The sequence below is a fragment of the Brevibacillus fortis genome, assembly GCF_003013395.1.
Classification (GTDB): Bacteria; Bacillota; Bacilli; order Brevibacillales; family Brevibacillaceae; genus Brevibacillus; species Brevibacillus fortis.
Genome location: NZ_PXZM01000020.1, coordinates 1 through 56626, shown reverse-complemented (window position 1 = coordinate 56626; position 56626 = coordinate 1). Strand labels below are relative to the sequence as shown.

At 48.8% G+C, this 56626-nt stretch carries 56 protein-coding genes and 2 riboswitches (1 of these 58 cut by a window edge); of the genes, 34 read left to right on the top strand and 22 right to left on the bottom strand.

The features are described from left to right. The 5 genes from C7R93_RS12895 to C7R93_RS12875 all read left to right on the top strand — a co-directional run. Positions 1-278, top strand: the 3' portion of a protein-coding gene (locus C7R93_RS12895; RefSeq protein WP_244191529.1) for a DUF3574 domain-containing protein. It extends 220 nt beyond the left edge of the window; 278 of the gene's 498 nt are visible here — the last part of the coding sequence; the start codon falls outside the window, past its left edge; the stop codon is at positions 276-278. 115 nt (positions 279-393) lie between these two features. After that, positions 394-741 (top strand): PadR family transcriptional regulator, encoded by a 348-nt coding sequence (locus C7R93_RS12890; protein WP_106839189.1) that lies wholly within the window; start codon positions 394-396, stop codon positions 739-741. Further along, the gene (locus C7R93_RS12885) at positions 741-1430 is read left to right on the top strand and encodes a permease prefix domain 1-containing protein (RefSeq protein WP_106839188.1); all 690 of its coding nucleotides are present in this window, start codon (positions 741-743) and stop codon (positions 1428-1430) included. Before C7R93_RS12890 ends, C7R93_RS12885 begins: the two co-directional genes overlap by 1 nt. Then, on the top strand, positions 1411-1968 hold the full coding sequence (locus tag C7R93_RS12880) for a DUF4825 domain-containing protein (RefSeq protein WP_106839187.1): 558 nt from the start codon (positions 1411-1413) through the stop codon (positions 1966-1968). The genes C7R93_RS12885 and C7R93_RS12880 overlap by 20 nt, the downstream gene beginning before the upstream one ends. 35 nt (positions 1969-2003) lie before the next feature. Then, on the top strand, positions 2004-2948 hold the full coding sequence (locus C7R93_RS12875) for a phosphotransferase enzyme family protein (protein WP_106839186.1): 945 nt from the start codon (positions 2004-2006) through the stop codon (positions 2946-2948). Positions 2949-2985: 37 nt separating this feature from the next. Here C7R93_RS12875 and C7R93_RS12870 read toward each other — a convergent pair whose 3' ends face one another. The 3 genes from C7R93_RS12870 to C7R93_RS12860 all read right to left on the bottom strand — a co-directional run bounded on the left by C7R93_RS12870 (position 2986) and on the right by C7R93_RS12860 (position 5326). Beyond that, positions 2986-3993, bottom strand: a complete 1008-nt coding sequence (locus tag C7R93_RS12870; protein ID WP_106839185.1) for an inorganic phosphate transporter — start codon at positions 3991-3993, stop codon at positions 2986-2988. A gap of 19 nt (positions 3994-4012) precedes the next feature. Then, entirely contained in the window at positions 4013-4630 is a 618-nt protein-coding gene (locus C7R93_RS12865; protein ID WP_106839184.1) for a DUF47 domain-containing protein, read from the bottom strand. Positions 4631-4711: 81 nt separating this feature from the next. Next, positions 4712-5326 carry a LysE/ArgO family amino acid transporter gene (locus C7R93_RS12860; RefSeq protein ID WP_106839183.1) on the bottom strand — a complete coding sequence of 205 codons (615 nt, stop codon included), beginning with the start codon at positions 5324-5326 and terminating at the stop codon, positions 4712-4714. A 148-nt stretch (positions 5327-5474) separates the two neighbouring features. On the opposite strand from C7R93_RS12860, the gene C7R93_RS12855 reads away from it, so the two are divergent. Then, a complete protein-coding gene (locus tag C7R93_RS12855) occupies positions 5475-6923 on the top strand; it encodes an aminotransferase-like domain-containing protein (RefSeq protein ID WP_106839182.1) in 1449 nt (482 codons plus the stop codon). Positions 6924-6965: 42 nt separating this feature from the next. Here C7R93_RS12855 and C7R93_RS12850 read toward each other — a convergent pair whose 3' ends face one another. The 7 genes from C7R93_RS12850 to C7R93_RS12820 all read right to left on the bottom strand — a co-directional run bounded on the left by C7R93_RS12850 (position 6966) and on the right by C7R93_RS12820 (position 12865). After that, positions 6966-7298, bottom strand: a complete 333-nt coding sequence (locus C7R93_RS12850) for a spore coat protein (RefSeq protein WP_106839181.1) — start codon at positions 7296-7298, stop codon at positions 6966-6968. A 13-nt stretch (positions 7299-7311) separates the two neighbouring features. Continuing rightward, positions 7312-7638 carry a ferritin-like domain-containing protein gene (locus tag C7R93_RS12845; RefSeq protein ID WP_106839180.1) on the bottom strand — a complete coding sequence of 109 codons (327 nt, stop codon included), beginning with the start codon at positions 7636-7638 and terminating at the stop codon, positions 7312-7314. 102 nt (positions 7639-7740) lie between these two features. Further along, positions 7741-8547: a hypothetical protein gene (locus tag C7R93_RS12840; RefSeq protein ID WP_106839179.1), complete on the bottom strand. Its 807-nt coding sequence runs from the start codon at positions 8545-8547 to the stop codon at positions 7741-7743. Between the two features lie 78 nt (positions 8548-8625). Next, complete coding sequence (proC, locus tag C7R93_RS12835) at positions 8626-9468, bottom strand: pyrroline-5-carboxylate reductase (RefSeq protein WP_106839178.1); 843 nt, start codon at positions 9466-9468, stop codon at positions 8626-8628. 20 nt (positions 9469-9488) lie between these two features. After that, on the bottom strand, positions 9489-10757 hold the full coding sequence (locus C7R93_RS12830) for a glutamate-5-semialdehyde dehydrogenase (protein WP_106839177.1): 1269 nt from the start codon (positions 10755-10757) through the stop codon (positions 9489-9491). 38 nt (positions 10758-10795) lie between these two features. After that, a complete protein-coding gene (gene proB / locus C7R93_RS12825) occupies positions 10796-11896 on the bottom strand; it encodes a glutamate 5-kinase (RefSeq protein WP_106839176.1) in 1101 nt (366 codons plus the stop codon). Between the two features lie 351 nt (positions 11897-12247). After that, positions 12248-12865 (bottom strand): hypothetical protein, encoded by a 618-nt coding sequence (locus C7R93_RS12820; RefSeq protein ID WP_106839175.1) that lies wholly within the window; start codon positions 12863-12865, stop codon positions 12248-12250. Between the two features lie 152 nt (positions 12866-13017). Between C7R93_RS12820 and C7R93_RS12815 the strand changes: the two genes are divergently transcribed. From C7R93_RS12815 to C7R93_RS12780, 7 genes are all read left to right on the top strand, one after another. Further along, positions 13018-13434: a hypothetical protein gene (locus C7R93_RS12815; protein ID WP_106839174.1), complete on the top strand. Its 417-nt coding sequence runs from the start codon at positions 13018-13020 to the stop codon at positions 13432-13434. A gap of 132 nt (positions 13435-13566) precedes the next feature. After that, entirely contained in the window at positions 13567-14292 is a 726-nt protein-coding gene (locus tag C7R93_RS12810) for an ABC transporter ATP-binding protein (protein ID WP_106839173.1), read from the top strand. Next, positions 14285-15952 (top strand): putative ABC transporter permease subunit, encoded by a 1668-nt coding sequence (locus C7R93_RS12805; RefSeq protein WP_106839172.1) that lies wholly within the window; start codon positions 14285-14287, stop codon positions 15950-15952. The genes C7R93_RS12810 and C7R93_RS12805 overlap by 8 nt, the downstream gene beginning before the upstream one ends. Positions 15953-16181: 229 nt before the next feature. Further along, the gene (locus C7R93_RS12795; protein WP_106839170.1) at positions 16182-17297 is read left to right on the top strand and encodes an S-layer homology domain-containing protein; all 1116 of its coding nucleotides are present in this window, start codon (positions 16182-16184) and stop codon (positions 17295-17297) included. Between the two features lie 368 nt (positions 17298-17665). After that, on the top strand, positions 17666-20074 hold the full coding sequence (locus tag C7R93_RS12790; protein ID WP_106839169.1) for a 3-hydroxyacyl-CoA dehydrogenase/enoyl-CoA hydratase family protein: 2409 nt from the start codon (positions 17666-17668) through the stop codon (positions 20072-20074). Between the two features lie 18 nt (positions 20075-20092). Further along, positions 20093-21271: an acetyl-CoA C-acetyltransferase gene (locus tag C7R93_RS12785; RefSeq protein WP_106839168.1), complete on the top strand. Its 1179-nt coding sequence runs from the start codon at positions 20093-20095 to the stop codon at positions 21269-21271. A 25-nt stretch (positions 21272-21296) separates the two neighbouring features. Continuing rightward, entirely contained in the window at positions 21297-23075 is a 1779-nt protein-coding gene (locus C7R93_RS12780) for an acyl-CoA dehydrogenase family protein (RefSeq protein WP_106839167.1), read from the top strand. 55 nt (positions 23076-23130) lie between these two features. On the opposite strand, the gene C7R93_RS12775 is transcribed toward C7R93_RS12780, so the two are convergent. From C7R93_RS12775 to C7R93_RS12765, 3 genes are read right to left on the bottom strand one after another with little or no spacing between them, the layout of a single operon-like run. After that, positions 23131-24282 carry a Ger(x)C family spore germination protein gene (locus C7R93_RS12775; RefSeq protein WP_106839166.1) on the bottom strand — a complete coding sequence of 384 codons (1152 nt, stop codon included), beginning with the start codon at positions 24280-24282 and terminating at the stop codon, positions 23131-23133. Position 24283: 1 nt separating this feature from the next. Continuing rightward, positions 24284-25792 carry a spore germination protein gene (locus C7R93_RS12770; protein ID WP_106839165.1) on the bottom strand — a complete coding sequence of 503 codons (1509 nt, stop codon included), beginning with the start codon at positions 25790-25792 and terminating at the stop codon, positions 24284-24286. Continuing rightward, complete coding sequence (locus C7R93_RS12765) at positions 25779-26867, bottom strand: endospore germination permease (protein WP_158264025.1); 1089 nt, start codon at positions 26865-26867, stop codon at positions 25779-25781. The genes C7R93_RS12770 and C7R93_RS12765 overlap by 14 nt, the downstream gene beginning before the upstream one ends. A 166-nt stretch (positions 26868-27033) precedes the next feature. Between C7R93_RS12765 and C7R93_RS12760 the strand changes: the two genes are divergently transcribed. From C7R93_RS12760 to C7R93_RS12750, 3 genes are read left to right on the top strand one after another with little or no spacing between them, the layout of a single operon-like run. After that, entirely contained in the window at positions 27034-28575 is a 1542-nt protein-coding gene (locus C7R93_RS12760; protein WP_412679431.1) for a spore germination protein, read from the top strand. Next, the gene (locus C7R93_RS12755; protein WP_106839162.1) at positions 28572-29672 is read left to right on the top strand and encodes a GerAB/ArcD/ProY family transporter; all 1101 of its coding nucleotides are present in this window, start codon (positions 28572-28574) and stop codon (positions 29670-29672) included. The genes C7R93_RS12760 and C7R93_RS12755 overlap by 4 nt, the downstream gene beginning before the upstream one ends. Further along, entirely contained in the window at positions 29669-30787 is a 1119-nt protein-coding gene (locus C7R93_RS12750) for a Ger(x)C family spore germination protein (protein ID WP_106839161.1), read from the top strand. The genes C7R93_RS12755 and C7R93_RS12750 overlap by 4 nt, the downstream gene beginning before the upstream one ends. A gap of 65 nt (positions 30788-30852) precedes the next feature. Here the strand turns inward: C7R93_RS12750 and C7R93_RS12745 are convergent, their stop codons facing one another. From C7R93_RS12745 to C7R93_RS12730, 4 genes are read right to left on the bottom strand one after another with little or no spacing between them, the layout of a single operon-like run. Then, a complete protein-coding gene (locus C7R93_RS12745) occupies positions 30853-31365 on the bottom strand; it encodes a 1,2-dihydroxy-3-keto-5-methylthiopentene dioxygenase (RefSeq protein WP_106839160.1) in 513 nt (170 codons plus the stop codon). Between the two features lie 13 nt (positions 31366-31378). Next, positions 31379-32035, bottom strand: coding sequence for a methylthioribulose 1-phosphate dehydratase (locus C7R93_RS12740; RefSeq protein ID WP_106839159.1), 657 nt, complete (start codon positions 32033-32035; stop codon positions 31379-31381). A gap of 3 nt (positions 32036-32038) precedes the next feature. Then, positions 32039-32707, bottom strand: a complete 669-nt coding sequence (locus C7R93_RS12735) for a 2-hydroxy-3-keto-5-methylthiopentenyl-1-phosphate phosphatase (RefSeq protein ID WP_106839158.1) — start codon at positions 32705-32707, stop codon at positions 32039-32041. Continuing rightward, entirely contained in the window at positions 32704-33918 is a 1215-nt protein-coding gene (locus tag C7R93_RS12730; RefSeq protein WP_106839157.1) for a 2,3-diketo-5-methylthiopentyl-1-phosphate enolase, read from the bottom strand. The genes C7R93_RS12735 and C7R93_RS12730 overlap by 4 nt, the downstream gene beginning before the upstream one ends. An 86-nt stretch (positions 33919-34004) precedes the next feature. Further along, positions 34005-34181, bottom strand: a riboswitch (SAM riboswitch). Positions 34182-34311: 130 nt separating this feature from the next. Here C7R93_RS12730 and C7R93_RS12725 point away from each other — a divergent pair. From C7R93_RS12725 to C7R93_RS30275, 9 genes are all read left to right on the top strand, one after another. Further along, the gene (locus C7R93_RS12725; protein ID WP_244191528.1) at positions 34312-34830 is read left to right on the top strand and encodes a sigma-70 family RNA polymerase sigma factor; all 519 of its coding nucleotides are present in this window, start codon (positions 34312-34314) and stop codon (positions 34828-34830) included. Next, positions 34830-36017 (top strand): anti-sigma factor, encoded by a 1188-nt coding sequence (locus tag C7R93_RS12720; protein WP_208637816.1) that lies wholly within the window; start codon positions 34830-34832, stop codon positions 36015-36017. The genes C7R93_RS12725 and C7R93_RS12720 overlap by 1 nt, the downstream gene beginning before the upstream one ends. Positions 36018-36113: 96 nt before the next feature. Continuing rightward, positions 36114-36258: riboswitch (SAM riboswitch) on the top strand. 135 nt (positions 36259-36393) lie between these two features. Further along, positions 36394-37623, top strand: coding sequence for an S-methyl-5-thioribose kinase (gene mtnK, locus C7R93_RS12715; RefSeq protein ID WP_106839155.1), 1230 nt, complete (start codon positions 36394-36396; stop codon positions 37621-37623). Then, positions 37620-38660, top strand: coding sequence for an S-methyl-5-thioribose-1-phosphate isomerase (gene mtnA / locus C7R93_RS12710; protein ID WP_106839154.1), 1041 nt, complete (start codon positions 37620-37622; stop codon positions 38658-38660). Before mtnK ends, mtnA begins: the two co-directional genes overlap by 4 nt. A 97-nt stretch (positions 38661-38757) precedes the next feature. Continuing rightward, positions 38758-39330 (top strand): GNAT family N-acetyltransferase, encoded by a 573-nt coding sequence (locus C7R93_RS12705; RefSeq protein WP_106839153.1) that lies wholly within the window; start codon positions 38758-38760, stop codon positions 39328-39330. Between the two features lie 134 nt (positions 39331-39464). Further along, complete coding sequence (locus tag C7R93_RS12700; protein WP_106839152.1) at positions 39465-41207, top strand: ABC transporter ATP-binding protein; 1743 nt, start codon at positions 39465-39467, stop codon at positions 41205-41207. Positions 41208-41226: 19 nt separating this feature from the next. Then, complete coding sequence (locus C7R93_RS12695; RefSeq protein ID WP_106839151.1) at positions 41227-43311, top strand: ABC transporter ATP-binding protein; 2085 nt, start codon at positions 41227-41229, stop codon at positions 43309-43311. A gap of 28 nt (positions 43312-43339) precedes the next feature. Beyond that, complete coding sequence (locus tag C7R93_RS12690) at positions 43340-44524, top strand: MFS transporter (RefSeq protein ID WP_106839150.1); 1185 nt, start codon at positions 43340-43342, stop codon at positions 44522-44524. Positions 44525-44659: 135 nt separating this feature from the next. Continuing rightward, positions 44660-44812, top strand: a complete 153-nt coding sequence (locus tag C7R93_RS30275; protein ID WP_017251452.1) for a hypothetical protein — start codon at positions 44660-44662, stop codon at positions 44810-44812. 64 nt (positions 44813-44876) lie between these two features. Here the strand turns inward: C7R93_RS30275 and C7R93_RS12685 are convergent, their stop codons facing one another. The 3 genes from C7R93_RS12685 to sppA form a co-directional block, all read right to left on the bottom strand. Continuing rightward, complete coding sequence (locus C7R93_RS12685) at positions 44877-45887, bottom strand: CAP domain-containing protein (RefSeq protein ID WP_106839149.1); 1011 nt, start codon at positions 45885-45887, stop codon at positions 44877-44879. A gap of 116 nt (positions 45888-46003) precedes the next feature. Beyond that, positions 46004-46495: an RDD family protein gene (locus C7R93_RS12680; protein ID WP_106839148.1), complete on the bottom strand. Its 492-nt coding sequence runs from the start codon at positions 46493-46495 to the stop codon at positions 46004-46006. Positions 46496-46525: 30 nt separating this feature from the next. Further along, on the bottom strand, positions 46526-47491 hold the full coding sequence (sppA, locus tag C7R93_RS12675) for a signal peptide peptidase SppA (protein WP_106839147.1): 966 nt from the start codon (positions 47489-47491) through the stop codon (positions 46526-46528). 207 nt (positions 47492-47698) lie between these two features. On the opposite strand from sppA, the gene C7R93_RS12670 reads away from it, so the two are divergent. Then, on the top strand, positions 47699-48427 hold the full coding sequence (locus C7R93_RS12670; protein WP_106839146.1) for an amino acid ABC transporter ATP-binding protein: 729 nt from the start codon (positions 47699-47701) through the stop codon (positions 48425-48427). 57 nt (positions 48428-48484) lie between these two features. Here the strand turns inward: C7R93_RS12670 and C7R93_RS12665 are convergent, their stop codons facing one another. Beyond that, positions 48485-49186: a polysaccharide deacetylase family protein gene (locus tag C7R93_RS12665; RefSeq protein WP_106839145.1), complete on the bottom strand. Its 702-nt coding sequence runs from the start codon at positions 49184-49186 to the stop codon at positions 48485-48487. 141 nt (positions 49187-49327) lie between these two features. Here C7R93_RS12665 and C7R93_RS12660 point away from each other — a divergent pair, with 141 nt between their 5' ends. The 6 genes from C7R93_RS12660 to gcvH all read left to right on the top strand — a co-directional run bounded on the left by C7R93_RS12660 (position 49328) and on the right by gcvH (position 52978). Further along, positions 49328-50140, top strand: a complete 813-nt coding sequence (locus C7R93_RS12660; RefSeq protein ID WP_106839144.1) for a DUF2797 domain-containing protein — start codon at positions 49328-49330, stop codon at positions 50138-50140. Between the two features lie 48 nt (positions 50141-50188). Then, complete coding sequence (locus C7R93_RS30270; RefSeq protein WP_167402463.1) at positions 50189-50365, top strand: hypothetical protein; 177 nt, start codon at positions 50189-50191, stop codon at positions 50363-50365. Positions 50366-50498: 133 nt separating this feature from the next. Further along, the gene (locus C7R93_RS12655; RefSeq protein WP_167402462.1) at positions 50499-50864 is read left to right on the top strand and encodes a Spx/MgsR family RNA polymerase-binding regulatory protein; all 366 of its coding nucleotides are present in this window, start codon (positions 50499-50501) and stop codon (positions 50862-50864) included. Continuing rightward, positions 50861-52051, top strand: a complete 1191-nt coding sequence (locus C7R93_RS12650) for an aminotransferase class I/II-fold pyridoxal phosphate-dependent enzyme (RefSeq protein WP_106839237.1) — start codon at positions 50861-50863, stop codon at positions 52049-52051. The genes C7R93_RS12655 and C7R93_RS12650 overlap by 4 nt, the downstream gene beginning before the upstream one ends. A 34-nt stretch (positions 52052-52085) precedes the next feature. After that, the gene (locus tag C7R93_RS12645; protein ID WP_106839142.1) at positions 52086-52538 is read left to right on the top strand and encodes a redoxin domain-containing protein; all 453 of its coding nucleotides are present in this window, start codon (positions 52086-52088) and stop codon (positions 52536-52538) included. Between the two features lie 59 nt (positions 52539-52597). Then, entirely contained in the window at positions 52598-52978 is a 381-nt protein-coding gene (gene gcvH / locus C7R93_RS12640; protein WP_106839141.1) for a glycine cleavage system protein GcvH, read from the top strand. Positions 52979-53033: 55 nt separating this feature from the next. On the opposite strand, the gene C7R93_RS12635 is transcribed toward gcvH, so the two are convergent. Beyond that, positions 53034-55088: a methyl-accepting chemotaxis protein gene (locus tag C7R93_RS12635; RefSeq protein WP_106839140.1), complete on the bottom strand. Its 2055-nt coding sequence runs from the start codon at positions 55086-55088 to the stop codon at positions 53034-53036. A gap of 305 nt (positions 55089-55393) precedes the next feature. On the opposite strand from C7R93_RS12635, the gene C7R93_RS12630 reads away from it, so the two are divergent. Together C7R93_RS12630 and C7R93_RS12625 are read left to right on the top strand one after the other, a co-directional pair. Then, positions 55394-55834 (top strand): hypothetical protein, encoded by a 441-nt coding sequence (locus C7R93_RS12630; protein WP_007726368.1) that lies wholly within the window; start codon positions 55394-55396, stop codon positions 55832-55834. Between the two features lie 22 nt (positions 55835-55856). Beyond that, positions 55857-56249, top strand: a complete 393-nt coding sequence (locus C7R93_RS12625; RefSeq protein ID WP_106839139.1) for a VOC family protein — start codon at positions 55857-55859, stop codon at positions 56247-56249. Positions 56250-56626 lie beyond the last annotated feature (377 nt).

The window sequence follows — 56626 nt, the reverse complement described above, 5'->3', positions numbered from 1 at the left end:
CGGTTACTGATGAAGTTCATGCAAAATACGTCGATCAGTCATTGACGAAATTTTCAAACCTTTTTGGAGGAGCGACTGCCATTAGCGGAACGGGTGGATGGGTCGACGATAACAAAAAACTGATCAAGGAGAAAGTCACGATCGTTTACAGCTTTGCCGAAAAACTCGACAATCAGGCGCTGGATGAAGTTGTAGCCTACGCCAAACAATTGAAAAAGGATATGACGCAATCCGCTATTTCTCTCGAATTGGATGGAAAAATGTACTTCATCGAATAAAGGATGGAAGCGAAAAGGCTGTTGATGAGTCAACAGTCTTTTTTGTGCTTTCTGTAACATATTACTTCATCACGCATAGTAATATGTGTTATGCTATAGCTGCGAGGTGAACGAGATGAGTGACAGCAGCATCAGCAGTGATATTATCCGCGGCCATATCGATACGATTATTCTTCGTGTCCTGTGTGACGGCGATAACTATGGATACGAAATCATCAAAGCCATTTTCAAAAACAGCGACGGTCGTTACGAACTGAAAGAGCCTTCCTTGTATACCAGCTTGAAAAGATTAGAGTCACACAAGCTGATCGCTTCGTATTGGGGAGATGAGAGCCAAGGGGGCAGACGCAAATATTATCAGGTGACAGAAGCGGGAAGAGAGGCGTACGAAAAAGCGCTGGCATCCTGGAAAGTCGCCAAAGAATTGATTGACCACCTCATCGAAAGGCGGGAGGAAGTGTGATGGAGAGTTTACAGCACTATGTCGATCAATTATTCCAAAAATATCGGGGAAGTAAGCAAATTGAAGAACTCAAGTGGGAAGTATTGAGCAATCTGGAGGCAAAGGTAGCTGATTTGGTTGCAGATGGCCTACCGTTGGATGAAGCCATGAAAAAAGCAAAGGCCAATCTTCCCTCGATTGATTCGATTGTTGGAGAATGCCGCAAGGTATACATAGTTCCATTCGTGCAAGAACTGTTGCAGCTCGGATTGCTGTACGGACTCATTGCCTGGATTGTGACTATGCCCTTGCGAATTTGGGGCATGGGTATCTATTTGAGCTATAGTCTGTTTGCGATTTGCATCCTCATCGGTATCGTGTATTTGATTCTGCTAGGGATCAACCGACCGGACTCTTCCCATCATTTGACCAGCATGAATGTGCGGTTTGCCTTTTTGCTGCGGAAAACGGGCTGGATGCTTTGGGCACTTTATTTCGTCGGGACATTCATTTTTACGACTGCGCTTTATTTCGGCAGCAATCTATGGTTTTCAACTCCAGTGAAACTTACTGGACCGTATCAATTCGCTACCATTGCCGTAACGTATGCGCTGCCTCTACTCTCTATCCTTATACCACTGTGGCTGCACGCTATTCCGCGGCTTATTCTGAAATACGATGCAGGGGAAGGTGACGTCATTGCGAAATAAAATCATTCTTGCTATGGTTCTCATCGGGGTCGTCCTGTTCATGGTCATCCAGATTATCATTATCCCGGAAAATGAAGCGCAATCCGAGCAATATCGATTGGCACAGCAAAGCCCGCTGACTCACGATTTGGAATCCATTTTGCCGTACAAAAACAAGTACATGGGAGCTACTTCAAATCTGGTCATGTTCAATCATCTACCTCTGGATCATCTCAAGGGAACCTTTCAGCTCCGTCCGGATAAGTTTACGATTGAGATCCATTACGAGGACAAGTCGACCGATATCGAGGCGAAATTGTTCAAGCAAGCGATGCTGTATAACTCCGTGTCAGCCTTTGCTCTGGTAGACAATTTGCAAACAATCCAATATCGTTTTTCAGATACTACGATTGTTGCCACGCGAGCAGCTATTCAGAGCTTATTCGGTGACGATTTGGCATCGCTGTTGACAAAAGAAAAGTGGCGGACAAGCGTGCAGGACAAGTTGCGGGATGACCAATTTGTTGAAGAGGGTATGAAGAAACTAGGGCGTATATAGTGAGAGAAAGTAATACGGAAGAGGGGAAATGAGCAATGGTAACGGATACGGTAAAAAACCAAGTATTTGCCCGACTCGGTTGTCAATCATCTGAAGCCAAACTCCTTGGAGGTTATAACCAGCACGTATTTGAGATAAACCGTGGTGAAAAGCTTGTGGTCAAAATAGAAGAGGGCACAGCCGCATCCGAGCAAGGTGTCTTATCTGAATGCGAATGGTTGTCTTATATGCATGAACACGGGCTGCATGTGGTGAGGCCATTACGCATCGCAGCGGATACCTATCTGAACCGAATTTCAGAGGAATGCTTTTTTGTTGTCTATGAAAAGGTTGAGGGGGTTCACGTCAGTTCGCAAGACAAGGACGTGTGGAGTCCTGCATTGTTCGAGCAATGGGGAGAGATGATGGGTAAGATGCATACTCTCGCCAAAACGTTTCAACCTGTTCATCAGCGACAAATGTGGTTTGAGAATCGGTTGTTTCAAGAAGATAGCCATAGTGTTGACCCTATCCTGATAGAAAAGTTGCATCAATACCGTCACGCATTCAAAAGTCTTCCCATTTCCAAAGATCATTTTGGTTTAATCCATGGAGACCTGCATCATCACAATTTTTTACGGAATGATGTGGAGTTGACCATTCTCGATTTTGGAGACAGCGAATACCATTGGTTTGCTTATGATATTGCGATTGCTGTTTATCATACAGCCCAGACAGTACCAAAGGGACTAGCGAGGAAAGAGTTTGTCCACTCCTTTTTCCAATCGTTTATGGAAGGCTATTCACGTGGTAATCCCTCTACAGAGTTCCTCTCCCTGATCAATTTTTTTATGGACTACCGCCATCTCTTTTCCTATATCTATCACAGTGTTTACGCAGACAAGAGCCAATTAACAGAACAACAGCGAAAGTATCTGGAAGCTATGCGTTTATCTTTACAGTATGGAGAGTCTTACTTGGGCTTTCCATTAGGATCATAGAAAAAAGGGGCGAGCCTGATACTCGTCCCTTTTGCTTTTAGATAAATACATGTAGCAACAAATAGATAGCTGCAGCGAGCAAGGCAGAGATCGGCAGCGTAATAAACCACGTGATCACGATACGTTTGGCGACGCCCCAATTGACGCTCTTCAGTCGCTTGGCTGCGCCGACCCCCATAATCCCGGATGAAATGACATGGGTAGAGCTGACAGGCAATCCTAGCTGCGTAAAGGTAAAAATAATCGTGGACGAGGTGAGGTCGGCAGTGGCTCCATTGATTGGTTCAATCTTTGTAATTTTGCCCCCGACCGTCTTGATGATTTTCCAACCCCCGACAGAGGTTCCCAAGCCCATCGCGAGCGCACAAATGAACTGTACCCAGAAAGGAATCGTGCTCGTATCTGCATGCAGGTCAGCGGCTACGAGGGCGAACACGATAATGCCCATCGCTTTTTGGGCGTCATTGGTTCCATGTGTAAAGGATTGCAGGGCCGCCGTGAAAATTTGAAAGAGGCGAAAACCCCGATTGACCTTGGTGGGGGGCACCATGATCCGACTGAAAATGAAATAGACCAAATTCATCATGAGGTAAGCGGCAACCAGCGCGATAATCGGTGACACAATGAGCGCCTGAAAGATTTTCAAAAAACCAGCCCAGTTGATTTGCGCGATCCCGGCGGAAGCGAGGACGGCACCTACGAGTGAGCCGATGAGAGCGTGAGAAGAACTACTGGGGATACCGTACCACCACGTAATCAAATTCCAAAAGATCGCAGCCAAGAGAGCAGCCATGACCACAAGCACACCGAATTCTAGCTTGGCTGGATCGGCGATATCTCCACCGATTGTTTTGGCGACCCCGGTAAATGTAAGGGCACCGATAAAATTCATGATAGCCGCCAGGCCAATGGCAATCTTAGGCGGGAGAGCTTTGGTGGATACGGTGGTTGCGATGGCATTGGCTGTATCGTGAAATCCGTTGATAAAATCAAAGGAAACAGCCAGGATGATGACAGCAATAACAAGAGGAAGGCTCGTATGCATGAAAGTAGGTCTCCTTGGTTTAAGAGTTGCCCATGATCACGGATTCCATCGCATCGGCGACATCCTCGCAATGATCCATGACATCTTCCAGCACTTCGTAAATCTCTTTGAGCTGAATGATGTGAATCGGATCGCTCGAGGTCTTGAACAATTGCCGGATGCTCCCCCTCACCAGTTCATCCCCTTCGCTTTCCAAATCGTTAATGCGGATGATGTACTCCTTCATATCGGACAGCTTTTGCTTTTGGAGCAGTTCGATGGCGAGAAGAATTTGCTTGGTAGCGTTTTCGATGAGTTGACCGAATCTCACCATCGTCTGATCTGCTTCCATGATGTCGTACATATAGAGCCTCGAAGCGCAAAACTCCAATCCGTCCAGCACATCATCCAGCTTGACGGCAAGATCCAGAACGTCCTCGCGCTCAATTGCAGTAATAAATGTTTTGTTGATTTGCACGATGATTTCATGGATGAGCTTGTCGCCTTTTGTTTCGTACTCCTTCATCTCTGTAGCAAAGGTTTTGACAGTCTCTAAAGAGGTAATCTTGTATTCATTAAAATAGATCGCCGTTTCATGCACATTTTTCGCAATCTCATACAAGTCATCCAAGAGTGCGTCTGATTTGGTAAAAAGCATAAACAAACCTCCACTTCGAAAACCCGAATAGAAGTATTTTGAGTGGAGGAGGTGGGGATTATTCACTTTTTCACTAACTCTTTACGTCATGAGTAATTGGGCTGCCATATAGAAGGCCACTCCCCACATAATCACTGCTGATACCATATTCAGGCCACGCTGCAATTTTCCAGACTGGTCTAATCGTCCTGCTGTACGGCCAGCTACAGAAAGGCTAAAAAACCAGAGGCAGGATACAAGGATGCAGGCAACAGTAAAGCCCCATTTCTCTGTTCCGGTATAACTGAGTGAGCTGGTACCGATTACGCCGATCGTGTCGAGAATCGCATGCGGATTCAACAAAGAGACAGAGGCAGCAAACATGATTTGCTTTTTGGCCGAAAAGCGCTCTTTCTCTCCATCCTCAGTATTTGGACGGCTACGCCACGTTAAATATCCCATGTACACCAAAAAGAAAAAGCCGACGACATACAGAACCGTTTTCAACCATGTGACAGTCAATACGACCAAGGAGACTCCCAATACCGCCAATAAAATGAGCAGCGTATCACAGAGTGCCGCAGTCAGTACGACAGGCATGGCCCGAAGTAATGTTGGTTGGAGGGCGCCCTGATTAAAGACGAAAACATTTTGTGCGCCCAGCGGTAAAATAAGTCCAAATGCAAGCACAAAACCGTGCAAAATTGCTTCCAGCATGTTAGATTCCTCCCCGTGTCTCTCTCGATGCAAAGTACATTTTGCATTACTGTCATTATTCACGGTTGTGAATCCGTTGTCTCCAGCCAATTGGTTTACATCCAAACCAACCAATTTGTACAATGAGGAGACAAGGAGGAATGTGCCTGTGCTTACGATAGACTGGAAGCCTGACAAATCATCTGACATACCGATCTACGCCCAGATCGTGGCTTATATCAAGGGGAAAATCGCAGGCGGAGAGTGGCCAATCAACAGTAAATTGCCAACACAAAGAGCGTTAGCGCAAGCCTTTGATGTAAACCGCAGCACGGTGGTGACAGCGTTGGAAGAGCTGAAAGCGGATGGCTTCATTGAAGCAACAGTAGGTAGTGGCTCCGTCGTTAGCAACAACACGTGGTCCTTATTGACGACCGCGCCTCCGCCCAATTGGCTGGGCTACGTTCAGGCAGGGGCGCATCTCCCCAACTCGCAGACGATTCAGGATATCAATCGTTACGAGCCAGACCCGAGATACATTCGTTTGGGGACTGGTGAGCTGTCGCCTTGCTTGATTCCTGTTGCGGAGATGGAAGAGGTCATGGCTAGCTTGCAGGGCAAAATGACACATCTCGGATATTCGGAGCCAAAAGGGCTGTTGCCTTTGCGTCAGGCGATCAGCAACCATTTGCGCAGCAGGGGGATCGAAGCTTCTCCGGCGTCTATTTTGGTCGTTTCAGGGGCTCTTCAAGCTTTGCAGTTGATATCGATTGGCATCCTTCACCGTGGATCTGCCATCTTGCTCGAACAGCCTTCGTATTTATTCTCATTGCCTTTGTTTCAATCATCGGGAATGCGTCTGGTTGGTGTACCGATGGATGCGGAAGGAATCTCTCCTCAGGTGCTAACAAGACAAAAACAGGCGCATCAAGCAGCCCTGCTTTATACGATTTCGGCTTACCACAATCCGACCGGGATTAGCATGTCCGAGAATCGAAGGGAGCAAGTGATGGCGGCATGCGAGCGGGAGAGACTGCCTGTGTTGGAAGACGATGTTTACGGAGAATTGTGGTTAGACGAGCCGGGACCATTGCCGTTGAAGGCGAGGGATCAAAGCGGGTTGGTTTTGTATTTGGGCAGCTTGTCCAAAACACTCAGTCCAGGGCTGCGGATCGGCTGGATTGTAGGGCCTGAGCCTGTCATTGAACGCCTCGCGGATGTGAAAATGCAGACGGACTACGGGGCAAGTGCTATTTCCCAATGGGTGGCGACAGAATGGCTCACAAGCGAGAGATATTCACGGCATCTGGATCAGTTAAGAGCAGCGCTGCGACACAGAAGAGACAGGATGTGCGAATGCCTTACTCACTGGTTTGACGATCTGGCAGATTGGCGTATTCCACAAGGCGGTTTTTATATTTGGCTGCGTCTGCGTCAGGCAGTTTCGATGCGCAAGCTTTTTACGGAAGCATTGGCAAAAGGGATTCTGTTAAATCCCGGCTTTGTTTATGATCAGACGGATAGTCATCATCTTCGTTTGTCATACGTGTACGCTGAGGAAGCCGACATGGAAAAGGCCCTATTTGTATTATCGCAGCTCCTGCGTGACAGGGGGTAATGGAAAGAAGACACCTGCTTGGGTCAGGTGTCTTCCGCTATTTCAGTGATAAGGAAACTGCGTGGAGTACCCGCTAAACTGCTGATAAGCTTGTTGCAGTTGTTGCTGCTCGGATGCCTCCAGCTTGTACCATCCCTTTTGGAACATGAGATTGAAAGCATCACGTGCTGATTGATGTGTCTCATTTAAAATTTGTAGCATGTCATCATAAAGCTGCTGATGGCTGGCTTCACGAACGGCGACGTTAAAGTTATCCGTCAAATACTTGCACGTAGCCAGACAGTCGTTGAGGTAGTCACGATCGTTCATTTGCGGACCTTTTTCTTGTGGAAGCTGACCGGATTGCGGATTGGCGATCTGGTTTTGGTTTGGCATCCCGATTCCTCCCTTATTGCATTTGATGTTGTGGTTGGGATTGTTGCTGCTGTTGCTGGGACTGTGTCTGCGGAATGGTCGCCATCACTGCGGTGTTGTTGTTTTGTAAGTGACTCAGCAGTTTTTGGTAGTGACGCTGGTGCATTTGTCCTTGCTGCTCCAGACATTGCTTGACCTCGGGATCAGTAGCCTGCTGTGCGAAAGCATGCAGCTTTTTGAAAGCGATCAGTTCCCATGACAAAGCATCCTTGAGATAGCTCAAGTCCTTTGTCGTGATGACCTTAGGCGGTTCGGGAATCGGTGCTTGTGTAAAGGGCTTGGAAGACAGGATGGATGGCATCGGGTTGCTCCTTTCAGATGGAATCATGCTTAGGATGAGCAACAAGTCAGGATGTAACCCCTGAGGATTACAGCCAAAAAAATCCGGTCGCAAAGGACCGGATCAGGATAGCTCCAGCGAAGAAACGACGATGTCGATGCTTGCGGGAGCGATATTAAGACAATATTGAGCTTCTTTGTACAACGTAGATTGAAGTGCATGGATAAGTGCTGGAATATTTGTCATGTAAGGCAGTTGAAGAGCAATCGAAACCTGAAACCGAGGCAAATCCTCAAAGCTGGAGACGATCTTGACCACATGATGGACCTCGTCAAACTGGTCGCAGGTCGCTTCCACGATTTTTCGCAACACCTGGGGATGAATCATGATACGTCCGCCTGAAAACGGAGGATGAACTACGGTTGTTTCCCCAATCACTTCTTTTTTCGAGCTAAAAATCTGTTGGGCAGAGGAGATGAGGCGCTGGAGGAAATCTTTTTCTACCTCCACACGCGGAATCGGTATCGTGTGCTTGCCCATTGTTTCCCGCACGTAGCGGGCAGCTTCGATTTCCTGCGGAGGCTTGATGGATTCAATCGGGATAAAATCCACTTGAAAAGGCAAATGCAGAGCTTCGACGATACGACCAATCATCCGCTGCGAAGTCCCTAACACGAGTAGTCGACTTGGTTGAATCTCTCCAAGACTTCTCCGTACTTCTTCGGCGTGCTCCTTATAATGAAAAATTGCTCGTTTTACAGCCTGAATTTTTGTCTTCTCATATTTGGCAGAGGTTCCGGCCACCTTGCGTCCTTGGTAAATCAGGATGCCATCGTCAATAATGGCGTCGATGTTCATTCGGTGAGCGAGTTCTAATGCACTGGTGCTTTTTCCTGTTCCACTGGTGCCGTACAAGGCGTAAATTTCCATGGGACCTCCTTCGTCATTGTTCGCGACTACGCTTGATCTTTTTCATTATACATGACAAGGAGGGGAGACAACACGCCTTTACTGGTATTGTGCCCCCATCTCCCGCGATCTTTCCGCAGCACGCAGGATGGCTGCAGTTACGGCTTCCTGGAATTGATAGGCTTCCAATACTTCCAGTCCTGCCTGGGTCGTTCCACCAGGACTCGTTACCTTTTGGCGGAGCAAGGAAGGCTCTTCGCGCGTATCGAGCAGCATATGTGCTGCGCCGATAACGGTTTGTAGCGTTAATTGGCGTGCCATTTCCCGATCCAGTCCCGCAGTGGCACCCGCGCCCATCATCGCTTCTACCAGATAGTAAATATAAGCAGGGCCGCTTCCAGACAAGCCAGTAATGATGTCCAGCTCTTCCTCGGCGACTTCATAAACGGTGCCAATTGCTTCGAAAAGCTTGGTAGCCAGCTCGCGGTGTTCTTCCTGAACAAAAGGATTCGCGGAGAGGCCTGTAGCAGACAGACCGACAGCGGAGGATGTATTGGGCATCGTGCGTATGATCGGGCATTCTGCACCGAGCCACTCGCCGATCAGGCTGGTGGAGACGCCAGCGACCACCGAAATGACTAATTGGTCGGAACGAACGATTCCACGCAAATCCTGCAAAGCCTCTGCTGCATCCTTCGGCTTGATAGCCAAAATCAAAATATCGGAAGAGCGGGCTACCTCAAATTTGTCCTGGGTAGCCGTTACCCCGTAATCATTTGCCAACTGCTTCAAACGCTCCATATTGTTGCGGTTGCTGACGGAAATACGCTCAGAAGGGAGTAAGCCTTTCTTTACGATACCGGAAAGCATAGCCTCCACGATCGAGCCTGCACCGAGAAAACCGATCCGCCCTTCTGTAATCGCTGTTGCTTGGTTACTCATGATGATTCCCTCCTTTTGGACTATCGGATTTGACCGTTTCCGCGTACGACATACTTGTAAGAAGTGAGCGCAGGCAAGCCCATTGGCCCACGAGCGTGAAGTTTTTGTGTGCTGATGCCGATCTCGGCACCGAAGCCGAATTCTCCACCATCTGTAAAACGGGTAGAGGCATTGTGATAAACAGCTGTGGCATCGATCGCGGTCAAAAACTGACGGGCTGCGATTTCATCTTCTGTTACGATGGCCTCAGAATGGCCGGAAGTATGCGCTGTAATATGTTCAATGGCATCGCCTAAGCTATCGACAGTGCGAACAGCCAGAATCAGCTCCGAGTATTCCGTATCCCAGTCTTCTGTCGTTGCATGGTGCAGTTGTGCTTCGAGGTCGGAATGCAGCTCTATTGTACGCTCACAAGCGCGAAGCTCAACGCCCTTAGCCAATAGCTTTTGAAGCAATGCCCGTTGATTTTCTCGTGACCAATTGCGGTGCACGAGTAGTGTTTCGGCAGCATTGCATACGGCAGGGCGACTCGTTTTGGCATTGATCACGATGCTCTGGGCCATGTCATACTGAGCGGCTTCATCCACATAAATGTGGCAATTGCCGACGCCTGTTTCGAGTACAGGTACGCTTGCGATTTGCAGAACCCGCTGGATCAGTCCTGCGCCCCCCCGAGGGATGATGACATCTACGAGACCATTGGCGGTGCACAAGTGATCGACAGAGGCATGCTCAGCAAAAGGCAAGTACTGCACCGCTTCCGCATCAAGCCCCGTCGCAGTGAGCGCTTGACGAATGCTATTCACCAAAGCGAGGTTGCTGTGAACAGCGCTGTGGCTGCCGCGAAGGACGATTGCATTGCCTGTTTTGAGGGCGATAGCTGCTGCGTCAACCGTGACGTTTGGTCTTGCTTCGTACACCATTCCAATGACGCCGAGAGGGACGCGGATTTGTTCGATGAAAAGTCCGTTTGGCCGTGTCCACGAGTCGATCCGTTCCCCGACCGGATCTTCGAGGGATACCAGCTGCGCCAGGCTATCCACGAGCTGCGCAATTCGCTCTGGTGTCAACAGGAGACGATCCAGATAGGAGGCAGGCTGACCGTCTGCTTCCGCGAGAGCGAGGTCCTTGGCGTTTTCTGAGAGAATGATGGCTTCATCAGCCAACAGCTGGTTGCCGATTGCGACGAGTACATTGTCTTTTTCTTTGCGAGAGAGTATGGCCATTTTTCGTGAAGCCTGTTTGGCCAGGCTAATTTGTGCATGCACTTTTTCCTTCAAGCTTTCCATGGTTTCTCCAACTCCTTTTTCTATCTACATGGATTCGTTTAGATGACAGGTGTCCATTCATCACGATGTATAACAGTACCGCTGTGTCGCGTTACGTTATCAGGGGAAAGAAAATCACTTAACTGTGCTGCATTGAATCTGCTGATACCGCGACCGATCAACGTACCCTCACAGTAAACCTCGATAACCTCACCTTGCTCGAACATCCCGGATACATCGCGGACACCTGCTAAGAGCAAGCTTTTGCTGTTTTCCAAAATCGCTTCCGCTGCACCGCTATCAACCGTGATTTTTCCGCGGGTAGGGGAGTGAAGCGCAATCCATTGCTTTCTTGTAGGAACGCCGTTTGTTGCAGGCGCTTCTGGATGATAGTTGACGTAGGTGCCATTCCCGTTGCCAGTAAGGACATCCAACAAATCAGTGGTATTCGTCAATTTTCCGATAAAGCTGGGAATTCCTAATGATTGGGCGGTTTTGGCTGCGATCAGCTTGGAGCGCATACCGCCTGTTCCCAGTTGGGAAGCTCCGCCTGCAAGTGCCTCGATTTCGTCCGTCACACATTCGAGCCAGCTCATGTGTTTGGCATCTGCATGATAACGTGGGTCTTTGTCGTACAAGCCATTCGTATCAGTCAGGATCGTGTACAAGTCGGCATGGATGAGACCAGCGACGAGAGCGCCGAGCATATCATTGTCTCCGAAGGTCAGTTCCGCTACGGATACCGTGTCGTTTTCGTTGATGATTGGCAAAATATTTTTATCCAATAGCAGTGACAAGGTAGAGAATGCGTGCTGATACCGTTCCTTGTGGGAAAAGTCACTGCGTGTCAGCAAGATTTGCGCCACGCTGAAGTTATGGGCGCCGAACATTTGTGTATAGGTTTGCATCAACAAGCTTTGCCCAATGGCTGCTGCTGCTTGCTTGGCTGCCAAGGATCGCGGGCGCTGTTGATAGCCGAGACATTGATAGCCGCTGGCGACAGCTCCTGAGGAGACTAAGACAACCTGATGACCCGCTTCGCGCAATTGGCTGATAGCGGAGACGAGCAGCGACATTTTTGCCGGATCAACACCGCCTGTAGCTGCTGCAATCGAACTGCTCCCCACCTTTACTACCAAACGCAATTTACCCTTTCTCATGCGAAAACCCCCTTATTTCCATGCAAAAAAGCCCTTTCGTCTCTTTGATAAGGACGAAAGGGCTTGTAAGACCTTACGCGGTACCACCTTATTTGACGTTTTGGACTGAAGGCATACTTCAGGCAAGAAACGCCCGGCTCTCTTTCTTTGATAACAGGTGAAAGAAACCTGTCCAGGTCTTCCCTGGATGCTCTGGGGTGGGTTCAAACCGATTCAAGGACGAAACCTCTCAGCCGATGGATTTCGCTCTCTGGACCTGAAGGGCGGTTTTACTATTCCCCGTCATTGCCGCTCACTATGTGCTTATTAATTCACTATTATTCGCTTGGTCCGCAAGAAATGTCAAGAGGCTTATTGAAATTGTTCATTCCCATAAGCGCCCATCCGTGATTTGATTTCGAACCGTTTGGTCTTTTGATCACGCACGAGTCGGTAGCGGAGCGTGCGGTCAGAAGCAAAGGAAGAATCGGTTACATCTTCTACGGTCACACTGAGTTCTCCATTGCTTTTTTGAACAGTCGTGTTTCGAACCGAGATCAAAGTCGGATAGTCGACACGGGGGATTGCTACGTATACTTTTTCCTTCACCAGCTTGGTGGTCATGTTGTCATACATGGCTTCTGCCAGCGGACGGCTCCAAAAACGACCGAAGTAACCCGTTATCTTGTCTTTGCTGTCGAAGCGCTCAGGCAATTCACGAAAGACGAGACCATCCTCATACACAGATTTGCCCTTCGCATTGTCCGCAGCAGCATAAAAAACATTTTCCAACAGATGCTCCGCCTGATTCAGAAAGAGGACAACATCCATTTTGTTATCGCCAAGCTTTTGGATGGCAGACTGCTTGGTAGGCTTGCTTTGTGTTTTGGCCTTGGTTTTTGCCTGCTCCTGCTTTACATGCGTCATGCATCCTGTGACGAGCAAAGAGAGAGTTAGAATAAACATCCAGTTTTTCCAGTTGAATTTCATGGCGCACCTCACTTGGGGGCAGTCGTTTACCGTTAGCGTGTGTGTCAAAAAAGACAAATAGCCCAGTTAATATATGGATAGGGGTTGTCTGAGTCTCGGATTATGTCTATCATGGAGAGAGTTGGACAGATCGAACGATTGAGGTGGAATATATGTTTGGGTTTGGCAAAAAAGCGAAGAAGCCGGACGGTATTGATGTTTTGATCATCAAAACGGAAGAAGCGAAAAATCGCAACTTTTATCAGGTTGCTTTTCCTAGCGTGGTAGCAAATGATATTTTGTCCATGCTGCAAAAATTGGAGAAATCAAAAATGAACAAGCAAGAGTTCCTAGGGGAAATCGGCGGTTTCCGTATCGTGACCCACTTGGAAGCCTTGACTGGCTTTGATATTTTGGATGATGCCGATATAGAGGCACATCCGGTTCAGATTCAGGATTTTGCCAACATACTTCTGCGACGTTTGGAAGCGTTGGAGGAAAGTGGCAAGTTGGACGACAACGAAGACTTAGCATTCATCATGGGCGAGTTGACTATGCTGCGTGATGGCAGCTTTGTGCCACAAAACTAATCATGAGGGTCGTTGGGATAACCGACGGCTCTTTTTCTTTTCTCGGAACTTTTCTTTGAACCACTCGTAATAAAAGGGGTGGAGTAAATTGGAAAAAATGTTGGGAACGGCGAGGAGAGGAGAGAAGCAGCAATGATTGAGCTGGTTCATGTGACGAAAAGCTACAACGGCACCATAAAAGCAGTTGATCAAATGAATCTCACAGTGCCCAACGGGGAAATTTTTGGCTTCCTCGGCCCAAATGGAGCTGGCAAGACAACGACGATCAAAATGATCACAGGCATCACACGTCCAGATCAAGGCGAGATCACGATCAATGGTAAAAATATTCGCACCGAAGCACTCGAAGCAAAACGCCAATTTGGTTATGTACCGGATAGCCCTGATCTTTTTTTGCGCTTGAAGGGTCTCGAGTATGTCAGCTTCATGGCAGATATTTACGAGGTACCCCAAGAGGTACGAGGAAAGCGTATTTTGGAGTTGGCGGATCGCTTTGATATGAAGAACGCGTTAGGTGATCCGATTCAGAGCTATTCGCATGGCATGCGGCAAAAAATCATGATCATGGGTGCGCTCATCCATCAGCCTGAGGTGTGGATTCTCGATGAGCCATTGACTGGACTCGATCCCAAGTCATCCTTTACGTTAAAAGAAATGATGCGTGAACACGCGGATAGCGGTCGAAGCGTATTCTTTTCCACACACGTACTGGAGGTTGCGGAGAAGCTGTGCGATCGAGTCGGGATTATCAACAAAGGGAAAATCTTGTTCTGTGGAACCTTTACTGAGCTGCGTGAGCATTTTCAGTCAGAAGTATCGCTGGAAAGCTTGTTCCTGGAGTTGACCAAGCATGAATAAAGTGCTGATTTTGACGAAGATGATGATGAAAAACGCCGAACCAGCTTGGAGAGTGGAGAAAGGGAGTGGCTGGAAGACCGCTCTGTTGTATATCGTCATTGCACTAGGCGTTCTTCCCATGATTGCTTCGGCTGTCGTGTTGATTTCTGAGTTGTACGACGGATTGGTGGTGATCGGACAGGAGGGGGCCCTACTCGGATTTGGCGTAGCGATGTCTTCACTTGCCATCTTTTTGTTCGGGATTTTGTATGTTTTGAGTGTTTTCTACTATTCGAAGGATGTTGAGCATTTATTGCCCATGCCGCTTGCTCCAGCGCACATTCTCGGAGCCAAATTTACGCTTGCACTCGTGTATGAATATTTTACAGCGCTGGTTTTCTTAGGGCCTCTGTTTATTACGTACGGCGTGAAAAGCGACGCAGGGATCATGTATTATTTGCTAGCGATCCTTGTTTTTCTGGTTGTTCCAGTGTTGCCCCTAGTGTTGGCTGCTCTTGTCGTGATTCTGTTCATGCGATTTACGAACGTCAAAAAATACAAGGAGCGCTTCCGTATCATCGGAGGGCTGATCGGGCTTGGAATTGTCGTTGGTTTTCAAGCGCTGTTCCAACGTCAGTCTAGCGGAAGCGGATTTGGCATGGAGCAGTTTCAGCAAATGCTTGTGGCTCAAGACAATGGGCTGTTGAGCCTTGTCACCCAGCTGTTCCCTACAAGCAATCTGGCTGCTCTTGCTTTGGTAGACAGCGGTACGTGGGGTTCCCTCGGTTATCTAATTGCTTTCATTCTCGTGGCGATTATTGGTATAGCTGCTTTTCTCTACGCTGGAACGTATCTCTACTTTTCGGGTGTCATGGGCATGAGTGAGTCTGTCGCCACACGAAAAGAAGTCGTCGATACTGCCTTTGCCAAGCTCGTTCAAAAACGTCCAGCTATGCTGGCTTACGCACTCAAGGAATGGAGAATGTTGTGGAGGACGCCGGCATTTCTGATGAATTGTACGCTGTCCAGCATTTTGATTCCGATACTCGTTTTGATTCCATTGCTTAGCCGTCAGGACAGCGGCGAAATGATTGCGTTTATTCAATTGCTCATGCAAAAGGGATCGGTAGCGGGAATTAGCATGGCGATCGCCTTCGCCGCGTTTCTCTTCATGGGTGCAATGAATAGCACTTCCGTAACAGCCATATCCAGAGAGGGACAGGGATTCTTTACGAACAAGCTATGGCCCATGCCTTATCGCCACATCCTGCTGGCAAAATTGTTCCCAGGATTGGTACTGAGTGCAGTGAGTATGCTGCTGCTTCTTGCAGAGGCCATATGGTTTTTACAGCTTTCCCCTGCCTTTATCATCCTTGCCATCGTGAGTGGAATTCCGGGGCTGATTTTTATCAATCTGGTCGGAATCCTGGTGGATTTGCAGTTGCCTAAACTGCGCTGGAGCTCCGAACAGGAGGCAATCAAGCAAAATCTTAATCCACTTTTCCCACTAGTAATAGGCCTTATGGCAGGAGGTCTTGTTGTACTCGGCAGTTTTTTGCTAGGGACATCCATGCTAGGGACCGCTCTTGGGATTTTCGTCCTGTTCACCCTCATTAACATTTTCTTATATCGGTTGCTTGTGACCAAGGGACCAGGCTGGTTCGAGCAGATTGAAGGATAGTCAGCGCATAGAGAAAAAGGATATAATTGGAGCCGCTAATACAAAGTGCGGCTCTTTTTCATTTGTTTTGAAAAAGTATAATGAACTTCCGTTTTCATCCCGATACAAGAAAGGGAGAGATCAGACCCAGGAAAATAGACCAACATGGCAGGAATGGATGCTGCTGGGGAAGAATTCCAAAAAAGGGAGTAAGGAAACGATCATGGAAAGAAAGGAGTTATCGTAAGTCATGGTAAAGCGTTTTGCTGTCGTTTTTCTCTTGGCACTGCTAGTGGTGCAAAGCGTTTTTTCAGGGAGTGCGAATGCGGCTGGCATGTATACGGACATACAGGGACATTGGGCACGTGAGCACATCGACGAAATGGCGGATCTGGGCATCGTAGTGAGGAAGGGATATCAGCCTTTTTACCCAAACAAGCCGGTGACTAGAGGCGAAGCTTTGGTTATGCTGAATCGCGTATTCGAGACGGTATATGGTCCGATTGAAAAGCCAGAACGCAAACCAAACCTGGATCATCGCTATCTACTCCGGGGGGAAGTAGATCAACTGCTGAGCAATCTGAAGACCATGATGAAAATCGAAACGGACGAGCTGGGCAAGTTTGATCCAGGAGACCAGATGCTGTACTATCTATATTTGGCTGAAACCGGGCACCTGATGAAAAAACAAGAGAAGGAAAATCCGGACTGGTGGATGTCCAGTGCCGGGATGCAGTGGCCATTGACGAAAGAAGAGGCCAGCTTGATCCTGTTTCATATGCTGGCACCGCAAAAATTCCGTACGGCCAATATTAAACCACAAGATACAGCCTCTTACTTTAACAGCTATTACGAATGGAAGCGCGACCGATTCTATCGAGATACATATTCACCGTACCCACTGGCCATCCGCGAATTCAATCTGTTTCTCGCGGACAAGACCTTTTCTCCGAACAAGGTTCTGACGCGTGCAGAATACGTCGTCGTAATGGATCGACTGATTGATTATTACCGGATTGATACAGCTTCGCAGTTCCGTGGTTCGCCTGCGAATCAGCAGCACATCGCGCAGGTGTATTTACGTGCAGCGAATTTGGCGTACGAAATGAAAAATCAGAAGCATCTGTCTGCGGTCTTTACAGACGATGCGCTCAAAAGCATGGCAAAGCTGGAGCAAGTGCCCACCTACAACGGACCGGTAAAAGTATCGGTCAAGGCCGACGAAAACAATTCGAAAGCCCTCTGGATCATTGCTCATTATCTAGACCCGAAAAACGGAGACTTCCAGATTGAATACCGATTGGAAGAAGACTCGTCCAATGCATACGGACGCAAGATCACCGCGCTAATTTACTCGCAAAAGTAGCACAGAAAAAGGGGCACTGGACAACGGAGTGCCCCTTTTTCTTTCTTTATCCCAAGAAGCAATAAGTGACGATTGCAACTGACAGAATTTTCGATTACAATAAAAACTGAACGGTGATTCAGTTGGTGGGAACGTAGCATCTCCGGGCGTGTAAGACAGCCAAAACGTGGGATGTCCTTTTTTAACCCACATACTGAATGAGCATTCATTCAACGAGAGACATGAGCTGATGTACACAGGAATATCTATGGAGAAGTAGAAGTTTTACAAATGCGCTTCTAGTCTGAATATTAGATATTCACTGTTACGAAGCCATTCTTGTGACCATGAATAAGCCATGACTAGGTTTTTAAAAGGAGGATTTGGAGATGGAACGCAAAATTCGCAAGGCGGCAGTTCTCGGTTCAGGCGTCATGGGCGCCGGAATCGCAGCACATTTAGCCAACGTCGGTATTCCCACTTATTTACTGGACATCGTGCCGCGTGAATTGACAGCAGATGAGAGTAAAAAAGGACTTACTTTGTCTGATAGCGTGGTGAAAAACCGGATAGCACAAGCGGGCCGTGACCGACTTTTGAAGGAGAAGCCGGCGCCGCTCTACGATAAAAAGAACATCGACCTGATTACAGTTGGTAACTTCGAAGATCATCTCTCTTGCTTGAGCGAGGTCGATTGGATTATTGAGGTAGTTGTCGAGAATATCGAGGTGAAGAAAAGCGTCTTCGCGATGGTAGAAGCGCATCGCAAGCCAGGGACAATCGTGTCTTCCAATACGTCCGGGGTTTCTATCAACGAAATGGCAGAGGGACGCTCTGATGACTTCCGCAAGCATTTTCTCGGCACGCACTTCTTTAACCCGCCACGCTACTTGAAGCTGTTGGAGCTGATCCCAGGTTTTGATACTGACCCGCAAGTCATCTCTTTCATGAAGCATTTTGGTGAGCATGTGCTCGGAAAAGGAATGGTTGTTTGCAAGGACACGCCTAACTTCATCGCGAATCGCATCGGTACATATGGATTGCAGGTTTCGATCCACGAAATGGTGCGACTGGGGCTTGGGGTAGATGAGGTAGATGCGTTGACAGGGCCGGTCATCGGCCGTCCGAAAAGCGCGACGTTCCGCACTCTTGATGTCGTCGGACTAGATACGTACGTGCATGTGGCGGGTAACGTCAGGAACAAAAGCACGGATGAGCAGGAGCGTTCGGTTTTTGAAGTGCCGGATTTCGTTCTGCAAATGGTGGAGAAAAGATGGATCGGGCAAAAGGCTGGTCAAGGCTTTTTCAAGCAGGTGAAGACGGAGAAAGGAAAAGAGATTTTGGCGCTGTCGGTTGACACGCTGGAATACCGTCCAAGTGTGAGGCCGAAGTTCCCTTCCCTCGAAGCAACCAAAACAGCCAAAACATTGCCTGAGAAGTTGAGAGCACTCGCATACGGCAAGGACAAGGGCAGTGAGTTCGTCTGGAGTGTCTTCAAAAAGGTATTGCTTTACTCTGCTGAAAAGGCTCATGAGATCGCAGACGATATCGTCTCTGTTGACCAGGCCATGAAGTGGGGCTTCGGCTGGGAGATGGGGCCATTCGAAACATGGGATGCCATCGGTCTCGAAAAGTCAGTGGCAAGAATGCGTGAGGAAAACGAGAAGATTCCGGCACTCGTGTCGGAGCTACTCGCGAGTGGGAAAACCTCCTTTTATCAAAAAGAGCAAGGGAAGTGCAGCGTGTTTTCCATCGGAGGCACCTACAAGGACGTCGAAGAGAGCAAGGAAAACATCAATCTGGCAGCACTTAAGGAGCAAGGCAAGCTAATCAAGAAAAATGCGGGTGCTGCCTTGATCGATTTGGGAGATGGAGTCGCATGTCTGGAATTCACCTCCCCACACAATGCACTCGGGATGGATGTCTTGCACATGGCAAGTCAGGCAGCAGAGGAAGTGCAGAAGAACTTCGTCGGTCTGGTCATCGGTAATCAAGGCAAAAACTTCTGCGTCGGGATGAATCTCGCAATGGCGTTGATGGAAGCACAGGATGAAAACTGGCTGGAGCTTGACATGCTGGTCAGCAACTTCCACAAAACAGCACGGGCACTGCGCTACATGCATCGTCCAGTCGTCGCAGCACCGTTTGGCATGACGCTGGGCGGCGGTGTCGAGGTGGCCTACCTCGCGGATCGCGTGCAGGTATCGGCAGAGACGTACCTTGGCTTGGTAGAGGTGGGGGTAGGGCTTCTGCCAGGTGGCGGAGGAACGAAGGAGATGCTGTTTAGAGCGATGGAAAATGTTCCAGAGGGAGGCAGCGTGCCAGTCGATCCGTTCCCGTTCGTGGCGAAAGCGTTTGAAGCGATTGCCATGGCAAAGGTATCTACGAGTGGTCAGGAAGCCATCGATCTGGGGTACCTGCGACCGACTGACCGTATCAGCGTGAATGCCGATCATCTGTTATACGATGCGAAGCAACTGGTGCTCACGATGGATAAAGAGGGCTACACGCCACCAGCGCCACGCAAAATTCGCGTCATCGGAGAAACTGGTTATGCGAACCTGCGCCAAAACATTTATGCAATGAAGAAGAGCGGATATATTTCCGAGCATGATGAGCTGATCGCAAGCAAAGTTGCCTATGTCATGTCAGGTGGTAACGTGCCAGCGGGTACAGAAGTGATAGAGAACTATATTCTAGAGCTGGAAAAGCAAGCGTTCCTCGAACTAATCAAGACGCCGAAAAGCCAGCAACGGATGCAGCACATGCTGACCAAAAACAAGCCTTTGCGTAACTAGGGAGAGGGAGGGATAACGATGAGAGAAGCAGTTATTGTCGCGGGCGCCCGCACCGCTATTGGTAAATCGAAAAAAGGAAGTCTCAAGGATTTTCACCCAGTCGATATGGGAGCCGCAGTTGTAAGCGACCTGTTGCGCCGTGTGCCACAGCTCGATCCGGCTGATATCGAGGATATCATCATGGGGACGGCTGTACCGGAAGCTGAGCAAGGCATGAATATGGCTCGCCTAATCGGACTACGCGCCGGATTGCCGACAAATGTATCGGGAATCACCATCAATCGCTTTTGCTCCTCTGGTTTGCAGACGATTGCTTACGCTGCTCAGCAGATCATGGTCGGCAGCTCCGATGTGGTTGTCGCTGGCGGGGTGGAGAGCATGAGTCTGGTGCCGATGCTCGGGCACAAAATCGCACTCAATCCGACTCTGGTAGAAACGAAGCCGGAAGCGTACATGAGCATGGGCCATACAGCTGAAGAAGTAGCGAAAAGGTACAACATTTCTCGTGAGGATCAGGATGCTTTTGCTCTGCAAAGCCATCAGCGTGCGACGGCTGCGATTACCTCAGGGAAATTCCAGGATGAAATCGTACCATTGACAGTCAAGCAGCATTTTGTGGATGAAGCAGGAAAGGTTCATATCCAGGAACGTGTTTTCGACAAGGATGAAGGAGCGCGGTCGGACACGACGATGGAGGCACTCGCCAAGCTCAGACCGGTCTTTCATGTGCAAGGCAGCGTAACGGCAGGAAACTCCTCGCAAACGAGCGACGGCGCGGCAGCAGTTCTTGTGATGTCTGCTGAAAAAGCAGCCGAGCTGGGTGTCGAGCCGATTGCCAAGTTCCGTTCCTTTACTGTCGGCGGTGTAGACCCTGATGTCATGGGTATCGGTCCGGTTGTCGCGATTCCAAAAGCATTGAAGCTGGCGGGAATCAGCTTGGAGGATGTCGATTTGTTTGAGTTAAACGAAGCGTTCGCCTCTCAATCGATCGCCGTCATTCGCGAGCTGGGGCTCAATCCTGAAAAGGTCAATGTAAATGGCGGGGCAATCGCATTAGGGCATCCACTCGGTTGCAGTGGTGCCAAGCTGACCGTCCAGCTCTTGCACGAAATGAAGCGCAGAGGCGGCAAATACGGAGTCGTCACGATGTGTATCGGTGGTGGAATGGGAGCTGCTGGCGTTTTCGAGATGATTTAAATTTATAATAAGGAGAGGGATAGTTATGGCAGAAACAAAAGATTTGATCCGCGGTGGAAGCTTTTTGATTGATGCAGGTTCAGCTGATGATGTATTCGTGCCAGAAGAGTACAGTGATGAGCAAAAGATGATCGCCAAGACGACGGAGGATTTCGTCAACAATGAAGTTCGTCCTCATCTGGAAGAGCTTGAGAACCATCAGTTTGATATTTCGGTTCGTCTGTTGAAGGAAGCAGGGGAGCTTGGTCTGCTGGCTGGAGACGTTCCGGAGAAATACGAGGGACTGGGGCTGGATAAAGTTAGCACCGCACTCGTAACAGAGAAGTTCTCGCTGGCTCGCGGCTTTGCACTCAGCTACGGCGCGCATGTCGGAATCGGGTCACTGCCGATCGTATACTTTGGAAACGAGGAGCAGAAACAGCGCTACCTGCCTGATCTGGCGTCTGGAAAACGAATCGCTGCCTACTGCCTGACAGAGCCAGGTTCCGGCTCAGATGCGCTGGGTGCGAAAACGACGGCGACTCTCTCCGCAGATGGCACGCACTATATTCTCAACGGAGAGAAGCAATGGATCACAAACGCTGGCTTTGCTGATGTGTTTATCGTTTACGCGAAAATTGATGGCGAGAAATTTACTGCCTTTATCGTTGAGCGCAACTTCCCGGGCGTTTCGTTTGGACCGGAAGAGAAGAAGATGGGGATCAAATGCTCCTCGACACGCACGGTCATTTTGCAAGATGTATCTGTGCCGGTAGCTAATCTGCTCGGTGAGCCTGGAAGAGGTCACGTGATCGCGTTCAACATCTTGAACGTTGGTCGTTACAAGCTCGCAGTGGGCGCGGTCGGCTCCTCGAAAAAAGCGGTGGAACTCGCGACGAACTACGCAAAAGAGCGCAAACAGTTCAAAACGCCAATTGCCAACTTTACCTTAATCAAAAACAAGCTGGCGAACATGGCAGTGAAAACGTATGCGGCTGAAAGCTCTGTCTATCGGACAGTGGGTCTTTTCGATACAGCGTTGACTCGCCTGGGTGAAAAAGCGGATGATGGCGCAGAAGTTGCGAAGGCGATTGCCGATTATGCAATCGAATGCTCGATCAATAAAGTATTTGCCACTGAGGTTCTGGATTACTGCGTGGACGAAGGCGTGCAAATCCACGGTGGATACGGCTTTATGTCCGAGTATGAGATCGAGAACATGTACCGTGACTCGCGGATTAACCGCATTTTCGAAGGAACGAACGAAATCAACCGCATGCTCATCCCAGATACGCTCGTGAAAAAGGCGATGAAAGGCGAGCTGCCGCTCATGCAAGCAGCAGGCAGTCTGCAAGCAGAGCTGATGAGCTATTATCCGGAAGAGATTGAAGATGCTCCTCTGGCTATGGAGAAGCATTTCATCAACATCACGCGCAAAATCATTTTGATGGTGGCTGGTTCTGCGTTGATGAAATACCAACAGGAGATGTCCAAAGAACAGGAGCTCTTGGCATTCGCGGCTGATATGCTGATCGAGCTGTATGCAATGGATAGCATCGTGAAGCGGACAGAGAAGGCAATCGCGGCAAATGGTATTGAAGCAGAGCAGCAAAAGCTGGAAATGACCGCTGTCTATGTGCATGAAGCATTCGACCGTATCGAAGGCTGGGCGAAAGAAGCATTAGCGACGATGGAAGAGGGCGACGAGCTTCGTCTGCGTCTATCGATCCTGAAAAAGCTGACCCGCCGCACGCCGATTAACACGGTGGCAATCAAACGTTCCATTGCGGATCGTGTGATCGAAGCGGGAGCATATGTGGTGTAGTTCTAAATAGTAAACGGGAAAAGGAGCAAAGCTCAATGCTTTGCTCCTTTTCCATTTAACGCACTTGCTTCACCTTCGAAATCCCGCCATCGTAAATCGTCACTTTGACGTTCACCGCTTCCAGAGAGGCCGGGTTAAGCGGTAGCGTGTCATTTTGCTGCATTCGTTTCCATTCTTGCGGATATTTGCGATAAAGGGTGTGCCCCAGTTGAAGCGTGTCCATCTGTTGCTTCCGTCCTTTTTCGTATAGCCCCCGAATCTCCTCTTCGATTTTTTTCGCAGCTTCTTTCTCGATTTCCCGAACGGGGCTTATGCGATGGTATAGCGGAATGAAGGCCAGCAGCTCCACATCGATCTGAAACGTGACTTGATTGTCTCGCAGCAGCGGCTGTATCTTTACTTTTGGTTTTAGCAAGACGAGATTTGCCAGAGGTTGTTTGCCCTTTTTTACGGTCAGTAACGATCGATTGGTATGCTCGTCTATCCAGCGTAATCCGAGTAGCTCAGAGCGCGGCCAGCATCCCTTGACCTCCTTGTTTTGCAGCATGCAGGCACCGGTTGTTTTCAGCTGGGGTAAAGGTTTGTTGTCCTCCGACCAGGTCTTTCTGTTAATGGAGATCATCGGCAAATAGACGACCTTGTTGGGTTCATCTCTTTTGCTGACAAATTGAAACAGCTTCATCGGGTAAATCACCGAGTTTTGCTTGTGAAGATCCTGTGGATTGGACAACTGCGAGTAAATGACAGGCTGGTTGAATGCTTGCTTGGGCGTAAGAACATCCATCAGTGGATCTTTGGTTGCATACGTCCAGATGGTGTAACGAAATTCGTAAAACCGGTCGAGCTCATCGATGACTTGATCGAGAAGCGGGCGTTTCAGTACCTGTTCACTGAGAACCAGGGAACGAATATGACTCCAAGTCATTTGCTCCTGGTTGGTGGGATATAGACTAAAGAGGGCGCTCACAAAAGAATCGCCGCTTCCTCTTGCAATGGCCACCCCACTTGCAGATCGTTCTCCTCCCGCTTCTTGTTTGGCGATGGTAGAGAAGCTCAGTATTTGGGCGTACACCTCGAATTTATTGTCAACATAATCGACCCCAAGCGCATTGACATAAAGCAGATTTTCAATTTCACGCGCGTTCCAGCAGCCACTTAGTAGGAGCGGGAGGAGGAGGATGACAGCCATTACGCGGATGCGAGCCATATCAGGAGCCCTTCCTTTTTTTAGGAGCATGCAGGAATTCAGGGCTTTTCTCTACTTTTCGCCATGGTGTGCGGAACAGTGTTTTATACAAGTCAGGCCAAGAGGTTGGGGCAAGCGGCGACAAATAGTACAAGCCAAAGGAGCGCATGTTCGAAAAGAACAAAACCATTGCGAGAAGCGACATCATGAACCCAAACATCCCGAGAAGGGAGCATAAGAGCAATATCCCGAACCGAAACAGGGTAACCGACGAGACGATATGTTGATTCGATAACGTAAAGGTAGCCATGACGGAAAGCGCCACAATGACAAGACTGCCTGTGGAGGTCAAACCAGCCGATATCGCGGCTTGTCCAACGATCAGGCCTCCAACAACGGACAGTGTTTGACCAATCGATAGAGGAAGGCGCAAACCAGCCTCTTTAAACAAATCAAACAAGAGCACCATGAGCAAAACTTCCAATGCAGCTGGCAATGGAACGCCTTGTCGCGACTTCACAATGGTGGCAATCAAGGTGTAGGGAAGTTGTTCCTGATGGTAGGTAATCAGCGATACCCAAAGGCCGGGTAAAAAAAGCGCAATGATCACACAGGCCATCCGCAGAATACGGACAAACACTACGGAAAAAACAGATGAGCTCGTATCCTCGGCAGCGTTTAGCAGCATGAAAAAGTTAACCGGACCAATTAATGAAATAGGGGAGCCATCGATTAAAATGGCGAACCGACCTTTTAAAAGAGCATTCACTACATAATCGGGCCTTCCGGTGTACTGAAATTCTGGCAAAAGAGTAAAGGGGGATCGAGATAACCGCTCTTCTACTTGCATACCGCTTACAATGCCTTTGCTATCAAGCGAATCCATTCTGTCGTGAATTTCCTTCAACAAGATCGGATCGATTTGGTCTTGCACATACAATAAACCAATGCGCGTCTGTGTATGGCTCCCGACGATATACGGAACGAATTTTAGCTGATACGTCCGAAGCCTTTTGCGGATCAGACCCAGATTCGTATTGATTTCTTCCGTAAAGCCATCGCGGGGGCCGCTAATCGATGCATCCGTATTGGTTTCCTCAGGGTCACGTCGGGGGGGATTTCCCGTCTCTACATAATAGACAGTATGAAAGTCTTCAAACACCATCAACAAATTTCCGGAGAAAACTTGTCTGCATATCCAATCAACATTCGTTGGTTGTGTCAGCTCATTCATGAAAAAGAGCCGTTTTTCAAATAAAACCTCTGCATCTAGGATATCTTCGTTTACAAAAAGCTGCATGAGCTGCGGCATCAAATACTCGCTGATGTGGTTCAAATCGCATATGCAGTCCGAGTAGATAAAATGCACGCGAGTAGGAGAGTGTCCTGGGACGAGGGTGTGCGTATCTATGCATACGTCATTGCAGTCTTCAAACAAATCTTGATAGGACTGTACCGAAATCGAAGGCAATTCTTTAACGGTTGTTGCTGGTGTGTACCCTTTGACCTTGGCAAACCTACGATTCGTCATGTTGTTTCCTCCTAGAGGCGAAGGCTGTCAAGAGAGCAAAAACGATGGAAAGAGACAGGGCCAATACGAAAAGACTGGGCAAAAGCTGTTTCGATAACAGGCTGTAAAATTGGATCGCACTTATGGGATAGCGGGAGAGGGCAGATGAGAAGAAAAAGAGCCCGATTAACCACCAAATTCGTTTCTTGCCATACGGAATCATCAGTATTTCTACAATCAGCAAAAGCGAGAGAGATATGCGCGTAAAGGCACCGCTAAACCATTGGTAGATGCTCAGGGCATCGAGATGCTCGATATATAGGCCGATATTGGCGAGACGCCATTCTTCATAGGCAGGATAGCGCAATTTTCCGGCTTTATCCGGACCAAATTCCACAATAGCACCTAAGGTTGGCCCGAATGTGAGCCCAATCATGACAAACGCCAGAATGAAAAGCTGATAGTATGGCACTCTCGATTGAAGGTGATGCTGCATAAATAAAAGGAGGATCAGTTCGACAAAGCCTGTGCCCGCATACATCATTCCTCGTAAAACAGGGGCCATCCCGTTTTCCAGCATAGGGAGGAGCAGACTGTAATCTTTGTTTGGAAAGTTAGTAGACATCACGAAAAAACCCAAGAGGACGACGAATGGTAAAAGTACAGAAGAGGTCATGGCGATGGAGCGGATTCCGAACATCGCGTTGACGAGACAAAGGACTGCAAACAAGATCGTATGGACCTCCAGCGGTGTTTCTGGAGCAAATGATAAATTGATCCACGTAATCGTATCGGTCATCGTCATGGTGGCGATTGTAAAGCAGTAGACGCATGTCAGCAGAGCCAATACGAAATAGAGCGGGAAGCCGTACGTCTTTTTGATCCAATGGAAGAGATGCTCATGCTCCGTTTTTTTATAGATCCCATAGAGTAAGACTGTCCACAACAAGTATAGTAGACCAGCTAACAAAACCGAGATCCAGGAGTCTCTTTTGGCCGAATCTAGCATCATCGGGATGACGATGACGTGGTTCATCAATCCGTTGGTTAAAAGCAGCATGACGACGATTTGTGTAAAAGATAATCTGTTTTTCATGATTCTCCCGCCAAAGTAATCTCGTTCTTCCAACAGTATTTGCAGGGCGTTGGGATTTATTCGATTCAGCGGTAGGATGTGCCAAGTCTCATGCATATTTTGGGAAGCTCTCACGAACGCTAATGGAACATACTTCGTAAAAGGGCGGGAGCTGTACGAGATGGCGATGAGAGGATGGCTGAGAAGAAAAAAGACATCTGCCAAAGACAGGATGAGCCGTAGGAGCGAGTCGCACTATGTCCGTGAGATTCATGACCAGTTGCCGGATAATATTGCGGAGCTGCAACGTATATTTACGCTGACCCCCGATTTGGTAATTCGACAGTTCAATAGCTTGCAAGTGGAGGGACAGATTGCGCTCGTCTATCTGAGGAGCTTGGCTGACAAGAACTCGATCAACAACAATGTGCTGCGTCCACTTTTGAACCAAAGGGAGGGAGCGGACAAAAGCCTTTTCGAGCTGTTATCCGTGGGCAAAGTATTTACCGTGTATAACTTTCAAAGCGTAGAAACCGAGATTCTGCAAGGAAGCAGTGTTTTGTTCATCGAAGGTCGAAAAGAAGCCCTGGTGGTTGAAACACACGGATGGCCGCAACGGGCTATCGAGGATCCGCAATTGGAAGCATCACTGAAGGGTGCTCATCAAGGATTCGTGGAGACAGACGCGCAAAACATTGCCTTGATTCGCCGCTATATTCCCAATCGCGAATTGAAAATCAAGGAAATATGGGTGGGAGAGCGAGGGGCAACAAAGCTCTCCGTTATGTTTTTGGCTGACGTTGCCAATCCAGATGTGTTGCAAGAGCTGGAGGACAGGATCAAGCTCATTGAAGTTGACACAATCCTCAATACAGGGGAATTGGAGGAGTATATCGAGGATAACCCGTATTCTCCTTTCCCGCAGCTTATCACCTCAGAAAGACCGGATACGGTTGCTTCTCATTTGTTGCAGGGAAAAATAGCGGTCATCGTCGATCGTTCCCCAAGCGTGTTGATCGGTCCTGCTTCTTTTCCTTCGTTTTTTCAAAATGTGGATGATTACAGTACGCGCTGGCTTGTCGCTACATTTATTCGTATGCTGCGTTATCTGGCTTTTATCGTCGCTACTTTTTTGCCTGCCATCTACATTGCCCTCATTTCATTCAACTATGAGGTCATCCCGCTTGATTTGATCCTGTCGATTGGAGAGTCCCGCGAGAAGGTGCCTTTTCCTCCTTTGCTGGAAGCGCTGTTGATGGAGCTTACCTTGGAGATGCTCCGGGAATCGGGTATTCGCTTGCCTGCGCCGATCGGACAAACAGTAGGTATCGTCGGCGGTATTGTCATTGGTCAAGCGGTTGTCCAGGCAGGAATTGTGAGCAATATCATGGTCATTGTCGTGGCATTTACGGCGATATCCTCTTTCATTATCCCGAATTACGATATGGCTTCTGCAGTCCGGTTCATCCGGTTTATCATGATGTTGCTGGCGGCTATGTTTGGAATCGTTGGGATTGTCGTGGGACTGATGGCGCTGATCGGGCATCTGATCTCGCTGGAATCATTGGGAGTACCCTATGGAAGTCCTCTTGCTCCTGTGCGCTTTTCAGATTGGAAGGATTTTATCGTCCGCTCGCCACTCTGGAAAATGATGGACCGACCAAAAGGAACAAGACCGATTCAGGAAAAAAGGCAAGGGAATAACAGGCTAAAGGGGAGTGAAAAATGAGGAAATACGCTTATCACGAGCTGTCCCTTCTGCAATACATCTTGCTGATCCATGGTACACAGATTGGAATAGGTGTATTGACACTCCCGAGAGAATTGGCCGAACATGCGGGGACAGATGGCTGGTTATCTATGTTCTTCGGTTGGGGGGTATCGGTGCTCGTCAGCCTTGTGATCACGAATATGATGAAGCTTCATCCGGATAAGACTATCACTGATTTATTGACACTCCTGCTGGGCAAGTGGCTAGGGAAAGTTGCCTCGATATTGATGAGCGTATACTGTGCCATTGCAGCAATCGTCGTCGTTGTCAATTCCGCATTCATTATCAACGTGTGGGTTCTGTCCCAGACACCGGGATACATCATATTTATGCTGTTTGCCATTCCGATCTATATCATCATCCAGGGAGGCTTGCGTATTATCGCGCGGTATTCGGAGCTGGTTTTTTATCTCACGCTCTGGATGCCGTTACTCCTCGCAGCAGCTTTAAAGGATGCGAACTGGCTGCATTTTCTTCCCATCATAAAAGAGGGCTGGCAACCAATTCTTTCAGCCAGCATATACACGGTTTTACCTTTTCTGGGGTTTGAGCTGGCGTATTTTGTGTATCCGTTTCTAAAGAAAAAGCAGCATGCCTCTCTTGGGATTGTTGTGGCAAATACACTTACTTTACTTGTCTATTTGCATGTCACCATTATTTGCTTTGCTTTTTTCAGTCCTGATGAGATCAAGCAATATACATGGCCCACGTTGAATTTGTGGAAGGTGATTGAATACAGCTTTCTGGAGCGAATTGATATTATTTTTCTGGCCTTCTATTTATTTATCTTGTCGACAACGGTATTGACGTATATGTATTTCGCGGTTTTTTGCACCACGCAGGTATTCGGGAATCGCGATCATCGGAAGCATTTGATCGTCCTTCTTTTACTGATCTTTGTGTGTCTGTGGTTCTATACGCCTTCCTTCATGGATCTCAAAAAAATGACTGACATCTGGAGTATAGCGGGTGTGGGATTTGCTTTTGTCTTACCTGTATTGCTCTTTGGCCCAATCTGGCTGTTGCAACGAAAAGCAGGAGGGAAAAAAGCATGAGGGCCCTTTTACGAATGATTTGGTCGACTGTTTTGGTTGTGATGCTGTCAGGGTGTATGGATCGGATCTACTTGGAGGATGCCACGCTTTCTCTCATGGTCGGGTTGGATGTGAATGAAAAAAATGAACTGCTCGTTTACATGACCAGTCCTGTTTTTAGCGAGGAGGCCAAAGAGAAGTCGGAGGAATATGGGGTCAGGGCTTCCACCATACGAGAATCGAGAATGGGTTTTGATGAGATCGTTACGGCTTTGACCGTTTCAGGGAAAATCCAGGTGCTGATTTTGGGACAACGGCTGTTGCAACACCCTGATTGGTTTCGGTTGCTGGATGTGGTTTTTCGCGATGCCAAGTTCAGTGTCAATGCCAGGATGGTCGCACTGGATGGTCCTGTTTCCGAGATGTTTGAATACAGACCAAAAGACAAGCCTCGACTTGCCTTGCATGTCACCAAGCTGATTGATACAGCCAATTATCGAAACCTGACGGTAAAGACAAGAGCGCAGGAGTTTCATCGACAAATGTTTGAGCCCGGAATCACTCCTACCATAACTGAGCTGCGCAAAGAGAAAAGGGCGGTGAAAGTAATGGGAACCGCTATGCTCACAGAGAACGGCGTGTATGCTGGACTGATTGAACCGCGTAATACACTTCTCTTACAGATGATGCTCCATGAAAAACAGGGGGAGATATCAGTCACGATACCCATCCAGGAGCAAAACGATCAGAAGAGCATTGTCGCGGGCAAAATCAGTTTTTTCGTGAAGGGTGTTAACAAAAAAGTGAAGACAACCTATCGGGATGGAAAGTTTCAGTTCGATGTACAAATGGGATTGGATGTGTCTATTTCAGAGCGGATGTTTCCCTATAACATGGAAAAGGACTACAAGAAGCTGGAAAAGATGATGGAAGCAGAACTCCGCAAGGACTACGACCTTCTTGTGAAAAAGTGTCAGGCAGCGAAAACAGACCCGTTTGGATTCGGCCTCTATGCCCGAGCTTACGAGTACAAGCGATGGAAAAAAATAGAAAATGATTGGCCAAAAGCCTTCTCCGAGGCAGAGGTTCACTTTAAACCAGAGGTATCGATTAAAGGGAATGGAGTCACCAAATGAGTGGATTGAATAAAGCACTTCCTGGATGTACACGCAGGAAGTGCTTTGTGTGGAGTGTGAGTGTATCAATAAATAGCTTCCCAGCCTGCAGGAGTGACGAACAGGCGAATCGCCTTGATTTTGCGGTCATCCATCAGGGTGAAATAGTGGCGGTAGTTCGGTGGTACGGAGATCAGATCGCCTGGTTCCAGCTCAACGTCGAAATAGCGATCATCTTTGCCTTTGATGGCGAAAATACCGTGACCATCGACGCAGAAGCGGCACTCATCATCGGTGTGGTGATGCTCGCCCTTGAATTTCACCAGCAGCTCGTCGAGGTTAGGTGTTTTGTCAGAGAGGACGATAATGTCCGCAGTCAAGTAACCACGACGTTTGCTGATCGCATCGATTTCCGGCTTGAAGGTGTCGAGAATTTCTTGTTTTTCCTCGTCTGTCGGGCTGTAGTTATCACGGTGCTTTGGATCAAGGCGATCCACGCCCCATTTTTCGTAAATGATTTCTTGAGTGTCTAGGAAGGAGACAACTTCCTCGGGTGCTGAGATGTACTCATTGTTGTCGTGAAAACGAATTTGTGCCATCGTTTATTCCTCCTTAATTGGTGGTTGTAGTGGACACGACTGCTTGGCGCAATTGAAGCCAGCGGGCGTGATACTCGAATAGGAATTCAAAAGCTTCCAGGTGGCGCTTGGCCTCGAAGTCATTGCCGCCCCACGTGTAGATACCGTGGTTACGGATAAGTACGCCAGGAACTTCTGGTGTGATCACTTTTTCTATTTCAGTAGCCAAGGTCGGAATATCGGCAAAGTTCTCAACAATCGGAACAGTAATGCGCGCGTTTTCTTCCCAGATTCCGAGTCCTTTGATCAGCTCTTGTCCTTGAATGGAGAAAGCGCGTTGTCCAAAGTACAGCTCGGAAATGAGGTTGTTCCACACAGTATGGACGTGGAAGCAAGCTCCCGCCTTCGGGAAAGATTTGTAGACGACGGCGTGGATGAGTGTTTCCGCGGAAGGTTTGAGCGCAGTTTCATCCACCGGGCGCGAGTCTTGATCCACGACCAGATAATCTTCAGGGGATAGCTTGGTTTTGTCTTTGCCGCTTGCCGTTACGGCAAATTGCAAGGGATCGTTTTGTATTTTTATTGAGAGATTGCCACTGGTGCCGGGAAACCAGTCCCGGCGGGCAAATGTCAGCTTGGCGTCATCCAGACGGCGAAAGGCATCCAGACGTTGTTCGAGTGTTGCGGTCATAAGTTAGACAACCTCCTGTGAGACTTGCTGTAAAATGCGAATCACGTCGTGGAATGTGGCAAACTTGCTATGCGGCAATTGCAGCTCTTCCGCCTTTTCAGCGAGGAAGGAACGGGCAATCACATAGTCAGCGATTTTGGCCCCAGCCAAATCAGTGATGGAGTCGCCGATGACGATACGGAAATGGGTTGCTGGATCGTAACGGCGGATGATTGTCGTTTTGCACATACCGCAGCCGTTCGTACAATGCTCATCGCAAGCGTTTGGCCACGTAATGGTGATCCGTTCTCCGCTGAAATCGCTGCCGTTGCAGTAGATCGGAACATCGGTGAGATCAAAAGGTGCCAGGATGGGCTCCAGGAAAAAGTCGATACCGCCACTCGTGATCAACAGCTCAATGCCTTCTTCGCGGCAATAGCTCACAAATTCAGCAAAACCAGGGCGAATGGTCGCTTCATGGACAATGAAATCGATAATCTCCTGGCGCAAGGAGGACGGCAAGAGTTGAAACAGCTTGCCAACCCCTTCCTGAACGCTTATTTTTTGCGAAAGGATCTGCTCCGTCAAGGCTTCCCACTCAGGGGGAGCAAACTTGCGGACAATCGCTACAATATTGTCTTTTTCGGTAATCGTTCCGTCGAAATCGCAGAACAGGACGAGCTTCTTGCTCATCGTGCGCCACCCCACTTTTCCAGGGCGATCGCCAGTTCTTGTGATGTCGTAGCGGCTTCTTCCAATGTTCGTCCTGCAGTGACCGCTTCAATCGCGGCAACGAATGCTTTCGCTCCTGCGGTTGCTCCACCGGGATGACCGTGGATTCCGCCTCCTGCATTGACGATTTGATCCAGACCGAAGTCTTTAAAAAGCTGTGGAACCAGCCCCGGATGAATGCCAGCAGACGGAACCGGGAAGGAACGGCGTACACCATTCAATGGGTCGGTCAAATGCTTGGCGAGCTGCAACGCTTCTGTTTTGTCCAAGGCGACATTGCCATATGGAGATGGGAAGAGCACCAAATCTGCCCCAGCTACACGCATCAACGTTCCGAGCAGAAGCGGGGTGGCGATACCGTAGTCAGGTGACGGATAGTAAGCGCCTGCCAATGCGGGATGAGCCATAATCGGTACGAGTACGTCAGGATCGGCTGCCAAACGGTGCAGGGCATCGAAGCCAAAGGCCAGCACGTTGAACAAGAGGCAATCAGCACCCGCATCTACCGCACGTTTCGCTTTTTCGTTCAGTTCATGCACAGGTCCGGTCAGGTTGGCTGCATAGAGGACGGGCTTGCCTGTTTCGGCTTCCGTCTCCTGGGCGATTTCTTTGAACGCTTTGATCCGATCGATAAAAGGAGCGCGGTCATCTGCAAAGAAGATTTCGTCATCTTTCACGAGATCGACTCCGCCCAAGGCTTGTGCCCGGAATTGCGTCTTCAGGTCATCGAAAGGAAGACCCAAGCACGATTTGAAAATGCTCATCAAGAGCGGACGGTCATGTGCCCCTAAACGTTCGCGCAGGCCATCAATGCCGAACTTCGGTCCAGGGAAAGCCTGAAGGAATGAGTCAGGGAAAACGATGTCGACGAGCTTGATTTTGCCATCCATCGACAGTTTGCCGAATATTCCGGTCAACAAGGATGGAATGTCTGCTGTAAAATTGCGGGTCGGATAGCTGACGGTAATCAGACCGCGTGTTTCTCCGTTTTCCAGTGTCGCAAGCGGCGTCGCGCTCACGGCTTCTCCGAGATACGGCGCTAACTCAGCTTGTTTGGCAAGCGGCAGGTCCGTCCAGGAACCGACTGTCATACCAACAGCAATAGCTTGTGCCTTCTTGTTCAAGTCTTTTGCTTGTGTGAGATAGGTGACGAGGATACGTTGTTCACTCATGGTACGTCAAATCCTCCTTGAAATAATGAAAAAAGCCTCCCCTTTGAGCGGGGAGGCGGTTGTCGACTATGAAAGCGTCTCGTCTCCTCTCATCTCTCGGGTCAGTAGCCGAGACAAGCCAAAGATGCTCTATCTCGACTCTTATCCGTTGGAATTAGCACCGTTTCGCTATCCAAGGTACGCATTATCATCGTACGATTCATGGTATAGCGCCGGTTGCCGGGCATCATAGGGCCAGTCCCTCAGCCAGCTCGCGATAAGAGTTATTCGTTTCCCCCATGATATGACGTTCGTTGTCAGGAGTCAATCCTTGTTTTTGCGGGGAATGTGCAGCAGGTTCTCAGAAAAATAAGACGAAGGTGAAACTTTTTGGCAATCATTTCGTGGTAAGGGATGAAGGGGTGTGAACGGCTTGGGAAAGTAGGTCTGGAGGATGTGTATCAGCTGCATGTAAATGATATTTACCACTATCTTTTCCGGCTGACACGCGATGAGAGACTGGCAGAGGATCTGACACAGGAAACCTTTTGTCGTGCCTTCTCTTCCTTGGATGACTACCGTGGGGAAAAAGTACGGCCCTGGCTGTTCAAGGTGGCCTATCACGCTTTCGTGGACGGTTATCGCAAGAAGACGAAGCAACCCTTTGCGTACGTGGAAACTCTACCGGAACGGCGGGATCACGCTGCGGTAGATCCGGCAGAACAACTCATAAACAAGGAGCTATGGGAAGTGGCCTATGAATATTTGGAGAGACTTCCGGAAAAGCAGAGACAGGTCATATTGCTGTCTGCCATGCAGTTTTCCTACGCGGAAATGGCAGAAGTGCTCGGGATCGAGCTGGCAGACGTCAAGCGTTCCTTGTTTCGGGGACGACAAAAGATGCGGCAGTTGTGGAAGGAGGAAACCCGGTGATGAACAAGGATGAGAATAATCGCGAGCAAAGGCTGCTTGCTTATTTGCGTGGGGAAATGACTGAAGAAGATTCGAAACAATTCGAGGAGGAAATATCCGCTGACGAGGAATATGCACAGCGGTTGGAGAGGCTTTTGTTGGGGGAAGAGAGGAGGGAGAACATCGCGGAACCAAAACAGCCTGAAAAGCTGTCGGATGAAAAACAGCGCGCTATTGTTCGTCGGGGGAAATGGAAAAATCGGTTGTCCAACGCTGGATTCACCATAGGACTTCCCTTTTTTGCCGGAGTCGTGTTGTTGTTTTTAAATGGCTGGGTCGGGTCACTGATGCATGAAGATATTTTCCGTGTCGCGAAGGCGATGTTTAATTTTACACAGCCAGGTGTTAGTGTAGGCGGAAGCGGCTCGCAGGTGGGGTTATTCTACGGCAATATCAGCATGGAGCTTCGCGAGAGAGTCGGGTTGGAGGAAAAGAACGCAGGGCGATTTGAGAGTACGAATGTGCTATGGAACGTGAATGCCAAGCCGCAATGGACGAACGGGGTCAGGGAGCAAAAGCTATTTTTCCGTTATCCGACAGAGGGGGGAACGGAGGATACCATGTCTCGCACTTCATCTGCCTGGACGACAATGGAGAAACTGCCAGAGGGAACCGTTTCGCAGCTTGCGATATCTTTTGACCACTTTCTGACGTACGAGGAGTACTATGCACTGATTTCCGGATATGTTACCTCTTCAGAACAAGATACAGTATGGTTTGCGGTAGACACAGGGGTGGAGCACAAGCAAGCAGAGAGCGATTTGGGCAATCTGTTGCTAGGTGCCGGGCACGTATGGGGATTTGCTCAGAGAGAACTCGATTATGGAGATGCGCCCATCCGGGAAAATGAGGAGGGGGTAAGAAGAATGGAGACCTACCTGAAAGAAATGAAGTACTTATCTGAGCAAGAAGGACTGACTCGTGATATAGGCAAAGCATTGGTATTTGGTCGTGACCCACAAATAACCGAACGCTACAACTACATGCAGCAAAACGGAGTGCGCATCTACGGCGCCGTCCTGACCGGACCAACGAAAGAACTGCTGAAGCTCAAGGCCGAAAAGTCGATAACCGCGGCGTTATTAGGCAAGGTAGACTGGTGGAATTGGGAGCTGCCAGCGGCATCGGGAGCACATCACACTTACTAGTCGCAAGGTGCGAATTTTTGCACAAAAGGGTGTTGACATCGTGGAAGCGTTGGTTGTATGATTCAAACTAAATCAAAAACCGAATACGTTTTGGATACCTTATCCAGAGAAGGTGGAGGGACTGGCCCGATGATACCCGGCAACCGACATGACGCCATTCAGACGCGAGCAGCGACTGATTGACAGGCGACATGCACGGTGCTAATTCCTGCAGAAACAAAAGTGGTCTGGAAGATAAGGGGGACATCAACACGGTTATTACACGTGACGACAGCGACCTCTTTTCTTCGGGAAAAGAGGTCTTTTTTTTGCTCCAGGTACTCAAACAACACAAGTAGAGATAGAGGAAAAATACGTAGAGGGGAGTTTTTGAATCATGGCATATCGCGCATTGACTGAGCAGGAAGCAGTAGAGTATGTAAAAGAAATACCGGGACTTTTTAGCGAAGGAGCAGAGCTGACCAGCCACGAAATCGGGGATGGCAACCTCAATCTGGTCTTTGACATTCAGGAGCCGGCAACCGGTAAGAGCGTCATCGTGAAGCAAGCCCTGCCTTTTGCCCGAGTCGTGGGAGAATCTTGGCCGCTGACGATTGATCGGGCTCGCATTGAGAGCGAGGCACTCCGCATTCAGCACAAATACGTTCCAGACCTGGTGCCACAGGTGTATCATTTCGATGGGGAACTCGCGTTGACCGTCATGGAAAACGTCGGGGACCACATCATCATGCGCAAAGGTCTGATCGAAGGGAAGCGGTACCCGCTATTCGCGAAGCAGATTGGGCGTTTTCTCGCACAAACCTTGTTCTTCACTTCTGACTTGGGCGCGCATCCATACGATAAAAAAGCGCTAGTCGGAACATTCATAAATCCAGAATTATGCAAAATAACGGAAGATCTCGTCTTTACCGATCCGTATGAAAATGCGCCAACCAACGACTTCAACCCGTTGATTCGCCGGGAAGTTGAGGCGATCTGGAACAACAGGCCGCTGAAGCTGGAAATCGCCAAGCTGAAATACGATTTCCTCACGCGCTCGGAAGCGCTGCTGCATGGTGACTTGCATACCGGGAGTATTTTCATCACGGAAAACAGCTTTAAAGCAATCGATCCGGAGTTCGCTTACTACGGCCCAATCGGTTTTGACATCGGGGCGGTCATTGCGAATCTGCTGCTCAACTACGCAGGACAGCACGGTTTGCAAAAAGATCAAGGAGAACGGGAAGCGTACCGCGAATATTTACTGGAAACGGTCGAGGATGTCTGGAATGAGTTCGTTTCGCAATTCGTTCAGCTCTGGCACAAGCACGCCAAAGAGCGCAGCGCCCATGTTGAAGGACTGTGGCAAAGCTACGTGAAGCGCTTGATTCAGGATACAGCAGGCTTTGCCGGATGCAAAATCTTGCGCCGTGTCATCGGCTTGGCAGGCGTAGCAGACCTGAATGCCATTGAAGACGACCAGACCCGCGCAGAAGCAGAGCGTCTAGCTCTCTCGATTGGAGAAGCGCTGATTCTCGGTCGTGGCGGTATAGACGAATCGACAGATATTACGGACATTGTACGCACTGTGACCGAACGCTACTATCAGGAGGCAACGACAGTATGACAACCAGCACCCAATTGGCACCTGTTAAGTGGGAGAATGATGCACTGGTCTTGCTTGACCAGACGCGTCTGCCAGTAGAAACGATTTATTTGAACTTGACCACCTCCGAGCAAGTATGGGGTTCCATCCGTCGCTTAGAAGTACGCGGCGCACCAGCGATTGGCATGGCGGCGGCTTACGGGCTCTATCTGGGCGTTCGTGGCAGTGAAGCGAGTAACTATGACGAGTTTTGGCAGGAACTGAACAAGCAGGCAGACTACCTGGGGTCTTCCCGTCCGACAGCCGTGAATCTGTTCTGGGCGTTGGATCGCATCAAGGCTCGTGTTGAAAAAGAAAGCGGAGCGTCGATTGCCGAGTTGAAGGCGGCAGTGCTCGATGAAGCACTGGCGATTCAAAAGGAAGACGCTGAAGTATGTCGGACCATCGGAGAGCATCTGCTCACTCTGTTGCATGACGGTATGGGAATTCTCACGCACTGTAATCCAGGGGCATTGGCTACGGCGGCGTATGGAACGGCTACCGCTCCATTTTATTTGGCAAAGGAACGTGGCTGGAATCTCAAAGTATATGCAGACGAAACCCGCCCTGTCCTGCAAGGCGCCCGTCTTACTGCTTTCGAGTTGCAGCAAGCAGGGATTGATGTGACGCTCATCTGCGACAACATGGCGGCGATGGTCATGTCCCAAGGGAAAGTAGAGGCTGTCATCGTGGGTACAGACCGCGTAGCAGCAAATGGGGATGTCGCCAACAAAATCGGAACGTATGGAGTAGCGGTATTGGCAAAAGCTCACGGCATTCCTTTTTACGTGGCAGCTCCCTTGTCCTCTGTCGATTTGGAGACACCGACAGGCGCAGATATTCCGATTGAAGAGCGTCCAGCGGAAGAGATTACGCATGGCTTGGGTAAACAGGTAGCTCCAGACGATATCAAGGTGTACAATCCTGCGTTCGATGTAACGCCTGCGAAGTACATTACAGCTATCGTCACGGAGACAGGCATTTTCAAGCCGGAGGAGATCGGCAATAGCAAAAAATAAAAGAACTTTTTATAAGCGTTCGCTCAGTTGTTGCTGGCGGGCGCTTTGCTCGTTTTGGCGTTTTCCAGTAAAATATCCAAGAAAAGGGGAGATTCGTATGCAAACGATTCAACGGATAGCAATCAATGAAGATACGTACTTGAAGCAGTTGGAATTAGCCGATGCTGAGGAGTTATTTTTGCTTACGGATTCGAACCGGGAGTATCTTATGGAATGGCTGCCGTGGCTGAATTACACGAAGAAAGTAGAAGATTCACGCCACTTTATCCAAGCGACGATCAATCAGTACAACGATAATCGCGGCATCAACTACGGGATTTGGTACCAAGGTCGCCTGGCAGGAACGATCGGTGTACATACGGTGGATTGGATCAACAAAAAAACGTCCATTGGCTATTGGCTGGGTGCGCAATTTCAAGGCAAGGGCCTGATGACAGAAGCAGTGGCAACCTATCTGGACGTATTGATCTTCGGATCATGGGATTTGGAAAAAGTAACGATACAGGCCGCTACGGAAAATGACAAGAGCAGATCAATTCCGGAACGATTAGGGTTTCAGCTGGAAGGGATACTTCGCCGGAATGAACTCCTTTACGATCATTACGTAGATCATGCCACTTACAGCCTGTTAAAAGAAGAATGGCTTGACTGGAAAGCCGATAAAAAATAGTAGACTGAACTGTATGCTAAGATTGACAATGAAAATTCTGTAAATTACGATGGTGAGGACAGATCAAAAAGGGCTGCGCGTGATTCGCAGGCCTTTTTTTAGTCCGGCTGTTAGGATAAATAGAGGTGATTTACATGCAGACACTTCGGCAATTATCTTGGTTTTTCCGTGCCTATTGGAAACGGTACGTCATTGGAATCTCTGTGCTGTTCATCATCGATGTCCTCATGCTTTGGCCGCCGAAATTAATCGGGGACATGGTGGATTCGATTCGCAACAGTTCCCTGACGGACGCTGACTTGACGCAAACCGTGGTCATCTTGCTCGTATTGGGCGTTAGCTTGTATGGATTGCGATTTCTCTGGCGGTACTTGTTAAATGGGGGAGCCTTGATACTGGAGCGGACGTTGCGCGAGCGACTGTTTACCCATTTGACGAGAATGACCCCGTCGTTTTTTCATCGCAAACGCAGTGGAGATCTGATGGCCGTCGCTACCAACGACATTCCTGCCATTGAACAAACGGCTAGTACAGGGGTGCTTACGCTTGTCGATGCCCTGTTCATGACCTTGTTAACGCTGGGCGTCATGGTGACCGCGATTGATTGGAAGCTGACGCTGGCGGCACTGATCCCGATGCCGTTTTTGGCTTGGTCAACGGCGTACTATGGAAGGTTGCTGCATGAACGCTTTTACTTGGCGCAGGAAGCCTTCGGAGAGATGAATGATCATGTTCAACAATCTGTATCGGGCGTTCGAGTATTGAGAGCATTTGTTCAGGAAAAGGCCGATATTGAGGCGTATCGCCGAGTCAGTGAAAAAACGTTGGAGCGTAATGTGAGCGTTTCGCGGATCGACGCCCTGTTCGAGCCGACGATCGCGATTATTATTGGCTTCAGCTTTTTGATCGGGCTGGGCTATGGGACGTATTTGGTGTTCACCAGCGCCATCTCCTTAGGGGATTTGGTTGCGTTCAATTTATACTTGGGACTTTTAATTTGGCCGATGTTCGCCTTTGGGTGGCTGGTCAATGTGTTGCAGCGTGGTGGAGCTTCCCACAAGCGTTTTACAGAGCTAATGGTGGAGCAGCCAGATGTGACGGAGGCAGAGAATCCGATCACGAACCAAATAGCCAATACGGTAGAAGCACGTCATTTTTCCTTTACATATCCGGGCACTGACAAGCCGGCCCTCACCGACATCTCGTTTCGCTTGGGCGAAGGGGAGACGCTTGGGATTGTCGGGAGGACGGGAAGCGGCAAATCGACTCTTTGCCGTGCCTTCTTGCATCAATATCAGATGAAGAAGCAAGCTCTGTTTATTGGGGGCATTCCGATTGAGGGGCTTGCCTTCGATACGCTGCGGGAAAAAATCGGCTATGTGCCTCAGGAGCATTTGCTGTTCTCACGGACGATTGCGGAAAATGTTACGTTCGGGAAACCACAGGCGACGACCGAGGAAGTGATACATGCGTTGGAGCTTGCGGAGATGAAGAGAGATCTGGCGCAATTCAGAGATGGATTGCAGACCATGGTTGGAGAGAAGGGGGTTACCCTCTCCGGGGGGCAAAAACAGCGCATTTCCATTGCACGTGCTCTTTTGATGGATGCGGGTATCCTGATTCTCGACGATTCTTTATCGGCTGTGGACGCGCGGACAGAGGAGAGCATCCTCCTTCATCTACGACAGGAGCGCGCGGATAAAACGACGATTATTACCGCGCATCGTCTGTCTGCCGTCCAGCACGCACAACTGATTCTCGTGCTGGATGAGGGGCAGATCGTCGAACGGGGGACACATGACGAGCTGATGCAGCACAACGGCTGGTATGCAGAGCAGTACCGTCGCCAGCAAATGGAACAGGATGTGGCTGGTTGAGAGAGGGGGAGAGCGTTTCATGAGCAAAGAAAATGTATGGGGGCGTTTGACCGAGTACGCCAGACCCTTTCAAAAGCAAATACTGGGGGCGCTGTTCCTGCTCTTGCTGGGAACGAGTGCAGAGCTGGCGGGTCCTTTTTTAGCCAAGGTCATGATTGATAATCACATCCTGGCGATCCAGAAGCCTTGGTATCAACTGGACGAAGTGCCATCACAAGCAGCGGGGCAAGTCGCCACACTGAACGGTACGAACTATATTCGTGAGGATGTCGCAACAAAGACGGGTCTTGCTTTGGACGGCATCAACCAAAAAGAAGTAACCGTGCTGACTGAAGGCACGACCTATTACTTAGTTTCTGGCAAGGTGAATCCAAACACGGAGAAGCAAATCACCCCGATTGCGCCAGAAAACGGCAGGGAGCGCTTCGAGGTAATAACGAGGAATCAATCAGGACAAAGCACGACCTCCACAGGCATTCGGCTGACCGCAGAGGAAGTCAAGGCGATGTATCAGGGGGATGTCCTACCCATTGTCTGGCTGTCCGTAGGTTATGGAGCACTGATCTTGCTTTCAGCTGGTTTTAACTATGTCCAGATTTTGTGGCTGCAAAAGATTGCCCAGCGCATTATTCAGCAAATGCGGATGAAGCTGTTTATCCATTTGCAAAAGCTCCCGGTAGCCTTTTTTGATAAAACGCCAGTAGGTGCGCTTGTCTCCCGGGTGAGCAATGACACAGAAGCCATCCGTGAGCTGTATGTAAGTGTGCTCGCCACATTTGTACAGAACGGTCTTTATTTGATTGGAATCTTGATTGCGCTCTACATCTTGCAGCCTGAGCTCGCCCTCTTCTGCTTTTTGACAGTGCCAGTGCTCGTACTGTTAGTCTACGTGTATCAAAAGTACAGCTCTCGCTACTATGCGGTGATTCGCGCGAAGCTCGGTGATATGAACACAACGATCAATGAAATGATCCAGAACATGACGATCGTGCAGGCTTTTCGTCGGGAGAAAGGTGTACAAAAGGAGTTTGCTGATGTAAACGAAGACTACTTCAAGGTGCGGATGAAAGAAATCAATCTGGAATCCTTGCTTTTGCGCCCAGCGGTCGATTTGATCTGGAAAATTTCCTTGACCCTGATCGTCTGGTATTACGGCTCGACTTCCTTCCACAGCGCGATTTCCTTCGGTGCGCTTTTTGCTTTTGTCGATTACATGGGGCGTTTTTTCGAACCGATCAATATGATCATGAATCGGTTGTCGCAAATGCAGCAGGCGACCATTTCGGCGGGACGTGTCTTCGAAATTATGGATGAGACGCCGGAGAAGCAAGGAACCGGTACACAAATCGAGCGCCCTCGTGGAGAGGTTGTCTTTGATAACGTATCTTTTGCTTATCAGGGTGACGATTACGTCTTAAAAAACGTCTCTTTTACGGCGCAGCCTGGTCAGACGATTGCACTGGTAGGGCACACGGGATCGGGAAAAAGCTCCTTGATGAATTTGCTGCTCGGGTTCTATCCAGTGACAAAAGGGAGCGTTTTGATCGACGGGCAAGATATGAGACAAATTGATACGCACTCATTGCGGAGTCATGTCGGACTCGTTTTGCAGGACCCGTTCTTGTTTACGGGAAGCATTGGATTCAATATTCGTATGTACAAGGATAAGGTTACAGATGAAGAAGTGAAGCGGGCTGCAGAAGCCGTACGTGCTGACGAATTCATTTCCAAGCTGCCGGGCGGTTATGACGAACCAGTCGTCGAGCGAGGCATGACGCTATCCGCAGGCCAACGCCAGCTGATCTCTTTTGCACGGGCACTGGCTGCTGATCCCGCGATGCTGATCTTGGATGAAGCGACGGCAAGCATTGACAGTGAAACAGAGCTAGCTATTCAAGAAGCATTGCATGTACTATCAAAAGGTAGGACGACATTTATCATTGCGCACCGGTTGTCGACGATTCAGCACGCTGACCAGATTCTCGTGTTGTCCCGTGGAGAAATCATGGAGCGAGGTACACATGATGAACTCATGGCGCAAAATGGTCTTTATCAAAAAATGTATCAGCTTCAGCAGGGGAGTGCTTCAGTAGAGAGTGCTTAGTAGGGAGCTAGGAAGGAGAAACAACACCATGTCACAGACGCGCTACACCTTTTGGGTGTTGATTTTGGTTGTCGGGATTGCGGGGTTAAGTCAAGGCTTGACGATCCCGATGCTGACGGTTTTATTGGAAAAACAAGGTGTTTCATCCGTGATGAACGGACTCAACGCCGCTGCTTTGTATATTGGGATGGTCATGGTCAATCCATTTTTGGAAATCCCACTGCGGCGCATTGGATACCGGGCCACGATATTGTGGGGGTTGCTGTTGGTGACGATCGCAACAGCGCTCATCCCGATGTTCAACCATTTAGTGATCTGGTTCTTTTTACGTTTATTAATGGGTGTGGGCGATAGCGGTTTACATTATGCCAGCCAAATGTGGGTGACCAAGATCGCAGCTCCCGAGAATCGGGGACGCGATCTTTCCGTTTACGGACTAGCCTATGGAGTCGGCTTTAGTATTGGTCCATTGGGCTTAAGTGTGTTGCATTTGGGGATTTGGGTACCGTTTGGCGCCTTGCTCGTTTTGTATCTGGTTGCCTTTTTGCTATTATCCCGTATCAAAAATGAGTTCCCCGAACAGCTCGAACAAACGGAAAAGAAGCAAAACAAATATACGTTTGTTTTGCGGCTTGCTTGGCTGGCGCTGATTCCTTCGTTTTTGTTCGGATTCATGGAGACGTCACTCAACGGCAGTTTTCCCGTTTATGCCTTGCGTACCGGCTTGTCCGTTGAATGGGTTTCCTTGATCCTTCCGTCGTTTGTCGTGGGAAGTATTATTTTGCAGATGCCGCTGGGGGCATTGAGTGACCGGATAGGACGCAAGCAGGTCATGCTCGCGTGTGCTCTCGTAGGGGGATTGGCCTTCTTCCTGTTCCCGTTTGCAGGTGAAAACATATGGCTGATGATGCTGTTGTTGGCTATAGCTGGAGCGGCTGTCGGTTCCTTTTACTCACTGGGCTTGGCTTTTTCGGCAGATATTTTACCAGCATCGATGGTTCCTACCGCAGGAATTATCGCGGGTGTCAATTTTGGTGTCGCCAGTATTTTGGCTCCGAATGTGAATGGCCTGCTGATGGAAGTGTGGGAGCCGTGGACGATCTTTTGGCTGATGGGATCGCTGCTCATTGTTTTTGCGGCAGCTTGCCTGTTTTTTAAACAAAAAGCAACCCAAGAACAGACGTATTCGATGCCGTTGCAAAAACAGGGGTAAAGACTACGATGTGCAAGCTTCGCCAAGCTTTTGGCGAGGCTTTTATTTTTTTTCGCCCAAAAAAGCATAAACGGGCATCAAGGAGGGAAGCGTATGAATAGTAAGTAGAACTGCATGATTGGAAGGGGTTACCCGATGCTGACACCATGCATTTTCAGAAGAGGCATTGCTTGGATCTTATTTTTCGTGCTCAGTCTGGTAATCATTCCGTTTTTCTCAGATGACGGCCAGGCTCCTACACCGTCTGCACCTGCACCTGCCACTACAAATGCAACTTCACAGCCATAGCTTTGCCTTTGTTTTCACAGAAAAAGACACGCCACTGAAGAAGGCGTGTCTTTTTGCTGTAGGGTTAGCGGGTGACAAAGTTTTGCGTGAAATACGGGCGGCCCTCTTTCATTACGATACCGACACCGAGCTGCTTGAATTTTGGATTGAGCAAGTTTTGACGATGACCTGCGGAGTTCATCCAGCTAATGTGGGCTTCGATCCCGTCTAGTTGTCCGTAGGCAATATTTTCACCAGCAGAGCTGTAGCGAATGCCGGCTTGCTTCAAACGATCAAACGGACTTCCCGTAGATGGGGAGGTATGGTTGAAAAAGTTATTCTGGGCCATGTCTTGGCTGTGTGCTCTGGCCACTGCTGCCACTTGTTCATCCCCAGTGATAACAGGCAGCTTGGCACGTTGTCTTGCCACGTTGAGCAAGTCCAAATTTTGTTTCTCGTATGCGAGCGCTGCTTCTTTCAACTGTGCGTCTGTCAGTTTCGGCAGTTCAGGTAATTTCGTATAGGAAATGGGATACATCAAGCCAATCGCAATAGTGGCAAAATGCTCAGGAGTAGAGATACGCACTCCTGCGACCTTATTTCCACCCAGCTGATCGATAGAGAAGGTAATCGCCTGATTGTTTTGTACATAGGTCGGATGAGTAAGCGTATTTTTTTGGATACGCAGGCTCGGGATGATCGTCAGCGTGTTTTGCGGTGCACCCCAGCTGTTTTGTAGATCTTTTGTGGTAGAGCCAATCGTGATGCCCCCCATATTCAGCTTGGCTCCATTGGTAAACAGCGTCACGACTTTGCCGTTTTGCATGCCGACTTGAATGTAGTTGTTCAAATCTTGATTGTAAATCCACCATTCCACGCCCGTATGACTAGGATCAATGCGGGCAGGCTTGCCTAATGCTTGTTCTACCTGATCTGTGCTCATTCCAAGCTGAAGGCTATAGACGTCATTTGTTTTAACGGCTGCTGTTTGAGGGACAGCAGGTGCAGCTGAAACAGGAAGGACAGGGGCAAGGTGGCCGAGCAGAGCCAGCGAAAGGCTCAGGGCGAGGATGCTGGTTACTTTCTGTTTACGCATGTATCTTCCTCCTCGGTTGGATAGGATCTGCCTTGTTGGTAATGGTATCGGCAGGAAGCTTCTACAAAAATAGGGACCAAGGAAGCAAAAATAAAACCCCCGCTATAGAGCGGAGGTTATGGTCGACGGTCCCGGATGACGTACGTTTTGGCGATCAGATCATGCCAGCCTTGCTTTCGTGGGTGCCATGCGACCCATAGATATCCCAGTCCGAACACGAGTGAAGCGACGAATTTGCCGATGACTTCACGTAAAAATACCTGTCCGCCAGATAAACTGCCTCGCGCCTGTCTGGCACTGACGACACGGATGCCTGTGATCAGTTTTCCCAAGGTTTGTCCGGTCCACCAGGTCAGCAAGATCATATAGAGAAGATCAAACAACACCTCTAACAAATCGATGAAGTGAAAAGAGGCATAAGGAACGGCAAAAAAACGTCGCAACGGATTGAAAACGAGGTAGCTAATGCCGATCAAGAACAACGAATCGAGGAGCGACGCCACCACACGAATCCAGAAGCCAGCATACAAATGCTGTGGATGAGCTTCTGCATAGGGGTCAAGGGAATCAGGCTCATGTGCTTTTTCTTCGTCGGAAAGCTGGTTCATGATAAGCCACTCCTTTTTTGTTTTAACAGGCTAAGGCATGAACTGATACAGTAAGCGAGGTGAGCTTTGGCGGTCCCATATTCGATTGAGACCAAGCGGATCAGGATTCGACCAGTACTGCTTCATGCTAAATAACAGCTTGCTGATGGAGAGCTGGTCTGCATAGCGTATGACCATGACTTCCTTTTCACCAGACAAAGAGAGAGCGTAGCGTGTCGCTTCCTCCAAATCACCGAATTCATCGATGAGCCCTAGTCGTTTTGCTTGCTCACCGGAATAGACACGGCCGTCAGCGATTTCCAGCACGCGTTGACGAGAGAGGTTACGGCCTTTGACGATGACGTCGACGAAATTGCTGTAGCTTTCGTTGACGAGTGATTGGAAAATTTGCCGCTCTGGGTCCGTCAGAGGTCGGGCTGGAGTGCCGATATCCTTGAAGCGTCCGCTTTTGATTGCGTATTGATGCACACCCAGCTTGTTCGCAGCTTCACTATAGTTAAACAGATTGAAAATCACGCCGAGACTGCCGGTCAGTGTGTTGGGATTGGCAAAAATCGTATCGCCTGTTGTGGCCAAGTAATAGCCACCAGAGGCTGCTGTGGAGCCCATGCTGACGACGATGGGGAGATTGCGGACCTGCTTGAGTCGTAGCAAGCGTTTGTGCAGTTCATCGGTAGCGACGACTTCTCCACCTGGACTATCAATGCGAAGGACCACGGCTTTCACCATCTCATCCTCTTCAATTCGGCGTAGCTGTTCAGTCAATAGCTCCGTCATGGAAGGCAGCCCAGCGGTACTTTGTTGCCCCGAAATAACGCCGTTCACAAACAGCTGCACAATTTTGCTGTTGCCATAGCCCGATACCACATTTTCTTCCCACGCGAATCCAGGATGGTCGACGAGTTCCGTGTAAGTCCCGTATATACCCTCCACTAGAAGCCCTAATAGAAAAACGACCAGTACGATTACGAGAGCGACCCATTTTTTTCGATGCATGAAAACCACCTCCCACTTAGCATGAGCCGTCGAGGGCAGAGTTACGCATGGGACGAGCATTGGAAAAAATGGGATTGACGCGATCGTCAACGAGGATGACAACCAAAGGCTGAACAGTAAAATCATGCAATTTTTAGACTATTGCAGTAAAATGGAGTGAATAGTACCACAACCAAGCTTGTTTTATCGCAATAGGGGGACAGACAAATGATTATACAGGTGTCGAATTTGACGAAGAACTACGGCGATCTGAAAGTGTTGAAGGGCATTACCACTCAGGTAGCAGAAAAGGAAGTAGTCTGTGTCATTGGTCCGTCAGGCTCGGGCAAGAGTACATTTTTGCGTTGCTTGAATCAGCTGGAGGAAATGAGTGGCGGAAAGATTGTCATCAACGGACATGATTTGTCAGACCCCAAGACCGATATTAATAAAGTCAGAGAAGAGGTCGGGATGGTCTTTCAGCGCTTTAATCTTTTTCCGCATAAAACGGTACTGGAAAACGTCATGCTGGCCCCTGTAAAAGTAAAGAAAATCTCTCAAGAGGAAGCGCGCAAGCAAGGCTTGGCTCTTTTGCAGAAGGTAGGGCTGCAGGATAAGGCCGATGTGTATCCCGAGCGGCTGTCTGGTGGGCAGATGCAACGAGTGGCAATCGCAAGGGCGCTCGCCATGAATCCAAAGGTTATGCTGTTTGATGAGCCGACATCCGCCCTAGATCCGGAGCTTGTAGGAGAGGTGCTTGCTGTCATCAAAAATTTAGCCAAAGAAGGCATGACAATGGTGGTCGTGACCCACGAAATGAATTTTGCCAAGGAAGTAGGCGACCGAATCATTTTTATGGATCAAGGGATCATTATGGCAGAAGGTCATCCCAGTGAGGTTTTTGGCAATAACAGTAACGATCGCTTGCGTACGTTCCTGGGCAAGGTATTGGCGTAAAAGAAAGGCACCAGTCGCTTCGTTTTGTTTCATGAAAAACGAGGCACTGGTGCCGTATTATTTTGCTGCATCCAGTAATTGACTGATTGTAACAAACCGATAGCCCTGCGAGCGCAAATCCGTGATGAGCTCCCGAAGTGCAGCGACTGTTTGCGCTTGGTTAAGACCCCCATCATGAAACAGGATGATATCCCCCGATGAGACATTGCTTTTGACACTTTTGGCGATGACGTTAGCTGTGCGCGCCAAAGACCAATCACGAGGATCAATCGACCAGTGAATGATGTCGTAGCCACTGGATTGAACGGCATTCATCACGTCATGTGACAGGATGCCGTACGGTGGACGGTAGTATTGCGCCAAAATGCCGGTCGTCTTCAAAATGGAGCGCTCTGCATGCTTGATTTCTTCGTACACTTCATGCTCGGTCAGCTTGTTCAGATCAAAATGATGGTAGCCATGATTGCCGATTTCATGCCCAGCCTTGTAAATCCACTGCATGACCTTGGGATGCTTGTCCACTTGTGAGCCGAGGACAAAAAACGTAGCACGAACGTTGTACTGATGCAGCACCTCAAGAATTTTGGGCGTATAGACAGCATCCGGTCCATCATCAAAAGTGAGGGCGACGACCTTTTTCTCTGTGTCGATTCTGTGGATCGGCTCATACGAAGGCAGTGTTTGCTGGGCAAAAGCAGGTAGGGTGCCGTAGCCAAGAAGGCAGGCGAAAAGCAAGGCGTACCGTATGCATTTGCGCATGGACAATCGCCTCCTTCTTCTGGTATGTGATTAGGTTCACCTCCTGCTAGGGAAAACATGCTACCAAAAGAAAACAGCGGTCAGAGTGGGTGGCGGTTATGTTAAAATGAAAGAACCGTACATAGGAGAGGAGAGAGTTTGGTGGAACTCCGCGGTATTTTGCAAGGGCTTACGCACGAGTATCATGGAGGGGACAAGCCGGTAGACTACTATTTGAATATCGGTGAAGATCGCCTTCCGCTTAATGAATGGCTGGGCAGTGAATTGACGATTTCGTTTTTAGGCGAAAAAAATTGCATTGCCTGTGGCCGTAAAACAAATAAGACGTTTAACAGCGGGTATTGCTATCCCTGTTTTACCAAGCTGCCGGAAAATGACTTGTGCATCGTCAAGCCGCATGAATGTCATTTTGACTTGGGGACTTGCCGGGACGAGAGCTTCGGCGAGAGATATTGCATGATTCCTCATTTTGTCTATCTGGCAGTGTCGAGTGATATCAAGGTAGGATTGACTCGCAAGCATAATGAATTACGCCGTTGGGTGGATCAAGGCGCGATTCGCGCGATTCCGATTGCGGAGGTTCCCACTCGTCGGATGGCTGGGGAGCTTGAATTCCACTTGAGCCAGTTTTTGCCGGACAAGACCAACTGGCGCAAAATGCTCAAGGGCGATGTGAAGGAAATAGACCTGCTCGCCATGCGTGACGAAGTATACGGTCATTTCCCAGAACAGTTTAAAGCATTCCAATATCGCGAGGACGAATGGGTCGATATTGCCTATCCGATCCTGGAGTCTTTGGATAAAATTAATTCCAAGACACTTGATAAAGAAGAACAGCTCGGCGGCCGATTGATCGGTGTGAAAGCTCAATATTTGATTTTTGACAATGGTGTGTTTCAGACGAGAAAGCATGCCGGCTATCAAGTCGAGATCAAAGCAAAACCGTCTGCATAATGCCGTGCAAACTCCTCACACTAGGAAAAGTGAAGGAGGATGGGGCAGATGGATGAGCACATTGAGTATACCATGCCTTTAACCGGGACAATGGCTGAGGCAGTGGAAGATCAGGATGCCAAGCAACTAGGGGTGCCCTTCTCGCCGCTTTCGCAAATGTGGCAGGTAAACCCTGACATGCAGAAGAATGAAGAAGATCGTGCAAAGAGCGAGCGCACCGAATAATAGATTCCACAATGGAAGCTTACGTAGGAACGACAGCCAGAAGAGAGGGGACGGCTGTCGTTTTTGTTTGCAACACGTTTACGAATTCTTTTACAATAAAAAATGACAGAAACGAAAAAGCGAGGAAATGAATATGACGACAAAAGCCTACCTATACAACAAATGTGATACATGCCGCAAAGCGAAAAAATGGCTCACGGATCAAAATATTGGCTTCGAAGAAATTCCGATCGTGGATGCACCGCCGTCTAAAGAAGAGCTACGCCAAATTTGGCAGACAAGCGGTCTCGATCTGCGCAAGTTTTTCAATGTGAGTGGTGTCCAGTACCGCGAGCTGGGCTTGAAGGACAAGCTCCCGACTATGTCAGAGGATGAAATGCTCGAGCTGTTGGCTTCCAACGGCAAGCTGATCAAACGGCCTCTTATCGCAAGCGATCAAACCGTAACACTTGGCTTCAAAGAAGAAGAGCTGGAGAAGGCTTGGGGAGGGAAGGCATAATGCGCCAACCTTCCAAAAGACTGAACCATCTTTCCGCCGATATTTTTTCAGAGATGGCGACTCGCAAAAGGGAAGTTGCCAAAACAAAAACGGTATACGACTTGAGCATCGGCAGTCCTGATCAGCAGCCTGACGAGAATCTCCTGCAAACGTTAATCGATGCCATCCAGCAACCTACTGCTTTTCGCTATCCATTGAGCGATGGAACGGCGGCCTTTCGTGAAGAGGTCGCTCGCTGGTATCACTATCGTTTTGGGGTGGAGCTGGCGCCAGATGGGGAGGTTCATTCCTTGATGGGGTCACAGGATGGCTTGGCTCACTTTGCTTTGGCATGGACCGATCCCGGAGATATCGTCCTCGTACCTGATCCCGGGTATCCAATCTACGAAGGCAGCGTGCATTTGGCGGGAGCTGTACCTTACCGGATGCCTCTGCGGGCAGAAAATGATTTTTTGCCAAAACTGACAGACATTCCAGAGGAGATTGCGGCTCGTGCCACGTTCATGATTCTGAACTATCCGAATAATCCGGTTTCCGCTGTCGCTACCCTTGACTTTTTTGAAGAGGTCGTGGCTTTTGCCAAGCGTTATGACATTATCGTGGTTCATGACTTGGCTTATTCGGAGATGGTGTTTGATGGCTACCAAGCGCCGAGCTTTTTGCAAGTACCGGGAGCGAAAGATGTGGGAATCGAGTTTAATTCGTTTTCCAAGAGTTTCAACATGGCAGGTTGCCGGATCGCTTATGTTGTAGGGAATGCAGACATTATCAAGCCGCTTGCGATTGTAAAGTCCAATATCGATTACGGCGTCTTTTTGCCTGTACAGCAGATGGCCATTGAGGCTTTGCGAAATGATCGGGAATCGGGTGGGAAAAACACAGTCGCGCCCGTTTACCAGGAACGGCGTGATGTGCTGCTAGGAGCATTGGAAAAAGCAGGATGGAGCATCCCATCTCCCAAGGCGACCATGTTCGTCTGGGCAGCTGTACCGAACGGCTGGACGTCACGAGAGTTTGCTTTCGCGTTACTGGAAAAATCCGGAGTCGTGGTCGTTCCGGGAAGTGCCTTCGGCGAAGAGGGAGAAGGGTATGTAAGAATTGCACTCGTCCAACCTCCCGATATTTTGTTGGAGGCTGTGGCTGCCATCGATCAATCTGGGATTCTTCGCATGAAAACAAGTGTGTAGCGATTGAAGAAAAAGATAGAGGGGATGAGCTTTCATGCGTTTGCGTGAAGAAATGCCTGATTTTCCTGGGATTACGGAGTGGATCAACGGGCAAGTAACCAAAGCTGATTTGGCTGGAAGTCCTGTCTTGGTCCATATTTGGTCCGTTAGTTGTTACATGTGCAAAGAATCGATGCCAAGCATAAACGAATGGCGAGACCAATACGCTGCAAACGGTTTGAAGGTCATTGGAATTCATATGCCTCATTCGGAAAAAGATACGGATATCGAGATGATCAAGAAAGCGATTGCAGAACAACATTTGACACATCCTATTGCAATCGATAATGATAGAGAGACAGTCGATACATTCCAGAATGAATATGTCCCCGCTTTTTATTTGTTTGACGAGGCTCTTCAGTTGCGTCACTTTCAGGCAGGAGAGAAGGGTCTCCAACTGGTAAAAAAACGCTTGTTCAGAATTTTGGGGATCGAAGAGGAATCCTAGAATGTTCGTCTAATTATGTATGTGTAATGGATTGTACCCGATAGGAGGATATGTAAACGATGGAATTCCCGAAAAATCTACGTTACAGTGAAGAGCATGAGTGGGTGCGAGTAGAAGGAAACAAGGCGTACATCGGAATCACTTCTTTTGCTCAAGCAGAGCTGGGTGACATCGTGTTTGTCGAACTGCCTGAGGTAGGCACGACAATCCAACAGGATGAGCCGTTTGGCAGTGTGGAATCGGTAAAAACCGTTTCTGAGCTGTACGCTCCTGTAACTGGTAAAGTAGTAGAAGTAAATGGCGAACTGGAAGACGCACCTGAACTGGTTAACTCCTCGCCATATGAGCAAGCATGGATGATCGTCGTCGAATTGTCTGATGCAGCTGGGTTGGACAAGCTGATGGATGCAGACAAATACGAAGCGATGGTAAAAGAATAGGAAACAAAAAAAGCCGGGGCCTTTGTGCTCCGGCTTTTCTACGTTTATGGACTGACTACTCCAACTTGAATGTTCGTACTGCATCATTAAGCTCTTCTGCCATTTTCGCCAGTACCGTTGCAGCCGAAGAGATTTCCTCCATGGAAGCAGTTTGTTCTTCCGCTGCTGCTGCAACCGTTTGAGAGTTGCCGGCTGATTGTTCTGCTATCTGGGTAATATGCGTAATGGCGGATACAATTGTCTGCATTTGCTGACTGATCTTGCTCATTTCTGTTGTCACTTCATCCATACGGACGAGCAGCCCTGACGTGGAGCCAGTGATTTGCTCAAATGCATTTCCTGTTGAGCGGACGAGAGTCATGCCTTCTCCCAAAATAGAAGAGCCATGATTCATAGCCGCGATCGCCGATCCTGTGTCCTGCTGAATCACGGTGACGATGTGACTGACCTGCTCGGCGGCAGAGCTGGACTGCTCGGCGAGTTTGCGTACCTCATCGGCTACAACTGCAAAGCCTCGTCCTTGTTCTCCGGCGCGAGCTGCTTCGATAGCTGCGTTCAGAGCGAGCAGGTTGGTTTGGTTGGCGATCGTCGTGATGAGTGAAATCATTTCTCCAATCTCTTGGGAGCGTTTGCCTAGCGCATTGACAATGGTAGATGTCTTGGTCATCTGGCTATGGATCACATCCATGTGCTCGACCGTTTTGGCTGCCATTTGATTGCCATCTGTGGCTTGGCGGTTCGCTTCTTGTGTAGAGAGATTGACATCCTCAATGCCTTTTTCCATCGCTTCGATGTGCACGGCAATCTCGTTGACGACTTCATAGCCTTGAACGGTTGCATCTACTTGCTGTTCAGTACCGTAGGCAATTTCTTGAACGGATTGAGCGATCTGCTCTGTTGCTTTGCTCGTCTGCTCCGCACTTGCCATCAATTGCTCAGACGTAGCAGCAACCTGTTGTGCATTGAAGCTGACTTGACCGAGCGTTTCTCGCAAGGTTGCCGTCATGGAGTTGAAGCGGTTAGCCATAACGCCCATCTCATCAGATGTCTTGATATCCATGGAGACAGTAAAATCACCATTGGAGAGGGCATGCGCGAGCTGGTTGGCCCGCTCAATTTGTTTGGTCAGGTATTTGCTGAAGTAATAAATGACAGCAATCATGATCAATAGACCGATTAGACTCACCGTACATAGCTCAAAGAACAAGTCATAGAGAGGATCGGCAATTTCTTTTTCCGGCATGACGAGAGCGATTGTCCAGTTTGTATCCCCGAGTTCTTGAAAATAAACACGATTGATGCCGTTTTCATCGTTAAACGTCTTCACTCCTGTTTTCTCTGCAAGAAGAGCAGGACCTATTGCTGCCAAGGAAGCATTATCGTCAGATTGAACGGATTGATTCATCAGCTTGTCTGCTTGAGGATGAGCGAGATATCTCCCTTTTTGATCCACCAGAAAGGCCCAGCCTGTTTCGCCTACTTTTGTACTGGAGACGAGCTTTTCCACGTCAGTAAGTGCAATATCGTCTGTGGCCACCCCCAAAAGCTTTTTCTCAGGGGTGTAAAAAGGAGCGACTACAGTTACCATGGAGACCTTGGAAATTTCGTCGAAGTACGGCTCAGAATAATCGGTTTTCTTTGAGGTCGTGATTCCGAGCTTGTACCAGTCTTGATTTGGATAGTTATAGGATTCATTGCTGTACTCATCTGTAATGTCAACCTTACCGTCGATTTTTGCCCCGTAAGTAGCAACGAGTTTCTTGTTCGGGTCAAAAGCGTAAGGTTCCATGAAAATTCCCATTCCGACCGTCGTATCATTAATGAGAACGGTTTTGGACAGCAGGGAATTTAACTGCTCTAGCGAATTTGTAACAGGAGCCATTTCAATAAAGCGAGCCATACTCAGCGTTACCTTGCTATGGGCTTCCAGTTGCTTTTCCACATTGCTGCCGACCATATCTAGTTGATAATTCATTTTGTCCTCAATTTCCTTGTTCAGTTGGTCGACTGAGAACCAGAAACCGATACCCACGACGAGCAAAAGAGTCAGGATAATGACAGGAAGGGTAATGGTCAGTGTTCGAGCACGAAGACTTTTGAAACGAAGCATGGAACCGCTCTCCTTTTGAAGTTTTACTAAAAAGTTTATTATTCCTTATTATCGGCTAGATTAAGACTACCTTGTATGATGGATTTAGGCAAATGAGGAAAAATATTCACACTAGTCTGAAAATGTTGCAGAAATCGAAACAAATCGAGTAAAATGGATAAACCAAATCTTTATTCGATTACCTTATTGGTAGCATTTGCGGGTGGAGTGTTCGTGGGTATATAAGCTACAATGCGGATACAGACAGAGTTTCGACCAAAAGAACGACATGGACGTTTCATTTGGCGAAGAAGGAGGGAGACTATATGAGTTTTTGTTGTGGTGCTGGAATGGTAGGTTCCGTAGGCTCAGTCCGTCATTATAAAACGCTTGTACACAATGTCCCCATCATGTTTTGTCCTGTATGTGACAGAATTGAGGTTCATCCCGGTATTGAGGGAGAATACGAAATTTTAGTAGAATATGCTCAGGGAGATCAGGCTCCAGAAGTGGATTTTGCTGACTTTGTGAGTGTTGACAATACATCCGAGTTGTTTGAGAATTGTACCATGACGGATGAAGCAGCCAGCTTCGCCGAAGTGTTAAAGCAGCAGATTGATATTTCACTTGATCTGCTCGGGATCGCCAAGGAGTTACAGGATGACGATTGGCGGGAAGCATTGATGATTCGTTTAAGACGGTTAAGCGAGCGATTGAAGCAGTACAATAAAAGAAAAGCTAATGTCGCACAAGAGCGCATGACCTGAGTTGACGTGGGAGGCAGTGTGAATGTTTCATTTGAAAGCCGTTCACCACATCGCATTGAATTGTAGTGATGTTGTGAAGGTAGCTCGTTTTTTTAAGGACATTTTGGAAGTCCCTATCCCGGAAGAGAATATGACGGAAGGAGCACCTGTCTACTTTCAAATTGGCACATACACACGGATTGGTCTTCATCCTCATGGCGGGGAAGCTGGGAAAGGCGGCGTAGGGCAGGTCGATCATCTCGCCTTCTCTGTGCAGAGCCGTGCTGAGCTGGACTATCTGGTTGATAAGCTAGAGGCAGAGAATATATGCTATCGTGGTCCAATTACACAGCCTACGAGCTACAATGTGTATTTTGAGACACCCGATGGCCACCACCTTGAGGTGCGACTAGATAAAGACGAGTTTGATGAGTAGTGTTTGCGAAAAGCATCTGCGTAAAGCAGATGCTTTTTTGTTTTTTGCCATCCTGTGGTACGGAAAAAAGGTTGTGGATGATCTTCTTAAAATTTTTAAAAGGTCCCGATGAATCAACAAAGCTGGTGAGAAGAAAAAGCACAGGGCTCGTAGACCTTGACATCGCCTGCCCAGTCGGAACTTCCAAAAGGGGACCACGCTTGTCGAACACTTCTTCCTTGAAAAACTTCCGCCCGTAGGGTGGCTTTGGCTCGACGGTCCCCTTTTGGAAGTGGAGACGAGCAGTGAATCTCCCCTGCTGGCGTGTCAGAGTCGAAGAGAACTGTGCTTTTTCTTCTCCTCCACTATATATGCGAAAACGCTGTCGAGAAAAAGAT

Excerpts from the sequence above, each read along its gene's own strand:
- C7R93_RS12890 (WP_106839189.1), top strand. The coding sequence starts at position 394 with ATGAGTGACAGCAGCATCAGCAGTGATATTATCCGCGGCCATATCGAT.
- C7R93_RS12885 (WP_106839188.1), top strand. The coding sequence starts at position 741 with ATGGAGAGTTTACAGCACTATGTCGATCAATTATTCCAAAAATATCGG.
- C7R93_RS12875 (WP_106839186.1), top strand. The coding sequence starts at position 2,004 with ATGGTAACGGATACGGTAAAAAACCAAGTATTTGCCCGACTCGGTTGT.
- C7R93_RS12870 (WP_106839185.1), bottom strand. The coding sequence starts at position 3,993 with ATGCATACGAGCCTTCCTCTTGTTATTGCTGTCATCATCCTGGCTGTT.
- C7R93_RS12865 (WP_106839184.1), bottom strand. The coding sequence starts at position 4,630 with ATGCTTTTTACCAAATCAGACGCACTCTTGGATGACTTGTATGAGATT.
- C7R93_RS12860 (WP_106839183.1), bottom strand. The coding sequence starts at position 5,326 with ATGCTGGAAGCAATTTTGCACGGTTTTGTGCTTGCATTTGGACTTATT.
- C7R93_RS12850 (WP_106839181.1), bottom strand. The coding sequence starts at position 7,298 with ATGCCAAACCAAAACCAGATCGCCAATCCGCAATCCGGTCAGCTTCCA.
- C7R93_RS12845 (WP_106839180.1), bottom strand. The coding sequence starts at position 7,638 with ATGCCATCCATCCTGTCTTCCAAGCCCTTTACACAAGCACCGATTCCC.
- C7R93_RS12840 (WP_106839179.1), bottom strand. The coding sequence starts at position 8,547 with ATGGAAATTTACGCCTTGTACGGCACCAGTGGAACAGGAAAAAGCACC.
- proC (WP_106839178.1), bottom strand. The coding sequence starts at position 9,468 with ATGAGTAACCAAGCAACAGCGATTACAGAAGGGCGGATCGGTTTTCTC.
- C7R93_RS12830 (WP_106839177.1), bottom strand. The coding sequence starts at position 10,757 with ATGGAAAGCTTGAAGGAAAAAGTGCATGCACAAATTAGCCTGGCCAAA.
- proB (WP_106839176.1), bottom strand. The coding sequence starts at position 11,896 with ATGAGAAAGGGTAAATTGCGTTTGGTAGTAAAGGTGGGGAGCAGTTCG.
- C7R93_RS12820 (WP_106839175.1), bottom strand. The coding sequence starts at position 12,865 with ATGAAATTCAACTGGAAAAACTGGATGTTTATTCTAACTCTCTCTTTG.
- C7R93_RS12815 (WP_106839174.1), top strand. The coding sequence starts at position 13,018 with ATGTTTGGGTTTGGCAAAAAAGCGAAGAAGCCGGACGGTATTGATGTT.
- C7R93_RS12810 (WP_106839173.1), top strand. The coding sequence starts at position 13,567 with ATGATTGAGCTGGTTCATGTGACGAAAAGCTACAACGGCACCATAAAA.
- C7R93_RS12805 (WP_106839172.1), top strand. The coding sequence starts at position 14,285 with ATGAATAAAGTGCTGATTTTGACGAAGATGATGATGAAAAACGCCGAA.
- C7R93_RS12795 (WP_106839170.1), top strand. The coding sequence starts at position 16,182 with ATGGTAAAGCGTTTTGCTGTCGTTTTTCTCTTGGCACTGCTAGTGGTG.
- C7R93_RS12790 (WP_106839169.1), top strand. The coding sequence starts at position 17,666 with ATGGAACGCAAAATTCGCAAGGCGGCAGTTCTCGGTTCAGGCGTCATG.
- C7R93_RS12785 (WP_106839168.1), top strand. The coding sequence starts at position 20,093 with ATGAGAGAAGCAGTTATTGTCGCGGGCGCCCGCACCGCTATTGGTAAA.
- C7R93_RS12780 (WP_106839167.1), top strand. The coding sequence starts at position 21,297 with ATGGCAGAAACAAAAGATTTGATCCGCGGTGGAAGCTTTTTGATTGAT.
- C7R93_RS12775 (WP_106839166.1), bottom strand. The coding sequence starts at position 24,282 with ATGGCTCGCATCCGCGTAATGGCTGTCATCCTCCTCCTCCCGCTCCTA.
- C7R93_RS12770 (WP_106839165.1), bottom strand. The coding sequence starts at position 25,792 with ATGACGAATCGTAGGTTTGCCAAGGTCAAAGGGTACACACCAGCAACA.
- C7R93_RS12765 (WP_158264025.1), bottom strand. The coding sequence starts at position 26,867 with ATGAAAAACAGATTATCTTTTACACAAATCGTCGTCATGCTGCTTTTA.
- C7R93_RS12760 (WP_412679431.1), top strand. The coding sequence starts at position 27,034 with ATGAGAGGATGGCTGAGAAGAAAAAAGACATCTGCCAAAGACAGGATG.
- C7R93_RS12755 (WP_106839162.1), top strand. The coding sequence starts at position 28,572 with ATGAGGAAATACGCTTATCACGAGCTGTCCCTTCTGCAATACATCTTG.
- C7R93_RS12750 (WP_106839161.1), top strand. The coding sequence starts at position 29,669 with ATGAGGGCCCTTTTACGAATGATTTGGTCGACTGTTTTGGTTGTGATG.
- C7R93_RS12745 (WP_106839160.1), bottom strand. The coding sequence starts at position 31,365 with ATGGCACAAATTCGTTTTCACGACAACAATGAGTACATCTCAGCACCC.
- C7R93_RS12740 (WP_106839159.1), bottom strand. The coding sequence starts at position 32,035 with ATGACCGCAACACTCGAACAACGTCTGGATGCCTTTCGCCGTCTGGAT.
- C7R93_RS12735 (WP_106839158.1), bottom strand. The coding sequence starts at position 32,707 with ATGAGCAAGAAGCTCGTCCTGTTCTGCGATTTCGACGGAACGATTACC.
- C7R93_RS12730 (WP_106839157.1), bottom strand. The coding sequence starts at position 33,918 with ATGAGTGAACAACGTATCCTCGTCACCTATCTCACACAAGCAAAAGAC.
- C7R93_RS12725 (WP_244191528.1), top strand. The coding sequence starts at position 34,312 with ATGAAGGGGTGTGAACGGCTTGGGAAAGTAGGTCTGGAGGATGTGTAT.
- C7R93_RS12720 (WP_208637816.1), top strand. The coding sequence starts at position 34,830 with ATGAACAAGGATGAGAATAATCGCGAGCAAAGGCTGCTTGCTTATTTG.
- mtnK (WP_106839155.1), top strand. The coding sequence starts at position 36,394 with ATGGCATATCGCGCATTGACTGAGCAGGAAGCAGTAGAGTATGTAAAA.
- mtnA (WP_106839154.1), top strand. The coding sequence starts at position 37,620 with ATGACAACCAGCACCCAATTGGCACCTGTTAAGTGGGAGAATGATGCA.
- C7R93_RS12705 (WP_106839153.1), top strand. The coding sequence starts at position 38,758 with ATGCAAACGATTCAACGGATAGCAATCAATGAAGATACGTACTTGAAG.
- C7R93_RS12700 (WP_106839152.1), top strand. The coding sequence starts at position 39,465 with ATGCAGACACTTCGGCAATTATCTTGGTTTTTCCGTGCCTATTGGAAA.
- C7R93_RS12695 (WP_106839151.1), top strand. The coding sequence starts at position 41,227 with ATGAGCAAAGAAAATGTATGGGGGCGTTTGACCGAGTACGCCAGACCC.
- C7R93_RS12690 (WP_106839150.1), top strand. The coding sequence starts at position 43,340 with ATGTCACAGACGCGCTACACCTTTTGGGTGTTGATTTTGGTTGTCGGG.
- C7R93_RS30275 (WP_017251452.1), top strand. The coding sequence starts at position 44,660 with ATGCTGACACCATGCATTTTCAGAAGAGGCATTGCTTGGATCTTATTT.
- C7R93_RS12685 (WP_106839149.1), bottom strand. The coding sequence starts at position 45,887 with ATGCGTAAACAGAAAGTAACCAGCATCCTCGCCCTGAGCCTTTCGCTG.
- C7R93_RS12680 (WP_106839148.1), bottom strand. The coding sequence starts at position 46,495 with ATGAACCAGCTTTCCGACGAAGAAAAAGCACATGAGCCTGATTCCCTT.
- sppA (WP_106839147.1), bottom strand. The coding sequence starts at position 47,491 with ATGCATCGAAAAAAATGGGTCGCTCTCGTAATCGTACTGGTCGTTTTT.
- C7R93_RS12670 (WP_106839146.1), top strand. The coding sequence starts at position 47,699 with ATGATTATACAGGTGTCGAATTTGACGAAGAACTACGGCGATCTGAAA.
- C7R93_RS12665 (WP_106839145.1), bottom strand. The coding sequence starts at position 49,186 with ATGCGCAAATGCATACGGTACGCCTTGCTTTTCGCCTGCCTTCTTGGC.
- C7R93_RS30270 (WP_167402463.1), top strand. The coding sequence starts at position 50,189 with ATGGATGAGCACATTGAGTATACCATGCCTTTAACCGGGACAATGGCT.
- C7R93_RS12655 (WP_167402462.1), top strand. The coding sequence starts at position 50,499 with ATGACGACAAAAGCCTACCTATACAACAAATGTGATACATGCCGCAAA.
- C7R93_RS12645 (WP_106839142.1), top strand. The coding sequence starts at position 52,086 with ATGCGTTTGCGTGAAGAAATGCCTGATTTTCCTGGGATTACGGAGTGG.
- gcvH (WP_106839141.1), top strand. The coding sequence starts at position 52,598 with ATGGAATTCCCGAAAAATCTACGTTACAGTGAAGAGCATGAGTGGGTG.
- C7R93_RS12635 (WP_106839140.1), bottom strand. The coding sequence starts at position 55,088 with ATGCTTCGTTTCAAAAGTCTTCGTGCTCGAACACTGACCATTACCCTT.
- C7R93_RS12630 (WP_007726368.1), top strand. The coding sequence starts at position 55,394 with ATGAGTTTTTGTTGTGGTGCTGGAATGGTAGGTTCCGTAGGCTCAGTC.
- C7R93_RS12625 (WP_106839139.1), top strand. The coding sequence starts at position 55,857 with ATGTTTCATTTGAAAGCCGTTCACCACATCGCATTGAATTGTAGTGAT.